Annotated in this window: 52 protein-coding genes; 29 read left to right on the top strand and 23 right to left on the bottom strand. The window is 61.9% G+C overall.

Annotated features, from left to right (window positions below; all coding sequences use genetic code 11):
* From NKF26_RS21625 to NKF26_RS21605, 5 genes are all read left to right on the top strand, one after another.
* Positions 1-1,154 (top strand): ABC transporter ATP-binding protein (locus NKF26_RS21625; RefSeq protein WP_303647132.1); only part of this gene is annotated, 1,154 nt, incomplete at its 5' end.
* 54 nt (positions 1,155-1,208) lie between these two features.
* Positions 1,209-2,192 (top strand): BtrH N-terminal domain-containing protein, encoded by a 984-nt coding sequence (locus tag NKF26_RS21620; RefSeq protein ID WP_253228806.1) that lies wholly within the window; start codon positions 1,209-1,211, stop codon positions 2,190-2,192.
* A gap of 89 nt (positions 2,193-2,281) precedes the next feature.
* A complete protein-coding gene (locus NKF26_RS21615) occupies positions 2,282-3,334 on the top strand; it encodes a zinc-binding dehydrogenase (RefSeq protein ID WP_253228805.1) in 1,053 nt (350 codons plus the stop codon).
* 93 nt (positions 3,335-3,427) lie between these two features.
* Entirely contained in the window at positions 3,428-3,625 is a 198-nt protein-coding gene (locus NKF26_RS21610; protein WP_253228804.1) for a hypothetical protein, read from the top strand.
* Positions 3,626-3,946 (top strand): antibiotic biosynthesis monooxygenase, encoded by a 321-nt coding sequence (locus NKF26_RS21605; protein WP_253228803.1) that lies wholly within the window; start codon positions 3,626-3,628, stop codon positions 3,944-3,946.
* Between the two features lie 18 nt (positions 3,947-3,964).
* On the opposite strand, the gene NKF26_RS21600 is transcribed toward NKF26_RS21605, so the two are convergent.
* The 3 genes from NKF26_RS21600 to NKF26_RS21590 all read right to left on the bottom strand — a co-directional run bounded on the left by NKF26_RS21600 (position 3,965) and on the right by NKF26_RS21590 (position 8,946).
* Positions 3,965-4,936 (bottom strand): acetamidase/formamidase family protein, encoded by a 972-nt coding sequence (locus tag NKF26_RS21600; RefSeq protein ID WP_253228802.1) that lies wholly within the window; start codon positions 4,934-4,936, stop codon positions 3,965-3,967.
* 74 nt (positions 4,937-5,010) lie between these two features.
* On the bottom strand, positions 5,011-5,790 hold the full coding sequence (locus NKF26_RS21595) for an SDR family NAD(P)-dependent oxidoreductase (RefSeq protein ID WP_253228801.1): 780 nt from the start codon (positions 5,788-5,790) through the stop codon (positions 5,011-5,013).
* Positions 5,791-5,859: 69 nt separating this feature from the next.
* On the bottom strand, positions 5,860-8,946 hold the full coding sequence (locus NKF26_RS21590; RefSeq protein ID WP_253228800.1) for a GH92 family glycosyl hydrolase: 3,087 nt from the start codon (positions 8,944-8,946) through the stop codon (positions 5,860-5,862).
* A gap of 582 nt (positions 8,947-9,528) precedes the next feature.
* Here NKF26_RS21590 and NKF26_RS21585 point away from each other — a divergent pair.
* The 6 genes from NKF26_RS21585 (at position 9,529) to NKF26_RS21560 (ending at position 16,052) form a co-directional block, all read left to right on the top strand.
* Positions 9,529-10,299 carry an IclR family transcriptional regulator gene (locus tag NKF26_RS21585; RefSeq protein WP_253228799.1) on the top strand — a complete coding sequence of 257 codons (771 nt, stop codon included), beginning with the start codon at positions 9,529-9,531 and terminating at the stop codon, positions 10,297-10,299.
* Between the two features lie 222 nt (positions 10,300-10,521).
* Positions 10,522-11,403 (top strand): tripartite tricarboxylate transporter substrate binding protein, encoded by an 882-nt coding sequence (locus tag NKF26_RS21580; RefSeq protein WP_253228798.1) that lies wholly within the window; start codon positions 10,522-10,524, stop codon positions 11,401-11,403.
* Between the two features lie 13 nt (positions 11,404-11,416).
* Positions 11,417-12,835: an FAD-dependent tricarballylate dehydrogenase TcuA gene (tcuA, locus tag NKF26_RS21575; protein ID WP_253228797.1), complete on the top strand. Its 1,419-nt coding sequence runs from the start codon at positions 11,417-11,419 to the stop codon at positions 12,833-12,835.
* Positions 12,832-13,365 carry a tripartite tricarboxylate transporter TctB family protein gene (locus tag NKF26_RS21570; protein WP_253228796.1) on the top strand — a complete coding sequence of 178 codons (534 nt, stop codon included), beginning with the start codon at positions 12,832-12,834 and terminating at the stop codon, positions 13,363-13,365. Before tcuA ends, NKF26_RS21570 begins: the two co-directional genes overlap by 4 nt.
* On the top strand, positions 13,365-14,873 hold the full coding sequence (locus NKF26_RS21565) for a tripartite tricarboxylate transporter permease (protein ID WP_253228795.1): 1,509 nt from the start codon (positions 13,365-13,367) through the stop codon (positions 14,871-14,873). Before NKF26_RS21570 ends, NKF26_RS21565 begins: the two co-directional genes overlap by 1 nt.
* Positions 14,874-14,909: 36 nt before the next feature.
* Positions 14,910-16,052 carry a PrpF domain-containing protein gene (locus tag NKF26_RS21560; protein ID WP_253228794.1) on the top strand — a complete coding sequence of 381 codons (1,143 nt, stop codon included), beginning with the start codon at positions 14,910-14,912 and terminating at the stop codon, positions 16,050-16,052.
* 18 nt (positions 16,053-16,070) lie between these two features.
* On the opposite strand, the gene NKF26_RS21555 is transcribed toward NKF26_RS21560, so the two are convergent.
* The 3 genes from NKF26_RS21555 to NKF26_RS21545 form a co-directional block, all read right to left on the bottom strand.
* Positions 16,071-16,496, bottom strand: a complete 426-nt coding sequence (locus tag NKF26_RS21555) for an OsmC family protein (RefSeq protein WP_253228793.1) — start codon at positions 16,494-16,496, stop codon at positions 16,071-16,073.
* Positions 16,497-17,213: 717 nt separating this feature from the next.
* Entirely contained in the window at positions 17,214-18,029 is an 816-nt protein-coding gene (locus tag NKF26_RS21550; protein ID WP_253228792.1) for an IclR family transcriptional regulator, read from the bottom strand.
* Positions 18,030-18,557: 528 nt separating this feature from the next.
* Positions 18,558-19,802 carry a Zn-dependent hydrolase gene (locus NKF26_RS21545; RefSeq protein ID WP_253228791.1) on the bottom strand — a complete coding sequence of 415 codons (1,245 nt, stop codon included), beginning with the start codon at positions 19,800-19,802 and terminating at the stop codon, positions 18,558-18,560.
* Between the two features lie 230 nt (positions 19,803-20,032).
* On the opposite strand from NKF26_RS21545, the gene NKF26_RS21540 reads away from it, so the two are divergent.
* The 5 genes from NKF26_RS21540 to NKF26_RS21520 all read left to right on the top strand — a co-directional run bounded on the left by NKF26_RS21540 (position 20,033) and on the right by NKF26_RS21520 (position 26,740).
* Positions 20,033-21,664 carry an ABC transporter substrate-binding protein gene (locus NKF26_RS21540; protein ID WP_253234870.1) on the top strand — a complete coding sequence of 544 codons (1,632 nt, stop codon included), beginning with the start codon at positions 20,033-20,035 and terminating at the stop codon, positions 21,662-21,664.
* Between the two features lie 14 nt (positions 21,665-21,678).
* Entirely contained in the window at positions 21,679-22,638 is a 960-nt protein-coding gene (locus NKF26_RS21535) for an ABC transporter permease (protein ID WP_253228789.1), read from the top strand.
* Complete coding sequence (locus NKF26_RS21530; protein ID WP_253228788.1) at positions 22,638-23,525, top strand: ABC transporter permease; 888 nt, start codon at positions 22,638-22,640, stop codon at positions 23,523-23,525. Before NKF26_RS21535 ends, NKF26_RS21530 begins: the two co-directional genes overlap by 1 nt.
* On the top strand, positions 23,522-25,663 hold the full coding sequence (locus NKF26_RS21525) for an ABC transporter ATP-binding protein (RefSeq protein WP_253234869.1): 2,142 nt from the start codon (positions 23,522-23,524) through the stop codon (positions 25,661-25,663). Before NKF26_RS21530 ends, NKF26_RS21525 begins: the two co-directional genes overlap by 4 nt.
* Positions 25,664-25,978: 315 nt before the next feature.
* Complete coding sequence (locus tag NKF26_RS21520; protein WP_253234868.1) at positions 25,979-26,740, top strand: IclR family transcriptional regulator; 762 nt, start codon at positions 25,979-25,981, stop codon at positions 26,738-26,740.
* 30 nt (positions 26,741-26,770) lie between these two features.
* Here NKF26_RS21520 and NKF26_RS21515 read toward each other — a convergent pair whose 3' ends face one another.
* The gene (locus tag NKF26_RS21515) at positions 26,771-27,925 is read right to left on the bottom strand and encodes a glycoside hydrolase family 18 protein (protein ID WP_253228785.1); all 1,155 of its coding nucleotides are present in this window, start codon (positions 27,923-27,925) and stop codon (positions 26,771-26,773) included.
* Positions 27,926-28,074: 149 nt separating this feature from the next.
* Here NKF26_RS21515 and NKF26_RS21510 point away from each other — a divergent pair, with 149 nt between their 5' ends.
* Positions 28,075-28,875: a creatininase family protein gene (locus NKF26_RS21510; protein ID WP_253228784.1), complete on the top strand. Its 801-nt coding sequence runs from the start codon at positions 28,075-28,077 to the stop codon at positions 28,873-28,875.
* A 7-nt stretch (positions 28,876-28,882) separates the two neighbouring features.
* Here NKF26_RS21510 and nagZ read toward each other — a convergent pair whose 3' ends face one another.
* The 4 genes from nagZ to NKF26_RS21490 are packed head-to-tail and all read right to left on the bottom strand — an operon-like array spanning position 28,883 to position 34,034.
* Positions 28,883-30,538, bottom strand: a complete 1,656-nt coding sequence (gene nagZ, locus NKF26_RS21505; RefSeq protein WP_253228783.1) for a beta-N-acetylhexosaminidase — start codon at positions 30,536-30,538, stop codon at positions 28,883-28,885.
* A gap of 5 nt (positions 30,539-30,543) precedes the next feature.
* Entirely contained in the window at positions 30,544-31,710 is a 1,167-nt protein-coding gene (locus NKF26_RS21500; protein WP_253228782.1) for an exo-beta-N-acetylmuramidase NamZ domain-containing protein, read from the bottom strand.
* A gap of 48 nt (positions 31,711-31,758) precedes the next feature.
* Positions 31,759-32,934 carry a hypothetical protein gene (locus NKF26_RS21495; RefSeq protein ID WP_253228781.1) on the bottom strand — a complete coding sequence of 392 codons (1,176 nt, stop codon included), beginning with the start codon at positions 32,932-32,934 and terminating at the stop codon, positions 31,759-31,761.
* 53 nt (positions 32,935-32,987) lie between these two features.
* The gene (locus NKF26_RS21490; RefSeq protein ID WP_253234867.1) at positions 32,988-34,034 is read right to left on the bottom strand and encodes a serine hydrolase; all 1,047 of its coding nucleotides are present in this window, start codon (positions 34,032-34,034) and stop codon (positions 32,988-32,990) included.
* A 95-nt stretch (positions 34,035-34,129) separates the two neighbouring features.
* Here NKF26_RS21490 and NKF26_RS21485 point away from each other — a divergent pair, with 95 nt between their 5' ends.
* Entirely contained in the window at positions 34,130-34,810 is a 681-nt protein-coding gene (locus NKF26_RS21485) for an HAD family hydrolase (RefSeq protein WP_253228779.1), read from the top strand.
* 535 nt (positions 34,811-35,345) lie between these two features.
* Here NKF26_RS21485 and NKF26_RS21480 read toward each other — a convergent pair.
* The 3 genes from NKF26_RS21480 to NKF26_RS21470 form a co-directional block, all read right to left on the bottom strand.
* Positions 35,346-36,518, bottom strand: a complete 1,173-nt coding sequence (locus NKF26_RS21480; protein ID WP_253228778.1) for an anhydro-N-acetylmuramic acid kinase — start codon at positions 36,516-36,518, stop codon at positions 35,346-35,348.
* A complete protein-coding gene (locus tag NKF26_RS21475; RefSeq protein WP_253228777.1) occupies positions 36,515-37,498 on the bottom strand; it encodes a GNAT family N-acetyltransferase in 984 nt (327 codons plus the stop codon). The genes NKF26_RS21480 and NKF26_RS21475 overlap by 4 nt, the downstream gene beginning before the upstream one ends.
* A gap of 75 nt (positions 37,499-37,573) precedes the next feature.
* Positions 37,574-38,419 (bottom strand): SDR family NAD(P)-dependent oxidoreductase, encoded by an 846-nt coding sequence (locus NKF26_RS21470; protein WP_253228776.1) that lies wholly within the window; start codon positions 38,417-38,419, stop codon positions 37,574-37,576.
* Between the two features lie 101 nt (positions 38,420-38,520).
* On the opposite strand from NKF26_RS21470, the gene NKF26_RS21465 reads away from it, so the two are divergent.
* Entirely contained in the window at positions 38,521-40,494 is a 1,974-nt protein-coding gene (locus NKF26_RS21465) for an ABC transporter substrate-binding protein (RefSeq protein ID WP_253228775.1), read from the top strand.
* A gap of 78 nt (positions 40,495-40,572) precedes the next feature.
* Here the strand turns inward: NKF26_RS21465 and NKF26_RS21460 are convergent, their stop codons facing one another.
* Both NKF26_RS21460 and NKF26_RS21455 read right to left on the bottom strand, forming a co-directional pair.
* Positions 40,573-40,794 (bottom strand): hypothetical protein, encoded by a 222-nt coding sequence (locus NKF26_RS21460; RefSeq protein WP_253228774.1) that lies wholly within the window; start codon positions 40,792-40,794, stop codon positions 40,573-40,575.
* 20 nt (positions 40,795-40,814) lie between these two features.
* A complete protein-coding gene (locus NKF26_RS21455; protein ID WP_253228773.1) occupies positions 40,815-40,997 on the bottom strand; it encodes a hypothetical protein in 183 nt (60 codons plus the stop codon).
* 96 nt (positions 40,998-41,093) lie between these two features.
* Here NKF26_RS21455 and NKF26_RS21450 point away from each other — a divergent pair, with 96 nt between their 5' ends.
* From NKF26_RS21450 to NKF26_RS21430, 5 genes are all read left to right on the top strand, one after another.
* Entirely contained in the window at positions 41,094-42,119 is a 1,026-nt protein-coding gene (locus tag NKF26_RS21450; protein WP_253228772.1) for an ABC transporter permease, read from the top strand.
* Positions 42,106-43,149, top strand: a complete 1,044-nt coding sequence (locus NKF26_RS24510) for an ABC transporter permease subunit (RefSeq protein WP_253228771.1) — start codon at positions 42,106-42,108, stop codon at positions 43,147-43,149. The genes NKF26_RS21450 and NKF26_RS24510 overlap by 14 nt, the downstream gene beginning before the upstream one ends.
* Positions 43,146-43,385, top strand: coding sequence for a hypothetical protein (locus NKF26_RS21440; RefSeq protein ID WP_253228770.1), 240 nt, complete (start codon positions 43,146-43,148; stop codon positions 43,383-43,385). The genes NKF26_RS24510 and NKF26_RS21440 overlap by 4 nt, the downstream gene beginning before the upstream one ends.
* A gap of 127 nt (positions 43,386-43,512) precedes the next feature.
* Positions 43,513-44,625 (top strand): ABC transporter ATP-binding protein, encoded by a 1,113-nt coding sequence (locus NKF26_RS21435; protein WP_253228769.1) that lies wholly within the window; start codon positions 43,513-43,515, stop codon positions 44,623-44,625.
* Positions 44,622-45,761 (top strand): ABC transporter ATP-binding protein, encoded by a 1,140-nt coding sequence (locus NKF26_RS21430; RefSeq protein WP_253234866.1) that lies wholly within the window; start codon positions 44,622-44,624, stop codon positions 45,759-45,761. Before NKF26_RS21435 ends, NKF26_RS21430 begins: the two co-directional genes overlap by 4 nt.
* A gap of 18 nt (positions 45,762-45,779) precedes the next feature.
* Here the strand turns inward: NKF26_RS21430 and NKF26_RS21425 are convergent, their stop codons facing one another.
* Complete coding sequence (locus NKF26_RS21425) at positions 45,780-46,895, bottom strand: mandelate racemase/muconate lactonizing enzyme family protein (RefSeq protein WP_253228767.1); 1,116 nt, start codon at positions 46,893-46,895, stop codon at positions 45,780-45,782.
* A gap of 100 nt (positions 46,896-46,995) precedes the next feature.
* Here NKF26_RS21425 and NKF26_RS21420 point away from each other — a divergent pair, with 100 nt between their 5' ends.
* From NKF26_RS21420 to NKF26_RS21410, 3 genes are all read left to right on the top strand, one after another.
* Positions 46,996-47,820, top strand: a complete 825-nt coding sequence (locus NKF26_RS21420; protein WP_253228766.1) for a PIG-L deacetylase family protein — start codon at positions 46,996-46,998, stop codon at positions 47,818-47,820.
* Between the two features lie 44 nt (positions 47,821-47,864).
* Positions 47,865-48,593, top strand: coding sequence for a glutamine amidotransferase (locus NKF26_RS21415; RefSeq protein WP_253228765.1), 729 nt, complete (start codon positions 47,865-47,867; stop codon positions 48,591-48,593).
* Positions 48,594-48,713: 120 nt separating this feature from the next.
* Entirely contained in the window at positions 48,714-49,925 is a 1,212-nt protein-coding gene (locus NKF26_RS21410; RefSeq protein ID WP_253228764.1) for an aminotransferase class V-fold PLP-dependent enzyme, read from the top strand.
* A gap of 590 nt (positions 49,926-50,515) precedes the next feature.
* On the opposite strand, the gene NKF26_RS21405 is transcribed toward NKF26_RS21410, so the two are convergent.
* From NKF26_RS21405 to NKF26_RS21390, 4 genes are all read right to left on the bottom strand, one after another.
* Positions 50,516-51,583: a glucose 1-dehydrogenase gene (locus tag NKF26_RS21405; protein WP_253228763.1), complete on the bottom strand. Its 1,068-nt coding sequence runs from the start codon at positions 51,581-51,583 to the stop codon at positions 50,516-50,518.
* Positions 51,584-51,605: 22 nt separating this feature from the next.
* A complete protein-coding gene (locus tag NKF26_RS21400; RefSeq protein ID WP_253234865.1) occupies positions 51,606-51,992 on the bottom strand; it encodes a RidA family protein in 387 nt (128 codons plus the stop codon).
* A 169-nt stretch (positions 51,993-52,161) separates the two neighbouring features.
* The gene (gene rdfA / locus NKF26_RS21395; protein WP_253228761.1) at positions 52,162-52,803 is read right to left on the bottom strand and encodes a rod-determining factor RdfA; all 642 of its coding nucleotides are present in this window, start codon (positions 52,801-52,803) and stop codon (positions 52,162-52,164) included.
* A gap of 73 nt (positions 52,804-52,876) precedes the next feature.
* Positions 52,877-53,281 (bottom strand): hypothetical protein, encoded by a 405-nt coding sequence (locus NKF26_RS21390; protein ID WP_253228760.1) that lies wholly within the window; start codon positions 53,279-53,281, stop codon positions 52,877-52,879.
* A gap of 609 nt (positions 53,282-53,890) precedes the next feature.
* Between NKF26_RS21390 and NKF26_RS21385 the strand changes: the two genes are divergently transcribed.
* Positions 53,891-54,247, top strand: a complete 357-nt coding sequence (locus NKF26_RS21385) for a hypothetical protein (RefSeq protein WP_253228759.1) — start codon at positions 53,891-53,893, stop codon at positions 54,245-54,247.
* A 73-nt stretch (positions 54,248-54,320) separates the two neighbouring features.
* Positions 54,321-55,355 (top strand): LLM class flavin-dependent oxidoreductase, encoded by a 1,035-nt coding sequence (locus tag NKF26_RS21380; RefSeq protein ID WP_253228758.1) that lies wholly within the window; start codon positions 54,321-54,323, stop codon positions 55,353-55,355.
* A 47-nt stretch (positions 55,356-55,402) separates the two neighbouring features.
* Here NKF26_RS21380 and NKF26_RS21375 read toward each other — a convergent pair whose 3' ends face one another.
* Both NKF26_RS21375 and NKF26_RS21370 read right to left on the bottom strand, forming a co-directional pair.
* Complete coding sequence (locus NKF26_RS21375) at positions 55,403-55,537, bottom strand: transporter (RefSeq protein WP_253228757.1); 135 nt, start codon at positions 55,535-55,537, stop codon at positions 55,403-55,405.
* A gap of 55 nt (positions 55,538-55,592) precedes the next feature.
* Complete coding sequence (locus NKF26_RS21370) at positions 55,593-56,360, bottom strand: SDR family NAD(P)-dependent oxidoreductase (protein ID WP_253228756.1); 768 nt, start codon at positions 56,358-56,360, stop codon at positions 55,593-55,595.
* Positions 56,361-56,533 lie beyond the last annotated feature (173 nt).

Here is a 56,533-nt window from a genome sequence, read left to right as displayed (position 1 = left end):
AGGACGTCTCCTTCTCGATTCGGAAGGGCGAGACGCTCGGCTTGGTCGGCGAATCCGGCTGTGGCAAGAGCACGCTCGCACGGACCATCCTGCGGCTCATCGAACCGACGGACGGGACGGTGTACTTCAAGGGTGAGAACCTGACCACATTGGGCGGGGAAGAGCTGCGTACCCAGCGCAAGGACATGCAGATGATCTTCCAGGACCCGCAGTCCTCGCTGGATCCGCGCATGAAAATCGGTCCCATCGTGGAGGAACCGATGAAGGCCCACGGGCTGTACGACGCTGACGAGCGCGAGGAGAAGGCACGCGAACTGCTGGCGAAGGTCGGGTTGGACCCGCAGCACTACAACCGCCACCCGCACGCCTTCTCGGGTGGGCAACGCCAGCGGGTGAATCTGGCGCGGGCGCTGAGCGTGAACCCGGACTTCATCGTCTGTGACGAACCCGTGACGGCGCTCGACGTCTCGATTCAAGCCCAAGTGCTCAACACGATGCGCTCGCTGCAGGACGAGTTCGACTTGACGTACCTGTTCATCGCACACGACCTCTCGGTGATTCGGCACATCTCTGACCGCGTCGCCGTGATGTACCTCGGTCAGTTGGTCGAGTTGGCGGACAAGGAGGAGCTGTTCGAGAACCCACAGCATCCGTACACGCAGGCATTGCTCGAATCCATTCCCGTGCCCGACCCCCGTCTGGCGGAGGCGCGCGGCGTGCTGGAGGGCGACGTGCCGTCGCCAATCGACCCGCCGAGTGGCTGTCGGTTCCGGACCCGCTGTCCGAAACTCATCGCGCCGAAGGAGTACGATCTCTCCCACGAGGAGTGGCAAAACACGCTCGCCTTCCTTCGGGAGGTCCAGCGACGGTCGTTCGAGACGACGACGGAGTCGACCCTCGTGGACCGCTTCTTCGCCGACGGGAAGCCGACCGGCGAGGCGGGAAGCATCGTGGACGAGGCAATCGGTCGCATCTCGAACGACGACTGGGACGGTGCGACGGAACTGCTGAACGAGTCGTTCGCCGAAAAGAGCGTCTGTGCGAAGGAGCTTCCCGACTACGAGGTGCCGACCGAGCACGGAACGTCACTCCACTACGCGGCGTGTCATCACCACCGTGAGGACGTCGTCGACGGCCGTCAGGTCGATCTGTAATCGCGGAACGAGAAAAGAGGGCAATTCTTTATTGCGGGCATCCCTCGATGGGACATGCAACTGTCCGAATACACGCACACGCCCGGTGCGCATTGCGGGTCGGCGTCGCTTCGAAACCTGGCGGATTATTACGACTGGGGGCTGAACGAGTCGCTCTGTTTCGGATACGGGGCGGGACTCGGCTTCGGCTACTACGAACGCGGCCCGGCGAGCCACATCATCATGGGGCGCAACGGGCAGTTGGAGACGGGGTTCTTCGAGACGTTCGACCTCGATTACCGGGAATCGAGCGGACAGGACTGGGAAACGGCGTGGGCCGACGTGCGGGACGCCATCGCCGACGACACGCCAGTCATGCTGTTCGTGGACCTCTACTACCTCGATTACTTCGGCACGGACACCCACTTCGGACCCCACATCCTCCTCTGTGTCGGCGTCGAGGGCGACGAGGTCCTCCTTTCCGACAGCGAGTTCGATTCAATCCAGCGAATTCCCGCGTCTCACCTTCGAAGAGCGTGGAACTCGGATTACGGATTCGGCCCGCTCGACAACCACTGGATCACCGTGGCCGACCCGACCATCGAAACCGACCGAACGACGGCGGCACGGAACGCGATTCGGCGGACGACGGAGCTCATGCTCTCGCCCGAGGGTGGTGAGTGGGATTCACAGGGAGTGGACGGGATTCGGGCGTTCGCGGCGGACCTCCCCTCGTGGACGGAACTGGAGGATTCGAGCTGGTGTGCGCGCTTTGCCTACCAGAACATCGAACGACGCGGGACCGGCGGCGGCGCGTTCCGTCGGTTGTACGCCGACTTCCTCGACGCGCTCGCACCCGACCTCGGCCTCGACGAGTCGATTCCCGCGAACTGCCACGGCATCGCGGACGACTGGACCGAGTTGAGCAACACGCTCAAGGACGCGAGCGAGACCGAAGGGGAACGACAGGCTCTCCTGTTCGAGGACGCTTCCGAGCAAGCCACGAGAATCGCCGACCGCGAAGAACGGCTGTTCACGCGGCTGCGTGATGAACTGTAGTTCCGGGTATTTCTCATTCGAACCTCCTATCGGATGCTTCGGAAGTCGATTGAAGTGTTCGGCCGTCGAACCCGCCCGGGGGGAAGAACGTGCAAGCGTACGTAATGAAATCGATCGGCGAAACGGGGTTTATCGACAAGGAACGACCGGAAGCGGGACCGAACGACGCTATCGTCCGTCCGACGAAGGCGCTCGTGTGTACCTCCGACGTTCACACCGTCGGCGGCGCGATCGGCGAGCGGGAGGACATCACGCTCGGCCACGAAGCGGTCGGAATCGTTCACGAAGTCGGGGAGGGGGTCGAGCACTTCGAACCGGGCGACCGCGTGGCAGTCGGTGCGATCACTCCGGATTGGGGGTCGCTGGCCGCTCAGGACGGCCACCCATCTCAGTCGCGGGAAGCGTTGGGCGGGTGGAAGTTCGCCAACGTCAAGGACGGCGTCTTCGCGGAGTACTTCCACGTCAACGAGGCCGACGCGAACATGGCACACATCCCGTCGTCAGTGAGCGACGAGGCGGCCGTGTACGTGACGGACATGATGAGTACCGGTTTCAGTGCGGCGGAGAAAGGGCGGATTCCAGTTGGCGGAACGGTCGCCGTTTTCGCACAGGGACCGGTCGGCTTGATGGCGACCAAGGGGGCGGCCCTGCGAGGGGCGGGGACCATCATCGCCGTCGAAACCGTTCCCGAGCGACAGGAATTGGCGGAGTTCTACGGTGCAGATGAGATCGTGGATTACACCGAGATGGATGTCGTCGAGACCATTCTAGACCTGACGGACGGCGAAGGCGTCGATGCCGCCATCGAAGCGTTGGGGACGAACACGACGTTCGAAGCGTGTGTCGAAGTGACCAAACCGGGCGGCGTCGTCTCCAACGTCGGGTATCACGGCGAGGGGGAGTACGTCGAGATCCCACGCGCGGAGTGGGGTGTCGGCATGGCCGAAAAGGACATCGTGACCTCGCTCTGTCCCGGTGGTAGGCTCCGACTTCGGCGTCTCCTGCGGTTGCTGGAGACGGACCGAGTCGATCCGACGAGGATGACGACCCACGAGTTCTCGTTCGACGACATGGAAGAGGGCTTCCACCTCATGGACACGAAGGAGGAGGGAATCATCAAACCGCTCATCGACTTCGAGTAACCGTAAAAAACATGTTCGCGTCAATCTACAGGCCGTGACGGCTCGTCCGTTTAGTCGATGACTCGAACGTCATGCAGCAGATCGGATTGTGGTGTGGAACAGGCAGAAACGAACCCGGAAGACCGGCAGGGACCACCGACGCGCTGTGGTCGGTCAGGACGCACCGGATCACCGGCACGGCGCGGCCCGTCGGGACGCAACGGCCCGCCGCGGTTCGTCGTCTTCGCGCTCGGCGTCGCCCTCGGCGTGTTCGCCTCCCGTCGACTCGAACTCGACTCCGGAGGCGATTAAATGCCCGAAATCGGCGGCGGGGGCGTCGGCGCGACGCTCGTCAACGTCTTCGAAATCGCCCCCGAAAAACAGGACGCACTCGTGGACGAAATTCGGGAAACGGTGGATTCGATGGGCGAACTGCCGGGATTCGTCTCGATGAGCCTCCATCGGAGCCTCGACGGCGAGCGCGTCGTGAACTACGTGCAGTTCGAGAGTCAGAAGGCGTTCGAAGCGCTTCGAGATTCACGCGACTGGGAGGCGGACATGGGCGAGGCGATGGCATCGGCGGAGGTGGATCCGCACTTTTACGAGGTCGTCCTCACGCACGAGGCGGAGTGAATCGGTTGCGGTGACCCCTCACTTCGTGCCGTTCTCCGGAAAGATGGATTGCGGGAGGTACGCCGAGACGACCCAATTCGGGGCGTCCACGACCTCGTTGATTTTCAGATCGACGGCCGCGGAACACAGCAGATAGGCGTCCGTCCGGCTCAATCCGTGATTCGCGTGGAGGTGGGTGATCATGTGTCGAATCGCCTTCTTGCTGGCGTCCATCAGGTCGTCGCTGATGCCGCTCGTTCCGTAGGCTCGTTCGCCGCGGGTCGCAGCGAACGGGCCGTCGGTCTCGAACTGCGGTTGTTCGATGTCCATCCCGGAGACGACGCGGAGCCGCGCCGTCACCGACATCGGCGCTTCGATACCCGTGATACAGACTTCGCCGTCTCCCTGTGCCCCGTGACAATCGCCGATGCTGAACAGCGCGCCGTCGACTTCGACGGGGAGGTAGAGGGTCGAACCTTCCGTCAGGTGTTTCACGTCGAGGTTCCCGCCGACCCGCCGCGGCGGGACCGTGCTGTGTTCCCCGTCGTCGGCGGGTGCGACCCCGAGGTTACCCGGAAACGGAGCCAGCGGGACTTCGATTCCGTCCACGAAGTGGCCGACATCCCCTTCCAATTCCCAGACGTGCAAACCCGGTTCATCGAAATCCTCGGGGAGCAGTCCGGTTCCCTCGTCACCGCCGTAACAGTACGTGAAACCGATCCCTTCGTGCTCGAACGACAGCAGTTCGACCGCGAGAACGTCCCCCGGTTTCGCCCCATCCACCGCCACCGGTCCCGTCAATGGGTGGCCGGGGAGGGCTCCGACGAGGGCTGAAACGTCCTCGACGGTCGAGTCAGCGTCGAGTCGGCCGTCCGTCGCGTCGCGGCACTCGAATCGGATCACGTCGCCGGATTCGACCGTTCGAATCGGTTCGTGGTCGCGGCTCCAACTCGTGTGGACGTGTTCGTCCTGCGCAGAAATACGGTGGTCGGGAGTGGGTGTCGATGGCATCGGCGTACGGGATGATAGCGCAAAACGGAGTATAAAACTCGTTTTCGCGGCAGTTCACGACGTGTCGATTTCGGCTACCGGACCGTGTACCCGCCGTCGAGCACGACCGTCTCCCCGGTCATGTACGCCGATGCATCGCTCGCGAGATACACCGCGGTCGGGCCGAGCGCCTCGGGCGATGCGATCTCCTCGTGGAGCATCTCGCCCTTCCAGGTATCGACGGCGTTTTCGACCGCTTCGGCCCCCTGATCGGCGTTGTCGGTGGCGATGTAGCCCGGCGCGATGTTGTTCACGCGGATGCCGTGTTCCGCCCACTCGGAGGCGAGTTGGTTCTTGAACCCTTCCAACCCGGCCTTCGAGGTGTTGTAGGCGACCTGCCGTTGTGGGTGATTGGCGATGAACGCCGACATGGAGGAGACGTTCAAAATGGTGCCGCCGCCGTTTTCGATCATCTCGCGACCGGCGGCGCGCGAACAGAGGAACGTCCCCGTGAGGTTCACGTCGATGACGTCGCGCCACTCGTCCAGCGTCATGGTTTCCATGGCCTCGTGCACGACGATTCCGGCGTTGTTGACGAGGATATCGACGCCGCCGAACCGCTCGACGGTCGCTTCGACCATCGCTTCAACCGCATCTTCGTCGGCCACGTCACATTCGACGGCGAGCGTCTCCACTCCCGTCTCGTCGGCGAGTTCGTCCGCCGCGGTTTCCCCTGCCGGTCCGTTCCGGTTCGCGACGACGACGTCCGCGCCCGCCTCCGCGAGCGCGGTTGCGATTGCTCGGCCGATACCACGGTTTCCGCCGGTCACGATAGCCGTCTTTCCGTCGAGTGAGAACGCGTCGAGTACGGACATATTCGTCCCATCGTACGGGGTGCACAAAACGATACGGAACTGTCGAATCGAAAGAAAGTGGTTTCGGGGTCAGTCGTCGCTCATCGACGGCGGCGGACTGACCGTTCCCTTCGGGGTGACACCCCAATCGGTGTTCTTCTCGGTACCCATCTGGAGTCGGAGTTCTCCGCCGTCTTCGAGGTCGGCGTGGTCGAACCAGCTCTCGCGGTGAACGTCCCCGTTCAGGTGCGCGTTCTGGATGTACCGATAGCGGTCGCTGTCGTACTCCGCCCCGGTCGTGTCGACGACGAACTGCCCGCCGCCGTAGTGGTAGTCGGGCAGATTGATGGTCACGGTTTCGAACGCCGGGGAACCGATGACGTAGCTTCCGCTCGCGGGCGTGACGGCGTAGAATCCCATGGCGCTCATGACGTACCACGCGGACATCTGTCCGACGTCCTCATTACCCGGAACCCCACCCGGTCCCGTCGTGTACAGCGAGTTCATGACGTCCTGGACGACCTCCTGGGTCTTCCACGGCTGTCCCGCGAAGGGGTACAGGTACGGGGCGTGATGCGACGGCTCGTTCCCCTGCCAGTAGTGGGTGAACGGGTCGTTCCAGCTGGGATAGACGAACTCGTCGAACATGTGGTCGAGGCGCTCGACGAACGTCTCCTCGCCCATCAGGTCCACGAGACCGCCGATATCTTGGAGGGTGTGCCACGTGTACGACCACGAGTTCCCCTCGGTGAACCCGCCCCAGTCGGTCGGTTTCCACTCGCCGTCGTCGGGCGAGTACCACGACCCGTCGGCCATCCGCGGCCGCATGAACTTCGTGTCGGGGTCGAAGACGTTCTCGTAGAACCCGGCGCGTTTCATGAACGTCTCGTAGTCGTCGTCCTTCCCGAGCAGGTCGGCCGCCTGCGCGATGGCGAAGTCGTTGTAGCTCCCCTCCAGCGTCGTGGAAACGGACCCGCCCGCGTTCCCCTTGTCGTCCTCGGGGATGTATCCGTACTCGGTGTACTTGTCGAGACCGAGACGTCCGGCGTAGTACGTGTCGTCGCCAGGCATCCGCGTCGAGTTCTTGTACATCGCCTCGTACGCCAGGTCCGTGTCGTAGCCCTCGGTGAGTCCTTTCACCATCGATTCGCCGATGATGGAGGTCGCGTGGTCGGCAATCATCACGTTCGTGTAGCGATTGGCGAACTCCCACTTCGGAAGCCAGCCCCCGTGCTCGTACATGTCGAGCAGGGATTTGATGGCGTCCTCCTGCACCTTCGGCTCCACGATGTTCAGGAGCGGGTGTTCGGCGCGGAAGGTGTCCCACAGCGAGAACATCTGGTAGTGGTGGTAGCCGTCGGCGGTGTACACCTCGTCGTCCATTCCGAGGTACTCGCCGTTGGCGTCCTCGAAGATGGTCGGACCGAGCATCGCGTGGTACAGCGCCGTGTAGAATTTCACCTTGTTCGCGTCGTCGCCCTCGACCTCGATACGACCCAACCTGTCGTTCCACGTCTCCGTCGCGTCCGCCTCGACCCGGTCGAAGTCCCAGTCGGGGACCTCGGTTTCGAGGTTGTTCATCGCGTTCTCCCGACTCACGTAGGAGATTCCGACCTTCACGACGACCTCGCTCGCGTCGGCGTACCGAACGAACGCGCCGACGTCTGGTCCGCTCGCCGATTTCGATCCGTCGGTGGTCTCGACGCCGTTCCACGTGCCGTACTCGTCGAACGGCTTCGAGAACTTCGCCGCGAAGTGGATCGAGTACGGTTCGGCTCCGGAACAGAACGGTCCCGGGACGGTCTGACTCCCGACGACGGTTCGTTCGTCCCGAAGTTCGACGTCCGCACTCTTCGTTCCGGAATCCCCGAGGTTGTACCCCGCATCGAGGAGGAACCCGGCGTCGCTCCCGTCGTCGAAGGTGTATCGGTGAACGCCGACGCGGTCCGTCGCGGTCACTTCGGCCTTCGTCGCGTACTCTTCGAGCCGAACCGAGTAGTAGCCCGGTCTGGCCGACTCGGTTTCGTGCGAGAACGTCGAGCTGAGTTGTGGAAGGGACAATCCAACGCCGTCCCCCGCCCCGTCGAACGAGAGCGCGGTTCCGGACGCTCCGTCGGTCGATTCGGGGTCGCCGTAGACCGTCCCCGTGTAGTCGTTCCCTGAGTCGTCGGCGACGTCGTCGCCGTCGTCCGGGGAACTCAGGTCGTCGAACGAATAGGCGAAGAGTTCGCCGTCGCCGACCGACCCGCCGTCGGCGAGCGCCCGTATCTCGCACTCGTCGAGAACCCGGGAGTACACCGCGACTTCGTCCATATCCCCGGTAAACCACTCGCCGCCGTTGTCGACGGCACCGCCGACGCTCCACGGGAGTTCGCTGGTTGCGAGGGTCCCGACGGTCGCATCGTCGCCGTCCTCGGCCGAGGCGACTTCCTCGCCATCGACGTAGGCGGCGACCCGGTTGCCGCTCTCGTAGGTGACGGCGTAGTGGTGCCACTCCCCGTCGACGTACGGTTCGAAGTCGAACGATGCGGTCTGGTAGCCCATCCCCTCGGAGAACCAGACGACGTTGGCATTGTGGGGGCTCCACACCTGTAGCGGCGTGATGTTGTGGTCGTGACGGAGGAGCGACGTCATTCCACCGGGCGCTTTGTCCGTTCTGAACCAGAACGACGCGGATAGCTCGTCCGTGACGTTGAGTTCGCGCTGTTCCCGTTTGACCGTCGTCACGTCTTCCGTCGTCGGGCTGAGGAGGAAGTTGCCGAGGCCGAAACAACCGGTTCCGGAAACGTGCGTGTGGCTGAAGCCGAGTATCTCGTCGTCCTCGTAGTGATAGCCCGCGATGTTGCTCGTTCCGGTATCGGGGCTCAACTGTACCATCCCGTGCGGACGCGTCGCGCCGGGGTAGTTGTTCGGGTACGGCATCGCACCGCCACCCTCACCGGCGGCGGCCGCGCGGGCGGTGCCGATGAACGTGTCGGCGTACTCCACCGGTTCGCTGGCCTTCTCCGGGTCGACGCTTATCGGGCCGTTGGAATCAGCGGCGTCGATACCCTGTACCCCCGTGAACGCGCCGAGGCCGAGTGCAGCCGTTCCCTTGAGAACGGTGCGGCGGCGTATCCTGGAGAGGGTCGTCCGTTCGGTGCTGCTATCTGTTTCGGTCGGGTTTGTGTCTGCCATTTGTAGTGTACTCTGTTGGTGGCGCAGTGGGCGACGGGGGTTCGATCCTCGTCACCAGTTGCCAAGATAATATTCCTAAACCATCCTAAAATATATTTTTATAAAAATAATTAAATTCTATATAGTGTGAACTCAATGAAAATATATGTGTCAAGAGATTCTCCGGTTGGTCTGACATCCCATCCGATCGGCGCGGTGGCGCGCGCGCCATAAATCCAAATATATTATTCTTAATTTAGATATTTTAATTACAAAATTTACTTGGAGAATTATTTGCAAAGCATATTTTATGGAATCATTCCTAGTAACACCGTTCGGTATCTGTAACGGATTTTTGATTGCCGTCCTCCGTAACTGGGTCAATTTCCTACAGTCCTCAACCGTATCGAGTGAATATATTGATAATAGGGGATAATACACGTATATACCGTGACAAACGGAACCTCGTGCCGTCACACATCGTGAACCGATGACCGCGCGATTTTCGTCGCTTTTCCCGTGTTCGTCCGTGAGCGGATACTCCTCGACGCGATATTGGCCGATTCACAAAACGTAAATAGTCACCCTTGGTAGCTATTCTCCATGGTGGGTGATTCCCCCCCGAGTCGTCCGCTGAAGACCGTCGAGACCGCCGTCGACATCGTCGACGCGATTCAACGGCTAGACGGCGCGGACATCGGGGAACTCGCTCGGGAGTTCGACCTCGCACAGAGCACGATTCATGGCTACGTGAAAACCCTCGAAAACCGCGGCTACCTCACCTTCGAAGACGGGACGTATCACGTCGGGCTAGAGTTTCTGAACAAGGGTGGCCACGCTCGCAAACGAAAACGCGAGTACGACTTCATCATCGGAAAACTGGACGACCTGGCCGAACAGACCGGCGAGCGTGTCCAGTTCATCGTCGAGGAAAACGGCCGTGGCTACTACATCCACACGTCCATCGGGGAGAACGCGGTTCACGTCGATGCGCACATCGGAAAGAAGATTCACCTCCACGCGAGCTCGGCGGGCAAGGCGATACTCGCCACCCTTCCGGAGGAACGCGTCGATGCCATCCTCGACCGTTGGGGACTCCCCGTCTACACCCAGCAGACGGTGACGACCCGCGAGGCGCTGTTCGAGGAACTCCGATCCATTCGGGACGTCGGGTACGCGACGAGCGAACAGGAGTCCATCGACGGCCTTCGAGCGGTCGGCGCGCCGATACAGGTGGACGGGGACGAAGCCATCGGGGCGATCAGTTTTTCCGGTCCCGCACACCGCTTGACGGGCGAGTGGTTCGAGGACGAGATTCCCAACCTCGTCCTCGGCGTCACGAACGAAATCGAACTGGATCTCAAATACCAGTAATCGGCACGGATCGTCGTTTTACAATATTCGAACTCCCATTTCGCCGACTCCTTGGGTAGTGGAACGTAATTATTAAATATTAGTTCGGGATTGCCGTGCCTGTTGATGACTGGTAACAAGCACCCCATCTCACGGCGGAACTTCTTGGCGGGAGCGGCAGCGAGTAGTGCCCTTTTGGCAGGATGTACAGGTGACAGTGGTGGCTCGTATCCGAGTGAGGATATGCACTACATCGTCCCGTTCAGTCAGGGCGGCGGGACGGACACCTACGCACGCAAGGTCGTCCCCGAAATCGGCAACGAACTCGACGTCAGCGTCGCCATCGAGAACGTCCCCGGTGCCGCGTCGCTGAAGGGTACCGGCGAACTGCTGAAATCGAAATCCGACGGCTACACGTTCGGCGGCTTCAACCCCCCGTCGACGCCGATATCTTACCTCGTCCACGAGCCGAGTTGGGACATCACGAACCTCGTCCCGGTGGCGACGTACGCCCGGACGCCGTACGCCGTCTTCGCTCGTCCGGAGCTCAAGATCGAGGGGATGAAGGATTTGGCGAAGCGGTACCGGAGCGGTGACCTCTCGAAATTCGCCGGGCTCGCTCGCGGTGGCATCGTCCACGTCGCGGCGAACGTGATGAAATCGGAGTACGATCTGAAGTACAACCGGTACATCGGCTACGACGGCGGTGGCCCGGCGATCAAAGCGGCCATCTCGGGCGAGGTTCCGGTCGTGGCGACGACGGACACGGCGGCGATGAGCGCCGTCGACTCCGGCAAGTTGGAACCCATCGCCATCCTTTCGAGCGAGGGGAGTAGCGTGTTCAAAGACGCGCCGTCCCCCTCGGACGAGGGGCTGCCGAGCATCGACTACATCGGCCAGCTTACCCGCTGTATGTTCCTCCCGAAAGGAACGGACACGAAAAAGCGCGACAAGGTCGAAAAGGCCGTGAAATCGGCGCTGAAACACGACTCGGTTCAGCAGTGGTCGAAGAAGACCGGGAACATCGTGGAGTTCGGCGGCCACGAGAAGGCGAAGAAGGCCCTCAACGACTCCATCGAAACGATTCCGAAGAAGGTAGACCTGCAGAAAATCGCGAGCGAATAACTAACACAGAGATATGGACTTGGAATATTCGGAGACACACGATTACGATGTCGCCGTAGTGGGGAGCGGAACCGCCGGACTCGTCGCCGGGCTTCGGGCCGCGGAACTCGGACGTTCGGTCGCGGTGCTGGAAAAAGCACCCGAGGAACGACAGGGTGGCCACACCCGCTTTAGCGAATCTTTCCGCGTGCCGTCGGTCGGTACCGACCTCGAAGAGTACGGCTACGAGTTCGCCGTGGATGACTACACGGAGGAGGATTTCTACGACGACATCATGAACCAGACGAGCGGGAAAGCCAACGAGGCGTTGACCACCACCCTCGTCGAGAACGCCGGGGATACCGTCGAGTGGCTGACCGCGGCGGGCGTCGATTGGCAAATGGAACCACTCGCGGTGGGATACACCGCCGCCCGAACGTGGTTCGACGGCGAGGAGTACGTCGAAACGCTCACCGCCGCCGCCGAGGACGCTGGTGCGGACTTTTGGTTCGAGACGGAGGCAGCGGCGCTCCACCGCGCACCGACCGGGGAAATCGACGGCATCGGCGCACGGACGCCGGACGGACAGGTCAAGTTCGACGTTGACGCGGTCATTCTCGCGGCGGGCGATTACGGCTCCAACGACGAGAAACGGGTCCGCTACTACGGCCCCGGCTACGACGAGATGAACGTCCGCGGCAGTCGGTACAACACCGGGGAAGCGCTGATGATGGCCGAGTCGGCGGGCGCGAACCTCGTCGGTCAGTGGGGCGGCGCACACATGGCGCTCATCGACGCGGCGTCGCCGGACGTCGAAGGCGGCGCGAACCGCGTCGACGGCTACCAGTACGGCGTCATCCTCAACGACGACGGCGAACGCTTCGTGGACGAAGGCGAGGACGCCAGGGCACACACCTACGCCAAGTTCGGCCGGAAAATCTTCGAGCAACCGAACCACGTCGGCTACATCGTTCTCGACTCGAAGGCCCACGACATGGTGCGGGCGACCGGTCCGTCCGACCCGGTCCGGGCCGACGACTTCGAGGAATTGCTCACGGAAATCGGCTGTGGCGACCCCGCGGCCGGAGCCGAGACGATTCGAGCGTTCAACGGCGCGTGTAACCCGGACGAGTTCGAACCGAACGTGTTGGACAGCAACCGCACGGACGGCCTGGCGCTCGAAAAGTCGAACTGGGCGATTCCGATAGACGAACCGCCGTACTACGCCTACGCCGTAACCGGCGGCATCACGTTCAGCTTCGGCGGCGTGAAGACCGACACCGACGCGTCCGTCATCGACACCCGTGATACGACGATTCCGGGCCTGTTCGCCGCCGGAAACAGCACCGGCGGGTTGTTCTACGACAACTATCCGGGCGGGACCGCACAGACGAACGCGGCGGTGTACGGCAAGATAGCGGCCGAATCGGCGGACGGGTACATCCGATCATGAGCAACGAGGAGCAACCGGGAACCTTCGAACGCAACCCGGCAACGCCAGTCGCGGAGTTCCTTCGGGAGATCGACGGCGGACCGGTGTTCTTCTGGTTCCTCGTCGTCGTCGCCGGATACATGTTCGTGACCGCCGGGCAGTTCTCGTCGTCCGCACAACTCTTCCCCCGACTAACCGCGGGGACGGTGCTCGTCGCGGGCGCGCTCCGATTGGCGGTGACGCAGTTGGATATCGGCGTGGAGCGCAGCGAAGCGGTCGTCCTGAGCGGCGGCCACGACGAATCCGAGGAAGAGGACGAGGGTGAAACGACGCTCGAATCCATGCTCATCCTCGGCGTCCTCGTCATCGGCTACGTCCTCGGCGGCTTCTTCGTCGGGTTGTTCTGGCCCACACCGCCGTTCGTCTTCCTGTACCTGCTGTACAAGCGACAACCGCTCTGGCGCACGGCCCTGCTCACGGTCGCCATGACCGCCGTCGCCTACGGCTTCATGACCATCATGAACCTCGACCTCATGACGGGGGGATTCTGATGGCGGATCTCGGGGTTCTCGTCCACGCGACGAAAATCGTGCTCTCGTGGCCGAACATCGGGCTCGTCCTGCTCGGCGTCCTCATCGGCATCATCGGCGGGGCACTGCCGGGCGTCGGCGGTGCGCTCACCGTCGCGATCACGATGCCGTTCACGCTGGGAATGCCGAGTACGACCGCCATCATCTTCCTGATGGGGATCTACAACGGCGTGATGTACGGCGGCAGCATCTCCTCGATCCTGTTCAACGTCCCCGGCGACTCGTCGGCCGCCGCGACGACGCTCGAAGGCTATCCGATGACGAAACAGGGTCGTGCCATCGACGCGCTGACGATATCGGCACTCTCGTCGGGATTGGGCGACCTCTTCGGCTCCATCGTCATCATCCTGTTGATGCCGGTGATGGTGTCGCTGGTACTGATGTTCGGCACGCCGGAGTACTTCCTCATCGCCCTCTTCGGCCTGTCGCTCATCATCGTCGTCTCGGACGGTTCGTTCCTGAAGGACGTGATGGCGGGCGGGTTCGGCGCGCTCATCGCCACCGTCGGCGTCGCGCCGATGTCGATTTCGGAGCGCTACACGTTCGGCATGCTCGGGCTGTACGACGGCGTCAACTTCGTCGCCGCGCTCATCGGCATCTTCGCCATCTCCGAAATGCTTCGACTGAGCCTTCGCGACGGGAGCATCTCCCGCGACGGCGACGTGGACGTGAGCGGCAGCGTGATGTCCGGCGTGAGGCAGGTCCTCTCGAAACCGGTCACCCTGCTCAAATCGTCCAGCATCGGCCTGCTGGTCGGGGCGATTCCCGGTTCCGGCGGGTCGGTCTCGACGTTCATCGCCTACGGAGAGGCGAAGCGGTCGAGCAAGAACCCGGACGAGTTCGGCAGCGGTGCCGAGGAAGGCGTCGTCGCGACGGAGTCCGCGAACAACGCGACGGTCAGCGGCGCGTTGATACCGACGTTGACGTTCGGCATTCCGGGCAGTACGACGACCGCGGTGCTCATCGGCGCGCTCATGCTTCACGGAGTGCGCCCCGGACCGGCGCTGTTCGACCAACAGATCGGGCTCACGTACTCCATCTTCGCGACGCTCGTCATCTGTAGCGTCGTCATCATCGTCTTCGGCCTGCTCGTCGTCCGATGGGCGGGGTACATCACGACGGTCAACACGGACCTGATAATCCCGGTCATCATCTGCCTCTCGATTCTGGGGGCCTACTCGCTTCACTCGAACTACATCGACGTGTTCGTGGTGCTCGTAATGGGCTTCGTCGGGTATCTCATGGACGCCTACGACTATTCGCTCGTGGCGTTCCTCCTGGGACTCATCCTCGGGCCGATCGCCGAGGAGAACCTGTATCGGTCGCTCCAACTGAGCGGCGGGAGTTTCGGCATCTTCGTCGCCAACCCGCTCCGCATCGCGCTCGTTCTGATGACCATCCTCGTCATCGTCGGGCCGTACGTGCGACCGCTGTTCGAGCAACTGCAACGACGGGCAACCAGCCAGTAACACCACATCAATTCACCCTTTGACGGATAGAAAATAATGCAGCAAGAGATAATTCACTGTGCGTTAGTACGGGGCGGTACGAGCAAAGGCGTCCTCATCTCCGGCGGCGAACTTCCGGCGGAGAACCACGACGATGCGATCCTTTCCCTGTTCGGGAGCCACGAGCCACGGCAGGTGGACGGACTCGGCGGTGCGACATCGACGACATCAAAGCTGATGATCGTCTCGCCGAGTTCGCGACCCGACGTGGACGTGGATTACACCTTCGGACAGGTCGGCGTCACGGAACCTCTCATCGACTACGGCGGCAACTGCGGCAACATGACCACCGGAATCGGGCCGTTCGCCTACGACGAGGGACTGATCCACGCCGAACCGGACGAGGACGGCCGCGTGTCGCTCTCGCTCTACAACACGAACACGGGGACGTTCCTCGAACAGTCGTTCCCGGTGGACGGATCGCGTGCCGTTTCGACCGGGGAGTTCTCCATCGAGGGCGTCCCCGGAACCGGTGCACGGGTCGATACGACGTTTCTCGACCCCGGCGGATCGAAAACCGGGTCGCTGTTCCCGCTCGGCGGACCGACGATAACGCTCGAAACCCCGTTCGAGGACATCGAAGCGACGGTACTCGACGTGACGACGCCCGTCGCGTTCGTACGGGCGCGTGACCTCGGACTCGACGGGACGGAAGGGCCGAAGCGAATCGACACCGACGACGAACTCCTCGAACGGATCGAGCGGATCCGGGCGCACGTCTGTGCGGAACTCGGCCTCGTGGACGACCCCACCGACGCGGCGGCGGAATCGCCGGGCTATCCGAAACTCGCGTTCGTCTCCGAGCCGAAAACGTACGACACGAAAAACGGAATCGTGGAGGCGTGCGGACTCGACCTCACGGCACGCATCATGAGCATGCAGTACCTCCACCCGATCTACGCCGTGACCGGGGCGGCGTGTACGGCGGCCGCGGCACTGCTCCCCGGCACGATTCCGAACGAAGCCGCGGCGGTGAGCGATACCGACGTGACGCTCGGCCATCCACGCGGGACGATGACCGTCTCGGTCGATGCCGAAGCGGAAACCGTGCGGTCGGTGACCGTCTCCCGAACACAACGACGGCTCATGGAAGGAGATGCGTTCTACACGGTAACGGAGCCGTCTCCGGTCGAAAAATAAGCGATTTGAGGGTGCGAACTACTTCAGCGTCGCGTCGAGCGTGATCTCCGGCCCTGCCAGCGCTTTCGAGACTGGGCAGGTTTCCTTCGCTTCCGTGGCGATGTCGTCGAACGTCGCCTCGTCGATGTCCGGAATCTCGGCCTCCAGCGTCAGGTCGATGCGCGGGATTTCGAACCCGCCGCCGTCGGCGCTTTCGAGGTGAACGTCCGCCTCGGTATCGAGGCTGTCTGGCGTGTACCCCTCGCCTTCGAGGAGCGCGGTCAGCTGCATCGAGAAACAGCCCGAGTGGGCCGCGCCGATGAGCTCTTCGGGGTTCGTTCCCACCTCGTCCTCGAAACGCGTCGGGAACTTGAACGTCCCCTCGATCTGTCCGCTCTCGGTCTCGAAGTCGCCGCTGCCGTCCTTGCCGCCGGTCCATGTCGTCTCCGCTTGTCTTGAAACCATCTCATCACCGGGTACGGGAAGCTACCGTATGGTACTATTGGCAGCGAACGTAACCGGCGGGCGGCACGTCGATACACATCCCGGTGGTAGTGATATCGACGGACGTCGAGGTAGCTCCTGGACATCTCTCTTTCCTACCATTCTACTTGGTAAATCAGCTCGACGAACGCTCGACCGAAAAGTAATACGTATGATGGAAATTCCGTTCCTCGCCAACACCCTTCCTACGTGGATACGTTCCGACCTGAAAGGGATTGTATCCGAGACTGGAAAATCCGACCCCGACCGATCGGTGAAACGACCGCAGTCACGTCGGAACGGTCCTCCGGAGATATCGTGACGGAGACCGGTCGGAATACACATCACGATCCGCGCCGTGTCGGATACTACCCCGTCCTCTGATATTCCAAACAGCATCCTATGATCGATCGATGAAAGATCTATCGTTTCCTATATAATCCGATAACAAAATTCTTCGATAATTACTGCTAATCGACATCGGCTACCGACTGATTCGTGAAAGAAACATCTCCGTAGTTGGTCGGATTGGATCGTTTTCGACGGCCGTATCCACCTCCGTCTCCACCGCCGTACCCGTTTTACCGTCCACCCATTACAGCCCATTACACCCCTAATTTTGTAACGGAGATCATGTCATGCTTTTTTCGTGGCCGTATTCGTAGCAATATCGGTCAAGAACGGGAATCGGTCCGCGTCTCAGATGAAGTTCGGATGGTCGGATTCCTGCTCGGCCATGTTGATGTTCACCTCGATGACGTTCGCCGCGTTGGTGACTTTCTCGACCATCGTATCGTGATACTCCGCTTCGTTCATTCGATTGGTCGGGCCGGAAACGCTGACCGCTCCGAGAACGCGATCCTCCCTGTCCAACACGGGTGCACCGATCGCTTTGAGTCCCTCTATCTCCTCCTCGTCGTTGTAGGCGTATCCGCGCTCTCGAATCTCCTCCAATTCCGCGAGCAGTTCCTCGCGGTCGGTGATCGTGTTCTTCGTCTTGCGAACCAATCCGTAGCGGTCGATGATCCCGTTCACGCGCTCGGTCGGGAGCGATGCGAGGATCGACTTTCCGGTCGCGGAGAAGTGGAGATAATCCGGCTTCTGTAGTTTGCTCGTCTGGTAGTTGCTCCCCACCGCTTTCGTCCCTCTGACTTTGTAGAGGTTCACACTCAGCCCGTGCTGTTCGGTCGCGAGATGGGCGTACTCCCCCGTCTCGTCGGCCAGGCTCTCTATCTCCTCTTTACCGATACTGTACAACTTGTTCTGATTACGAACGTACTCACCGAGGAGGAGGAACTGCAGCGACAGCGAGTACGTGCTTCCCTCCTGAACGACGAATTTGTTCTCACGAAGCGTCGCGAGATGGTTGTACACGGCACTTTTCGACATATCGAGGTGCTCCGCCAGTTCCGTCACTCCCGCCCCGTTCAACTCCTCCAGCGCTTGTATCACGTCGAACGCTCGCGTCACCGTTTTCAACGTGCGCGACGAGCCCGTTTCCGTTCGATCGGTCATGTGAGAGGATACCGAATCCAACCGTAATAGTGTTTGTATATGGTGCAGGGTTTTCCGGCGAGCAAAACCAATAGCAGTAAACGACCTTTATCGATATTGGAAATGATTGAATTTCTTATATATCCTCCCTCAGTCCTCGAATAGCCCGTTTTCCGGTGAATAGACCGTTTCGACTTCGTCCACAACTGTTCTCCATACGTGCAAACCATTTCTTGACATTCAGGCTTCGACACCGTATCTTTTTACAGTATTTCGAACGGACAAATGATATTCCCGTAATTCACGGCGTATGGGCGCTCTATAGCCAGTCGCGAATTCATCCGATGTTCTCGATAGATGCAATCCACTGTTCGAGTGTCGGTCGAATTCGAATTCTCCAGCTATCGGATTCGTCCGGTCCGATAGCCCGGTATGACGAGGATAGCGCTCCCACTGTCTCCGTGAATCGACAGAAAAACCGCCTGAACACGGTATCGATGCGCGTCTCGGTGACGTACGGGACCGTTCGTCCGACGAACTGGAACGGGACTATTCGCAGGCGAGTCGCTTCAGCGCACCGCCGAGCACCTGCGTCGCGGCGGCACAATCGTCCCAGTCGGTCCACTCCAACGGGTTGTGGGAAATCCCGTCCCGTGACGGGGCAAACAGCAAGCCAGCGTCCGTGACGTTCGCGACGTGCATGGTGTCGTGGGCCGCGCCGGAGTGCAGTTCGAGCGTTTCGATACCCGCGTCGTCCCCGGCGGCACACAGGGCGGTTCGACAGCGCTCGCTCATCGGTACCGGGTGGCGGTTCCACGGGCGCTCGAACTCGGCGGTCACGGGGCGCTCGGTCTCGATTCGATCGAGACTCGTTCTGGCGCGGTCGACGATGTGTTCGATGGACTCCTGCTCGATGTCGCGGACGTCGAGGCTCAGTTCGACACGTCCCGGGATGACGTTCGGCGCGTTCGGTCGCACGTCGAGTTTACCGACGGTGGCAACTGCCGTGTCCGAATCCGTTTCGACGTCCGCGGCCGTTTCGATATCGAGAACGAACTCGCTGCTGGCAGCGAGCGCGTCCGACCGGTCCGGCATGAGCGTCGATCCTGCGTGATTCGCCTCGCCGGTAATCCCGACGGCACAGCGGGAGAGTCCCGTGATCGTGGTTACGACGCCTGCGGGAACGTCCGCCGCTTCGAGGCGCTCGCTCTGTTCGATGTGGAGTTCTAGCCACGCGTTCCACTCGTCGGCCGCGACCCGCCCATCCCCGCGAAAGCCGATGTCGTCGAGGGCGGATTCGAGGGTCACGCCCGCATCGTCTTCCAACGAGAGGGCCGTCTCGGGAGCCATTTCCCCGGCGGCGACCGCCGAACCGAGCAGGCCGCCGTCGAACCGTTGGCCCTCCTCCTCGGTGAAACAGACGACGTCGACCGGACGGGTCGGTTCGATTCCCGAATCCTGCATCGCTCGGACGCTCTCCAACGCCGCGTACACGCCGAGCGGACCGTCGAAGATGCCTCCTTCCGGCACCGAATCGAGGTGGCTCCCGGCGGCGACCGGTGCGGCGTCCGGATCGGCGCTTTCGGGCGTCCACCGGCCGACGATGTTTCCGACGTGATCGATGCGAACGGCGAGTCCGGCGTCCCGCAACCGCTCGCAGAAGTATTCTCGTGCGTTTCTATCCGCCTCCGTTCCAGTGAGGACCGTCCGACTGTGGCCCTTCTCGACTGCGACCGATCCGAACGCCGCGTTGGTTTCGATATCACTCCGCAGTCGGTCCTCGCTTACTTGCATGCCTCTTCCGGGAGTTGTCCAACCCTCCTATTTGATTGTTTCCCAAACTGATATCGAACGTATATATTTCGTGATTTATCACCTACTTCATCGTGCGTGACTGGACGATTCCGAATTCCAACGCCGTTTCCACCGTCGTCCAGACCGATATCGGTCCGCCTTTTTCACGTTTCAACTAAATATCCGCGTAATGCACAACATTTATGACGGGTAACTGAGTTCGATATTCTATGCCAAGCGATAGCAATAGCCGCGATGTTGTTGAAAATAGCGACACGGCCGGAAACGGACGCGTCGACCGCCGAGCATTCCTCGCCGCGACGGCGGCCGGCGTTCCGGTCGCGCTCGCGGGATGTCTCGGAGGGAACGATTCCGGCGGGTCGGACGGCAGTGGCGGAGGCGGCGACGGAAGCCCGAAATCCGGTGGAACGCTCCAGTGGGGCGGTGCCGTTCCGGTTCAGGGACTCGACCCGCACCTCGAAAGTGCCGCCGCGACCAACCGCGTGCTCGAAAACATCACCGAACCGCTCATTCGGTTGGCTCCGGACTACTCGCTCAAGCCCCATCTGGCGAAGAAGTGGACGACGTCCGACGACAACACCAAACTGGAGTTCACGCTCGAAAAGGGTGTGAAGTTCCACAACGGCGACGAGATGACGTCCAAGGACGTGCTCGCCACCTTCGATCGGATCGCCAACGGCGATTATCTCGCCACCGGCTTCTTCGACTTCGTGGACTCGATGAAGAACCCGGACGATCAAACCTTCGTCGTCCAACTGTCCGAACCGTTCGCGCCGTTCCTCTCGCGGATGTCGACCGGTGAGATGCACATCGTCCCCGAGAAACAGGCGAAGAAGAAGAAGATCAATGCACCCATCGGGACGGGCCCGTACCAGTACGACAGTCGCGAGGTCGAAACCTCGTTCACGATGACGAAGTTCGACGACTACTGGAACACCAGCGACGAGAACGGCCCGTTCCTCGACAAGATCGTCAAGAGCGAGATCAAGGACCCCGACGTGCGCCTTCAATCGTTCCGTGCGGGTGAGTACGACTTCATCAACGGCGTCCCGCCGAAGGACGTCGAGTCGCTCAAAAACGACTCGTCCGTCCGCTTCGAGAAGCAGTTCCCGAAGGCGTTGGTCTACCTCGGGTTGAACTGCAACAAGAAGCCGTTCAACAACAAACACGCCCGTCTCGCGCTCGATTACGCGCTCGACAAGGAGAAAATCGCCGAGGCAGCGCTGTACGGCACCGGTAAGACGACCGCGACGCCTGCGGCACCCGGCAGTCCGTGGGTCGACAAGGACATCAAGCCGCGTCCGCGCGACCTCGACAAGGCCAAGGAACACCTGAAGAAGGCGGGAATGTCCGACGGCTTCTCGGTTTCGTTCAAGATTCCGCAGTCCTACCCGACGCAGGTGCAGGGAGCGAAAGTCATCTCAGACCAGGCATCCGATGCCGGAATCAACCTCAACATCCAGAAGATCACGTGGAGCACGTGGCTGTCGGACGTGTACAGCAAGCAGAACTTCGAGGCGACGACCAGTTCGTACCTCGCGCTGACGTACCCGGACGTCTCGTTCTACAAGTTCCTCCACCCGGATGGAGCGTTCTACTTCACCGGTTGGAACAACAGCGAGTACAACAAACTGGTCGAGAAGGCACGGCACATGTACGACGAGGACAAGCGTGCTAACCTGTACAAGAAAGCGACCAAAATCTTCCACGAGGACCGCGCGGGTCACCTGCTGCTCTGGTGGCAGGCGAACCTGTACGCCGGTTCGAAGAAGTACAAAGGGAAGATCGGAACGGCCGACGGTTCGACGCTCCGATTCGAAGACAACTGGTTGGACGAATAAGATGGAGGGACACCATGTCGATGTCTGATTATCTACTGCGGCGGTTGGGGTTCATGGTGTTAACCCTCCTGTTCGTGACGCTGATAACGTTCGTTGTGACGACGATCCTGCCCGGAAACGTCGCGTTGCTCATCCTCGGGCCGAACGCGACTGACAAGTCCATTCACGCGCTGCAAGCCCAGATGGGCCTCGATAAGCCCCTGTACGTCCAGTACATCGACTGGGTGCTCGGGCTTCTGCAGGGCGATATGGGGACGTCGCTTCGGTTCGGCGACCCCGTCATCTCGCTCATCGCAGAGAAGTTGCCGCGGTCGCTCCTGCTCGCCGGTGCAGCGACAGTCATCGCGGTCGTTCTGGCGCTGCCGCTCGGCGTCATCGCCGCGGTGAAACAGAACGACATGCCGGACCTGTTGGCGTCGATGTTCGGTTTCATCGGTGTGTCGATTCCGATCTTCCTGTGGGGACTGGTGTTCATCCTCGTCTTTGCCGTCTGGCTGAACGTCCTCCCGACCGGCGGATACGTCCCGCCGAGCGAGGACCCAATGGGAACGCTAACCCACCTCATCCTCCCGGCGTCGGCGATGGGATTCGCACTCACCGCGTACATCATGCGGATGACCCGGTCGTCGATGCTCGAAGTGATGTCGGAGGAGTACATCAAGCTGGCTCGGTCCAAAGGCATGACCCAGCGGGTCATCGTCCTCAAACACGCGCTTCGGAACGCCATCATCCCGGTCATCACGGTCATCGCGTTTCAGTTCAGCTACGCCTTCGGTGGCGTCGTCGTGCTGGAACAGGTGTTCTACTGGCCGGGCATCGGCAAACTGATGCTGACCGCCATCCAGAGCCGCGACATCCCGCTGTTGCAGGGTTGTATCCTGGTCGTCGCGGTGATGTACATGCTCTCGAACCTCGCCGCGGACATCCTCTACGGCTACTTCGATCCGCGGATTCGCTACGGGGGGAGTGAATAATGGCGACCTCAACGTCGAACTCGACGACTTCTTCCGCGCGGATGGAGCGGTTCGAGCGGTTCGCCCGGCAATTCAGGAACAACACCAAGGCCATGATCGGTCTCGTTATCGTGGTCGCGCTCATCGTGGTCGCGATTTTCGCGCCGGTCATCGCACCGTATTCGATCCAGAAGACGTCCATCTCCGACCGAACGCAGCCACCGTCGGTCGACCATCCGTTCGGCACCGACGACCTCGGTCGGGACATCTTCAGCCGCGTCGTGATGGGAAGCCGTATCTCGCTGAAGGTCGGCTTCGGTGCCATCACCGGCGCGCTCCTGATCGGGACGATAATCGGACTCGTCTCCGGTTTCTACGGCGGGATCATCGACGAACTGCTGATGCGGTTCATGGACGCCGCGATGTCCTTCCCGCCTATCCTCCTCGCACTGACCCTGTTGGTCGTTCTCGGGCCGGAGCTCGACAACGTCATCATCGCGTTGGCGTTCGTTTACACGCCGTACATCGCCCGCGTCGCCCGGAGCGCGACGTTGTCCGAGCGAAACGAGGCGTACGTCGAGGCGGCCATCGCCCGCGGGGAGAGCAACCCCTACATAATCTTCAGCGAGGTGTTACCGAACTGTTCGGCCCCGCTGCTCGTGCAGGGGTCGCTGAACATCGCCTTCGCGATGCTCGCGGAGGCGAGCCTGTCGTTCTTGGGGCTCGGTGCACAGCCACCGACGCCCTCGTGGGGGCTGATGATCAACAATGGAAGCGGCTTCATGCAGACCGCGCCGTGGATCATCATCTTCCCCGGTATCGCCATCGCCGTCACCGTCATCGGGTTCAACCTGCTCGGTGACGGCCTCAGAGACGTTCTCGACCCCAAGGTGGATTCGATAGAATGAACCGAGAAAACACGGACGGCGGACGGCAACCCCTCCTCGAAGTTCGCGACCTCAGGACGGAGTTCCTCACGGAGGACGGGGCGGTCGTCGCCGCAAACGACGTATCGTTCGCCCTCGATGCGGGCGAGACGATGGGCTTGGTCGGGGAGAGCGGTGCCGGAAAAAGCGTCACCGCCCGTTCCCTGCTCCAACTCATCGATACGCCCGGCGAGATAACCGGTGGCGAAGTTCTCTTCGACGGCGAGGACCTGCTCTCGCTCTCCGAGAAGAAGATGCGCGCTGTTCGCGGGAACAAGGTCGCGCTCATTCCGCAGGACCCGATGTCGTCGCTCAACCCGGTGCTCACGGTCGGCGAGCAGATCGTGGAGACGATCATGCACCACCAGGACAAGGACCGACCGGCGGCGCGCGAGCAGGCCATCGAGGTGATGCGGGACGTCGAGATTCCGGATGCGGCGGAGCGGTTCGACGATTATCCCCACGAGTTCTCCGGCGGGATGCGCCAGCGTGTCCTCATCGCCATCGGGCTCTCCTGTAAGCCGGATCTGATCATCGCGGACGAACCGACGACGGCACTCGACGTGACGACCCAGGCGAAGATCCTCGACCTGCTGAACGACCTACAGGACGAGAAAGGTATGGCCATCCTGATGATCACGCACAATCTCGGCGTCGTCGCCCAGACGTGCGATCACGTCGGGGTGATGTACGCGGGTAACCTCGTCGAGACCGCGGAACTCGACGACCTGTTCGAGAACCCGCGCCATCCGTACACGCGCGGCTTGATCGATTCGATTCCCCAAGCGGACGTACAGTACGACGAACTCCCGACGCTCGACGGGGCGATGCCGGACCTCACCGACTTGCCGCAGGGATGTAACTTCGCGCCGCGCTGTGCGTACGCGACCGAGGCGTGTCGAACCGGCGGGAACCCCGAACTCGCTCCGGTCGAAGGGACGACGTCGCGTGCGGCGTGCATCCACGCGAACGACCTCGATCTGAGTCAGGGGTACGAAGCCGAAGGATCGGGCCACGAACGGAAGCAAATCGACCGAAGCGGCGAGCCGCTGTTCGCGGTGAAGAACCTGAAGAAGCATTTCCCCGCCGGGGACGGGTTCTTGGGTAACCTCACGTTTTCGCGGTCCGACGGCGGCCTCCCGACGCTCGAACGACAGGCCGTCAAAGCCGTCGACGGCATCGATTTCGACATCTATGAGGGCGAGACGGTGGGTCTCGTCGGCGAGAGCGGTTGTGGCAAATCGACGGTCGCACGCACCGCGTTGAAGCTCCTCGAACCCACCGACGGTGAGGTGTACTTCGAAGGTGAACCCATCCACGAGATGGGGAGTTCGGAAATCCGGAGCCTGCGCCGCGAGATGCAGATGATCTTCCAGGACCCGCAATCCTCCCTCAACCCGCGGAAGACGGTCGGGCAGATAATCGGGCGGGCGATGGAGAAACACGACATCGCGACCGGCAAGGAAAAGCGGGAGCGAACGCGCGAGTTGCTGACGCGCGTCGGTCTCTCGCCGGATTCCATCCACAAGTACCCCCACCAGTTCTCCGGCGGACAACAACAGCGCATCGCCATCGCGCACGCGCTCGCCGTCGAACCGAAGCTTATCGTCTGTGACGAACCGGTTTCGGCGCTCGACGTTTCCGTCCAGGCACAGATACTGAATCTGCTGAACGAGATCCAAGCCGAGTACGGTCTCTCGTACCTGTTCATCTCGCACAACATCGGCGTCGTGCAACACATCTGTGACCGCATCGTGGTGATGTATCTCGGAAAGGTCGCCGAGGTCGGCACCGTGGAACAGGTTTTCTCGGCCCCGTTCCATCCCTACACCGAGAGCCTCCTCTCGGCGGTGCCGCACGCGGACCCGGAACGGAAGAGCAACCGCATCCTGCTCGAAGGAAGCGTTCCGAGTCCGCTGAATCCACCGTCGGGCTGTCCGTTCCAGACCCGCTGTCCGAAGAAGATCGGGGAAGTCTGTGAGGAGACTGAGCCCGTCTTGGAGGAAACGGAACCCGGTTCCGATCATCGGATTTCGTGTCTCCTGTCGGTCGAGGAGATGAGCGAACGCCGGTCAGTCGGCGAACCGGTCGAATCGAATCCCGGCGAACGGGTCCAGTAACTACAGCGGTTCACATTCTGTAGTCGCGTTTTCGGTCCGTCCCCACGATGCGATCGTCTTCGGTCGAGTACCGACGGGTCCATCGCCGAAAGAAATGACTCTTCCCTGACTGTTTCTATCATTGTCGCGTAAACAACTTCAATGACTTAAATAGGGGCTATTAGGAACCGGTTCATCATCTCGAGTCGGGGAGGTCGTCAGCGGTCAGGATGGGTTCGAAAACATCGCTGGAAATCGAGGAGACCGATTGGGCACACCCCGTTTCGAAGGAAATTATATAGTGGTCCTCCGGGAAACGAAGAAGCGTAGAGGGCAATGACTCGAGAATCACCGACCCCCGTGAGGACGACCGCGCGTTCGTTCGACATCATCGAGACCCTGCGCGAACTCGACGGTGCCCGTCTCACCGAGGTTTCCGCCCATCTCGACCTCCCGGACAGCACGGTCCACAATCACCTCCGGACGCTCGTGCAGCGAGGCTACGTCGTCAGGGACGACAACACCTACTACGTGAGTCTCCAGTTCCTCGACTTCGGGGAGTACGCCCGCTCGCGGCGCAAGGTGTACGAACTCGCCAAGTCGGAGATCGACAAACTGGCCGACGAGTCCGAAGAATCCGCGAACTTGCTCGTGGAGGAGGGCGGCCACGGCGTGTACATTTACAACGCACGCGGCGGCGACGCCATCCCGCTCGATACTCATCCCGGAAAACGCGTCCCACTCCACGCGACCGCCTTGGGAAAGGTGATCCTCGCGTACCTCCCGGAAAGCAGGGTAAACGAGATCTTCGATCGACTGGGCTTGCCCGCCGAAACGCCGAAGACGATCACCGACCGCGAGGAACTCCGCACCGAACTGGAGCGCGTCCGCGAGAACGGACGCGCGGTCGACGACGAGGAACGCGTGCCCGGCATCAGATGCGTGGCGGTCGCCATCAAGAACGAGAACGGCCAAGTCATCGGAGCCATCAGCGTCTCAGGTCCGGCGAGCAGGATCGACGCCGACCCCGACGGTTCGCTTCTCGACGACCTCCTCAGGGCGAAGAACATCATCGAGTTGAAACTCGCACATGCGTAAACGATACCACAAATCGGAAACGAAAACCGACTACGGGTTCATCTTGTCGTCCATCGTCGAGACGAGAGTATTGCTCGTGTCCTGCGAAAGCTCCCAACACATCGTCCCACCGTAGCCGTTGTTCTTCACGAACTCCGATTTGTTTCCGATCGACGCCGCATCGTCGTAGGAGACGAACGTGTTTTCTGCCGCGGAATAGAGCCACGGAACCTGGGCGGTCGAATGCCAGTGATACACGTAGTCCGACTGCGGTTCGATGTTCTGTTTGATATCGTAATATGTCACCGAACTCGAGGACTCGAACGAGTTGAACAGTCCGTCGTCGTCCGATGCGACGCCCGAATACGACCGTCCGTAGAACGGCATTCCCATGACGAGTTTGTCCTTCGCGATTGGTTTCCCCGCCCAATACTGCATGTGGTGTTTGACGTCGAAATCCGACGACGACTTCGGGGCCAAAAACGGCGCGTTGAAGTTGGTCTCGCTGCTCCAGTCCCCGTGGTAGTCGTAGGTCATGACGTTGACGTGATCCAGGTAGTCGCTGATAGTTCCCACCTCGTAGGCGTCGTCCACGATGTTCGGGTTCGGGGATGCCGCGATAGAGAGGTGCGTCCACGGGCCGAATCGCGCGTCGAGTTCGTCCCGACACGCCTTCAGGAGGAGCGAGAAGTTGTGCGGGTCGGCGGACCGAATCGACCCGTCCGGGTACTCCCAGTCGAGGTCGAGACCGTCGAACTGGTACTCCTCCATGATGTCGACGGCCGTCTTCGCGAACCGCTGGCGTCGCGTCGCCGTCGATGCGGCGTCCGAGAACGTCCCCGAGTACCATCCGGCGCTGATGGAGAGCATGAACACCGTGTTCGTGTCGTCGTACGTCGCCAGTTCGTCCAGCAGGTCCGCGTCCGACGAACTACCGACGCTGACCGTCCCGTCCGACGCCACGTCGAGGAAGGCGAAGTTCAAGTGCGTGAGTTCGTCGAACGGAACGTCCGAAGGCGTGTAACTCCCCGCATACGAGGGATAGTACCCGACGACGCGATTGCCGCCACTCGCCGCCTCAGCCCCGCTAGCGGCGATTCCATCTGCTACGACCATCGCACCGGTTCCCTTGAGGAACGTTCGCCTCGACGCGTTCGTCGTCAGTTTCCGTCCGATTCCATCGTGCCTCCGTTTTTCTCCCGTCATATTTCACTATAGAAAATGCAAAATAATAAAATTTATTCCCATACGTTTGAATTATAGTCTCGGCACCGTTCGACCGACTCGTCATGGCGTCGCCGTTCCGTCTTGACGGAACCCAAACCGTTATACGGCCGATACGAGCAGTGTATCCCATGACTGCAGCGATGCGTCTCTCTCCCGTCGCGTGGGCGGCGAAGACACGACGCGAAATCCGCGATGTCGGCGCGGCCGATGGGTCGGTCGTCGTCGTCCCCGTCGGCAGTATCGAACAGCACGGCCACCATCTCCCCGTCGCCACCGACACGCTGTTGGCCGACGCGGTGGCCCACGCGGGCGCGGAGCGCGCCGCGGACGACGTACCGCTCCTCGTGACGCCGCCGGTGTGGTCGGGCTTTTCGCCCCACCACCTCTCGCTCGGGGGCACCATCTCGCTCGAACTGGACGACTTGCTCGACCTGCTCTCCGACGTGGCCGACACCGCGCTCGAAAACGGCTTCGACGGCATTTGCTTCGTCAATGGTCACGGTGGCAACGGCAACGCTATCGGGAGCGCCGTCAGCATCGTCGGCAAGGAACACGAGGAAGTGGAAGTCGCCGGACTGACCTACTTCCAACTCGCCGAACCGTTCATCGACGAGATTCGGGAGAGCGACGTCGGCGGGATGTCCCACGGCGGCGAGTTCGAAACGTCGCTCATGCGCCATCTACATCCCGAACTCGTGAAGATGGACGAGGCCGACGCCGAATACTTGGACGAACCGTACGACCGCGGGATACAGGACCTCCACGTCGGCGGCCCGCTCTCGACCTACCGCCCGTTCGAGGAGTACTCCGATTCGGGAGCCATCGGGGACCCGAAACTGGCGACCGCGGAAAAAGGCGAGGAACTCCTCAGCAAGTTGGCCGACGAGGTTGCCGACGTGTTTCGAAACGTCTCCGATCAGGCGCGGTGACGACCGTCTATCGCTCCGTTTCGACGCCCGGAATCGTCACCGGAAGTCGGCCGGTAAACTCGCCGCGGCCGACCAACAGGTCGGCCACGGCGGCGAGCGAGGTCGGTGTGTCGTCGTACGTCGTCAGGTAGGTCCCGACCTCCGACATCGCCGAGAGGTCGTACGGATTTCGCATCGCGACGACGATGGGGTTCGCACCCGCCGCGACCAAGTCGTGAACGGCGTCCGCCTGTTCGGGATTCGAGGCCGCGTCGGATGTACAGACCACTGTCAGGCCGTCGGTTTCTACTCCTGTTCCCGGTGACTCACCGTCCCTGAGAACCGTGGCATCGACTGGCATTCCCACGTCCGAAAGTGCTGAGGCGAACTCGCCGCCGCTGTCGTGGGACTCCTCGGCGATGGTCCCGTCGCCGCCTTCGAACTCGTAGACCGAAACGCGGTCGCCCTCGGAAAGCGGGAGCGAGTCCGCGTCGTCACGGACGAGCGTCGCCCCGCGCTCCGCGACGGTTCGGGCAACCGTTTGACAGTCGGCGGCCGCGGTTTCCCACTCCTCCTCGTCGCCGACGTACCCCGCATCGTACGCCCCCTTGGCGTGAAACACCCGCCGAACGGCGGTGTCGATTCGCTCCTGGGGGATGCGTCCCGATTCGACGGCGTCGATGACGGCGTCGATGGCGGCGTGCTGCTTGCGCGGCGTGTGCGAGACGAATATCTGGTTACATCCCGCTTCGACGGCCTGCACGCAGCCTTCAGCGGTACCCACGCTGTCGGCGATGGCGTTCATCTCCATGCAGTCGGTGAGGACGAGGCCATCGAAGCCGAGTTCCTCCCGAAGGAGTCCCGTGACGACTTTTCGGGAGAGCGTCGCGGGTCGCTCCGCGTCCTTCGTGATGGTCGGAAACGCGACGTGCGTCGTCATTATCGCCCCGATGCCGTCCTCGATGGCCCGCCGGAACGGCAACAGTTCGACCGCGTCGAGGCGCTCCCGGTCGTGGTCGATGACCGGCAAATCGAGGTGGGAATCGACCGCCGTGTCGCCGTGGCCGGGGAAGTGCTTTCCGCAGGCGACGACACCGGCGTCTTGAAGCCCGCCCGCAAAGTCGGCACCCAGTTCCGCGACGTGTTCGGGTCGTTCGCCGAACGACCGGACGCCGATGACGGGATTGTCCGGGTTGTTGTTCACGTCGAGGACCGGCGCGAGGTCGATGTCGATTCCGAGGGAACGCAGTTCCCGTCCGACGGCGTTCCCGGCCCGTGCGGCCAGGTCCGGGTCGTCGGCCGCGCCGAGCGCCATGGCGCTCGGCAGTTCGGTCCCCCACGAGAGGCGTGCGACTCGGCCGCCCTCCTGGTCGATAGTGACGAACAGCGGTGGCAGTTCCTCCGGGACGAACCCCTGTAGCGTCCGTGAGAGGGTTCGAACCTGTTCGGGCGATTCGACGTTTCGACTGAAGTAGATGATACCGCCGAGATTCCGTTCGGCGACGAGTTCCTCGATTTCCCCGGTCGGCGTGAGGCCGTCGAACCCCGCGACGAACAGTTGGCCGACCTTCTCCTCCAGCGAGAGGGCCGCGACCGCCGATTCCAGTCCGGTGACGTTCGATGGCGAGTTCGTCGATGTCGATGCCGATGTCGGTGATTCCGGTTCGCTTGGTGCGCTCGTCATGGCTATCAGTACCGCAGGTACTCGGCCCGTGCGTCGAGGAACTCGGTGCGGTCGTCCTCCCAACTGCTCACGATCGTTTCGGCGATTTCGCGGGGGGCGGTCGAACCGTCCGCGTCGTCGATCGTCTCCCGAAGATAGCTTCCGCCCGCCAACTTGTCGATGAAATACTCGTCGTCGTAGGCGATCCACTCGGGATCGTCGTACGTCGTGAACGCCGAGGCGAGCACCGTCAGGCCCACCATCACGGGATCGACGGCGTCCCGGTCGAGGACGTGAATCTGCACGCCGGTGACGTTCTCGCGTTCGTGTTTCGAGAACGTCGGCGAGAAGTACGCTGGCCGAAAGGCGACGCCGTCCAGGTCCTGACTGGACAGTTCCGACGCCCACTCGTCCCCGTCGATCCACGGTGCGCCGACGAGTTCGAATGGCTTCGTCGTTCCCCGTCCTTCCGAGAGGGTCGTCCCCTCGAAGAAACACATTCCGGGGTACAGCGTCGCGGTTCCCGGTGTCGGCATGTTGGGCGAGGGGTACACCCATGGGAGGTCGGTGTCAGAGAACCAATCCGACCGTGACCAGTCGCGCATCTCGACGACTTCCACGTCCGCACCCATGTCGAACTCGCCGTTGAAGTACGTCGCCAACTCGCCGACCGTCAACCCGTGGACGATGGGCAGTTCGTAGCCGCCGACGAACGAGGACGTTTCCGCGTCGATTCGGTTTCCGGTGACCGGGAGCGGCGAGACGGGGTTCGGACGGTCGAGGACGACCATCCGCTTGTCGGCTTCTGCGACTCCCTTGAGCGCATATCCCAGCGTGTAGATGAGCGTATAAAACCGACAGCCGACGTCCTGCATGTCGTACACGATGGTGTCGATATCGTCCACCATCTCCGGTTTCAGCCGCCGTTGTTCGCCGTAAAGGCTCTTCACCGGTAATCCCGTTCGGTCGTCGGTGCTGTCTTCGACCTTCACACCGGCTTGCGCGTCGCCGCGCAGGCCGTGCTCCGGCCCGAACAGTTTGCGCAAGTCGAACTCGTCGCGCGCATCGAGGAGGTCTATCGTCGTGTTGAGGTTGCTGTCGGTACCGGACGGGTTCGTGATGAGTCCGAGGCGTTCGCCGTCGACCGTCTCGGGACAGTCGTCCAGTAACCGTTCTACGCCGAGCGTAACCATATCTTCGGCAATGCGTTATCTCCTTAAAAAACCCCGTGTGAGTCGAGACTAGTTCTCCGGCTTGACGACCGCCGCGTTCAGCCAGTCGAGATGGGCCTCACCCATGAGCGCGTGGTTGTAAACGTGGAGTTCCTCGCCGAGTTCACCGACCTCTGCGACGAACGTCCGCCACTCGTCCTCGGAACCGATGACGTCAGGGTCGAGAGTGACTCCGACATCGACCGGCATCTCGACGGCGTCTCGGTACCCGCGAACTCGCCGCCGGGCGAGGTCCCGGTCGTCCGTGTAACAGAGCGCGATGATTCGGTCGAGATGCGGCCGAATCCGGTCGAGGACGACCCCCGCTGGCCACCCGTCGTTCGGGTCGCGGCCGAGTCCGTCCGCCGCCGAGTAGGTCAACTCCACGTCGCCGCTGGCCGCCGCGATTCGGGAGAGGAAGTCGTCGATGACCGACGCGCGGAAGTCGAAGAGGTCCGCGAGCACGGGTTCCTCCTCGGCGAGTTGCGCCAGCGATCCGACCTGTTGTTCCGGGGTTCGGAGAACGTCACGTACCAGTGACCGGACGATTTCGCGGGCACGGTCGAAATCGACGGCGTGGTCGGCCGCTCGTACCCGACAGGCCGAACAGAAACACTGGGAGACCAATAGTTGCTCGTCCGGTCCGCGGACGACCTGGTTCTTCGCGTGACCGAACGTCGAACCGTGGGGATGGAAGACGCTCGGGAAACCGATCGATTCGAGGTTGATGGCCGAAATATCGTACTCCGCGAGCGAGCGAACGACGCCTTCGAAGTACGCGTGAACCTCGGGATTCGACGGGCAGAACGCGTGCTCGTGGGCGTCGCCGAACGCGCTCTCGACGCGAAACTCCGGGTTCTCCGACGCGAGTTTCGTATTGTGAAAACAGACGAGCCACGCGTTGACGTCGATACCACCGTCGGTCAACCGTTCGACGACGTCCCCGAACGGGTCGGGGTGACCGTCGATGTCGTTCACGGGCGGATCGATGGGCGTGTCGGTGAATTGCTTCGAGTCAGGTGTGAAATAGCACCCCCCCTCGTACGATTCGAACAGCGTGCCTGAGGAACGCGGATCGAGCGTTCGGATGGAGTGATAGTGCGCGGCGACGTTGACGCCCGTCACGCCCAGTTCGGCGAGTTCACGCCTCGTCGTGTCGGGCTGTTGAGAGAGCAGACGCCACGGATAACTCCAGACTGCGACCATACCAGCCAACGTTCGCGCCGTGTATTAAATATTGCCCGGTCGGCGGGGGAAACTCAGTCGAACCGTCCGGCGGCGACCATCGCGTGGAACCGCTCGCGGAATCGAATGAGACCGGTTCCCTTCCCGTCGTACACTTGGTTCGTGAGCAGAATCGCGAACCTGTCGCGGTCGTGGTCGAGCCACAACGACGTTCCCGTATACCCCGTGTGGCCGAGTCCGACGCGTGACCAGTTCGGCGCGGGGTAGGTCTCGTCGGCGAGTCGCCACCCGAGGCTGTGACGGGTGTCGAGACCGGGCAACCAGTCGTCCTGCATGCGCTCGACCGTCGCCGCGGAGAGGAGCGTCCCGTCGGCGGCGAGATACGCCCGTGCGAACCGCGCGAGGTCGTCCATCGTCGTGAATAGCCCCGCGTTTCCGCTCTCCCCGTCCATCGCCCAACCGAGCGGGTCGTGGATTTCGCCGCGGAGAATCCGGTCGCGGTAGTCGTGGTCGTACGTCGCGGCGACGTTTCCGGTATCGGACAACGGTCCGAGGCTCGAATCCTTCATTCCGGCGGGACCGAAGACGTGTTGCTCGGCGAGTTCGCCCAACGAGCGCTCGGTCGCTCCCCGCAGTGCCGCGGCCAGATAGACGAAGTTGAGACAGCTGTATTCGCTCCGACTGCCGGGTTCGGCTTCGAGTATCGACCGATTCCGGAGGCCGTTCAACACGTCCTCGACCGAACTCCACTCCTCGGAGAACGAGTACGGTTGGAATCCGGAACTGTGGGTCACGAGTTCGAGGAGTCGGATTCCGCCGCGTCGATGACCGTCGAGGTTCGGAACGTGTCGCCGGAGTTCGTCCGACAACGTGATCTCGCCCGCTTCGAGGAGCGAGAGCGTCGTCGTCGCCGTCACGACCGGTTTCGTCAGCGAGGCCACGTCGAACGTCGTCCCGCGCGTCATCGCCTTCCCCCGTTCGGGGTCTCGCTCGCCCACGACCGCTATCCGTTCGATACCGTCCGCCGACCCGATTGCGGCCACCGCGCCGGGATACGTACCCTCGTTCATTCCCCGCGTGAGGGTGGCTTCGAGCGACCCGTCGTCTATCGAGCGTTCCATGGTGCCGGATGAGGGTGGGGCATCGACTTAACCCCTCGGTCCGCGGAAATTCGGTGAATAACCTATTTGTCCTCTCCGCCGCTAGGGAGTATTCAATGACATACGATTCGGTGCTGTTCGACGTGGATGGGGTCCTGCTGGACTTCCATTCGGACCACCCGACGATCTATCGACAGGCGGTCGAAGCGACGTTCGGCGCGTTCGGCGTTTCACCATCGGACGACGACCTGAACGCCTTCATCGCCGGTGCGACGATGGACGATATGCGACGAGCGTGTGCCCGTCACGACATCGATTTCGCACGGTTCTGGCCGGAGCGAGAGGAGAACGCGTCGGCGCTTCAGTCCGGGATGATGGACCGCGGCGAGCGGGTGCTCTACGACGATAGCTCGGTCCTCTTCGACCTCGTCGACCATCACGACATGGGTCTCGTCAGCAGCAACCAGCACGCGACCATCGAGTACATGGTGGAGCGCTTCGACCTCGCGCACCTGTTCGAGGCGGTGTACGGCCGCGACCCGACCGTCCAGGGGTTCGACCGGACGAAACCGGAGACGTACTACATCGAGAAGGCCATGAACGACCTCGACGTGACGGACGGACTCTACGTCGGGGACAGCGCGTGTGACGTTCGTGCCGCCCACCGAGCGGGGTTGGATTCGGCCTTCATCCGTCGGGAACACCGGAACGGCTACGAACTCCCGGAGGAACCGACATACGAAATCGAATCGCTCACCCAACTCCACGACCTGCCGGGCGTCGCGGATTCCGCGTAAGGAATTCTTTTCCTCAGTCGGCGTTTATCCGTCGACGTCTATTCGTCGACGCTTGTCGTTCGTTTCGATAGCCCGGAGGACTCGCCGAAAGCGGTAGATCTCTACCCGTTTCGACTCAGTCGAAACGGGTTGTCTAGGCGTTCTCGACCGTAATTTGGCGTTCTCGAACCATTCGGCGTTCATTCACACGTCCCGCCGAATTCGGAAGGGGCGAAATCCGTCCTCAACTCGGTGTGAACAAACAACATGGGCTGTTCGATGGATTTTCGCTCACAGAGAGCATTACGAGCATAAGCGTGTAATGGTGGTCTCGGCGGGACGCTCGGTACCTCTCGCCGCCGTTCGTCATCACTGTATTTTCGTGACGAATTTCGGACCGTCCGAAACCGATTCCGGGACGATTTCTCTCCACATACCTTCCGCTTCGACCTCGATTCCCCGACGAATCGTCTCGCTGGTGATTCGACGGTACCGAAAGCTGTCGATCGATAGAAAGGAGACGCCGAGCACTCGGAAAAAGACGGGTCGCCAGGCCCTATCGATCCGTCGGCGGACAGCGCTTGCCCATGACGACCGGTCGTGATGCGCCCGTCGCGCCGGGGACGTTGTTCGGGACGCCGTCGAGTGCGGCCGCGGCGAGCAAGGCGAACGCGACGGCTTCCTTCTCGTCGGCACCGACGCCGTACTCGTCGATGGTTCGTACCGGCGCGTCCACCTCCGCGTCGAGTAGGTCGAGCAGCGTCGGATTGAACGCGCCGCCACCCGAGACGACGATTTCATCGGGTGACAGGGAAACGAATCGTCGGTAGGCATCGGCGATGGAGCGGGCCGTCAGCGCAGTCGCCGTCGCGACGATATCCGCGTCCGAGCAGTCGTGTTCGCGGCAGGCGGCGACGAACTCACGTGCGTACTCACGGCCGAACCGTTCGCGCCCGGTCGATTTCGGCGGCGCTTCGCGGAAGTACTCGTCGTCCATCGCGTCGGCGAGGACGGATTCATCGACGGTCCCCTCGCGGGCGGTTTTCCCGTCCTCGTCGTAGGTTCGCTCGCCGTCGGTGAGCAGTTCGACCACGCCGTCGATGACCATGTTTCCGGGACCGGTGTCGAAGGCCGTCACGTCCGCCGGTCCTGCGCCGGGTGGAAGCGCGGTGCAGTTTCCGATGCCGCCGACGTTCTGGGCGATACGGAACGACTCGTCGTCGGCGAGCAGCGCGAGGTCGGCGAACGGGACGAGCGGCGCACCGTGGCCGCCGACCGCGACGTCGGCGGTGCGGAAGTCGGCTATCGTCGTGACGCCGGTGCGTTCGGCGATGAGGCTCCCGTCGCCGATTTGGAGCGTCGAACGCAACCGCTGCTCTCCTCCCGGCATTTTCCGCGGTTCAGGCTCGTGTCGGACCGTCTGACCGTGTGAGCCGATGGCATCAACGTCCCCGAGGTCGATGTCCGCGGCCGACGCCGCCGTGTCGGCCGCATCCGCGAAGACGGTTCCGAGCGCGACGTTCAGGGTGCACGCCTCGGCGATGGTTCCCGCGTCCGAACAGGCCGCCTCGATTCGGGTTCGGAGCGCGAAATCGTAGGATTCCGTGACGAACGATTCGACCGTGACGTCGTAGTTGTCCCTTCCATCGCCGCGAATCCGACAACAGGCCGCATCCACGCCGTCGAGCGACGTTCCAGACATCAGACCGATGACGATGCGCTCGGTCATCGCGTCGTCTCCCGGTCGAGTTCCTTCGTGAACGACTCGTAAGCGATCCACGGTTCGAAGCCGAGTTTGGCGTAGTAGCCGACGAGGTCGGTCCAGTCGATGATCATACGATCGTAGCCCGCATCGTGGTAGCGTTCGGCGAGCGTGGATATCATCCAGAGACCCCACGAACGGCCGCGGTACGCCTCGTCGATTCCGAGTGGGCCGATCCCACAGACGCGCCCGTCGAGGCGATTCGCCCAGTTGACGTTGCCGCCGCGATATCCCGAGTCAGGCGTGTTCGCTCGGCAGAATCCGACCGTTTCCCCGTCGTTTCGAAGAAGCCAGTAGTCGTCGGCACCGCCCGGAACCCGGGAGAAGTTCCGCGCTTCGTACAGCCAGCGACCGGGAAACTGGTCGGACAGGAATGCGAACAACGGTTCGGTGTTCGCGCCGACGCGTTCGAGCGTCAGGTTCGTCCACGCGGAATCGACGTCCGCAATTCGCGGCGGCGATTCGTACGTCGTAAGGTCCCCTTTCAGGTCGAAATACGTCCTGTCGGGGGCGAATCCCGCTTCGCGGAGGGATTCACGGAGGGTATCGAATTCCGTCGGCACGCCCGGCAGAAACTGCCCGGGGTCACCGCCGAATCGGAGTCGGGTGACGCCCCGTTCCGCCATGTCCCGCTCGACCGTGGCGAGCAGTTTCGAAGCGATGTGGGTGTCGTCATCGGAATTGTCGGCGAACAGACTGATCCACCCCACGGTTCCGTCCGCGAAGTCCGGAACGGCTTCCGTGAGCCGTTTTCCGAGCGCGAAGGCGACGAGTTCGCCGTCCTCGAACCCGCCCCACGCCGTCACGTCCATCCCGTCGAACGGCGCGAAGACGTTCTGTGACACCAACCGGTCGGAAATGGAGAAGTCCGGATGTGTTCGGTTCCAACGGTCGATACCGGCGAAGACGCGTCCGTAATCGGTGAGGCGACGGCACTCGGTGGTCATAACACCGCTTTCTCGCCGGGCTACTTATACTTCTGTCCGGAAAATCGTGGTTCGATAGTATCTTCGGTTTCGCGTTTATTTTCGGTTTCGCGTCCGTTTTCGGTCTCTAGTCGGCGATTCGTCGATATCGTACATCATCGTCTCCAACTGTTGGTCGAGGCCCGCGGAGAGGCCGCCATCGACGACGAGTTCGGTGCCGGTGACGAACGACGCGTCGTCGGACGTGAGGTAGAACGCGGCGGCGGCCACGTCCTCGGGACGGCCGAACCGACCGACCGGATACTGGTTCACCCACTCCTCCCGAACCGGTCCCTCCGTCGTCAGTTTCTCGCTAGACGCATCGGTGATGATGCTCCCCGGGCAGATGGCGTTCGAGCGGATTCCGTGTCGGCCGTACTGGGTCGCGATGATTCTGGAGAGCGCGATGATCCCGTTTTTCGCGGCGGAGTAGGAGGCTAACCCGATGCCGACCTTCGCGTTGATGGACGAGATGTGGACCATCGAACCCCCGCCCGATTCGACCATCGCGGGGATGGTCTCCCGAGCGCAGAGGAACTGCCCCTTCAGGTTCACGTCGATGATCCGTTCCCACGTTTCGTCGGAGACGTCGGCGACGTTCCCGTCGTCGAACGACCCGCCCGCGTTGTTCACGAGGACGTCGATGCTCCCGTGACGCTCCATCGTCGCCTCGACCATCGCGGCGACGTCGGCGGACTCGCTTACGTCGGTTCTGACGAACTCGGCCGTACCTCCATTTTCCTCGATGCGGGAGACGGTTTCCTCGCCTCCCTCCCGGTCCACGTCCGCGACGATGATGGTGGTTCCCGCGTCCGCGAGTCGTTCCGCAATGGCGCGACCGATACCCTTCGCCGCCCCGGTGACGATGGCGACGTCGCCGTTTCTCTCTGCACTGAAAGCCATATCTCCCACCTGTCGTCCGGGTACAAACGGTTTTGGGTTCACACGCCGGACAGTCACTAACCCAAACCTTTTTCTGTGTTCATTTTAATATCGAATCGAGTATGGTTAACAGCAACCACGGTTCTAGCGGCGAGCCCGATGGGAGTCGGCTGACACGTCGCCAGTGGATGGCGCTCAGCGGCAGCGCGACGATAGCGGGATTGGCCGGTTGTGCAGGCGACAATCCCAACGACCAGGACGTCACGATGTCGAACACCGACGGTGGTTCGGACGGGACCGACGGCGGCGGTTCGCCGGTCACGACGGAACTGAACATGCGCGCGCCGGTCAGTTGGCAGCCGAGTAGTTCCAACATCAACCCCTTCACGGACACCAAGAACACCGAGTACTGGATGGATTACATGTGGTGGGAGTCGCTGGTGTACCCCAACGCGAACGGGGACCCGATCTACTGGCTCGCGGACGAGATCAACCTCAAGGGAGGCGGCTGTGAGGTCGAAATAAAACTCAAGGACGATTACACGTGGTGGGACGGAAAACCGGTGACCGCACAGGACGTCCACACCGCACAGCTCATCAGCGATTACAAAGCCAGCTACGGCCCGGAGAACACCGACGACAGTTGGGAAGTCGTCGACAAACACACGCTCAAACACACCCTGTCGGGACCGGCCAATCCCACGCTCCAGAAGACGGCGACTCCGTATTTCACCACCGTCGTCAAGCACGATTACTTCAAATCGTGGCTCGAACAGTACGAGGACGCCGGTGGCGAAAGCGCCGTCGAGAAGGTGACGAAGGACCTGACGTCGACGACGATCACCCTGAACGACCTCGTGGACAAGGGCCTCGGTTGCGGGATGTGGAAACCGAAACAGCTCTCGCCGACCAACGCCGTCCACGAGAAGTACGAGAATCACCCGCGCGCCGACTGGACGAACCTGAAGACGTTCAACTGGCATCTCATCTCCGAGAAGCAAAAGGCAATACAGGCGCTCAATGCTGGGCAACTCGACATGGGTGACAAGACGATAAATCAGGCCAAACAGAACAGCAAGGTGGACGTGTTCAATCGGTTTCCCACCTCCAGCATCGTGAAGCTCTCGATGAACTGGAACAACAAGCACCTCGCACATCGCCCCGTTCGTCGGGCCATCGCATACCTCCTCGACCACGACGAACTCGTGCAGGTCATCAAGAGCACGCAAGGGTTGAACTACAAACCGCGCGACACCGTCACCGGGATGTCCACGAAGGCGACGAACCAGTGGGCGGGCGAGGGCTTCCGGAACAAACTCATCGGATACGGTCGCAACTCCGAACCCCAGAAAGCCAAGAGAGTGCTCAAGGACGCCGGGTACTCGAAGAACGGCAAGTACTGGGCCGATTCGAGCGGCGACGAGGTCAAAGGACTCACCTACCTCACGCCGCCGTGGAACATCTACGAGACCATCGGGAACTACGTCAGCCCGAAGCTCAAGGAGTTCGGCTTCGGAAACAAACTCATCATCCCGTCGAGCAGCGGCTTCTGGAAGCGCTGGACGGACACGCACGACTTCGACATGGTCAACTGGTTCTCGGACACCTCACACCCGGCGAACGCGTACTCTACCCTCAGCGTCGCCGGAATCGGGAAGTTCGACGAAGTCGTGGACGCGAAGGAACCGACGAAGTCCTGTAAGGTGGACCGCCGGACGCCGGACCTCACGCAGAACCGGAGCAAGAAGCTGAACCAACCTATCCGTCCCAAGTATCCGACGAAGGTCGGCCAGATGGGCAACGGCGGCGCGAAACAGACGCTCTACCCCGTCAAGTGGGACAACATCATGTCCCAGACCCAGTCCACGAAGGAGGTCAAGAAGTTCACCCGGAAGCTGATGTGGTACACGAACTGGCAGGTTCCTCACATCGGATTCTACGACGAGACGCGGGCGTACTGGGGCAACGAGGACAAGTTCGACTTCCCGACCGGGAAGGTGGACGACCACCCACACGCAAAGGAGACGAAGAACGAACACTACACCAACTCGATGGAGTTCCTGATGAAGGGACACATCAACGCCAAGACGAAGTAGGCGAACCGTCGCCATCGGTCTCGTGTCGTCACGGCGGTATCGACCATCACACCAACCGTCACCCACGTGGCTATTTTTTCACGTACGGTAGCACTTCAGCAGAATCGCCGCCGTCGCGGCCCCGAGCACGCTCGCACCCGCGATGTTCAGGATGGAAACGACGTGTTGGGACGTTCCGGGTTCGGAACCGAAGAAGAGCGCGAGCGAGAGGAGACCGGCGAGACACTCGAAGGCCAGCAACAGCGCGAACTTATCCGCGTTCGAGCAGACGTAATCGAAGAGGGTCAACCTGTGGGACATTCGTTCGGGTCACTCGTTCATCAGGAATTAAACGTTTCGTCCGACCCTCCGTCGACACGCGCGACGCCGTGTTGCACGCCACACGCGGGGCACTCGTAGTACTCGCGGTCGAAGGTCTCGCCGCACCTGATACACTGGTACGTTTCGGCGTCATCGTCGCCCCCGCGTCCGAATACGTCGAGAACTCGGTTGAGGAGTGTCATATCGTTCCCTCGTCGAGGACCGTAATGAATGGTCCGTTCCAGACAATCTCTCCCATACCTTTATTGCGGTGGGAGAAACACAAGCACAGTAACACGATGTATTATTGGAAGCGGATCGGCCAGTCAGTGCTGGTGTTTTTCCTCGCGCTGACAGTAACGTTCGCTCTGTACCGGATGCTTCCGTTCGGCCCGGTTCAGATGGTGAAGATCCATCTGATGCAACAGATGCTGGAACAGGGGAACAGTCCATCGGCCCAGCAGATGGAACACATCAACGCGATGGTGCGGACCTATACGGGTATCGACCCATCACAGCCGTGGTACGTCGCGTACTACGACTACCTTCGAGACATCGTCCTCTATCAGGACTTCGGGCGGTCGATATTCAAGAACAGGCCCGTCTTCGACATCCTGTTCGAAGCGATGCCGTGGTCGATCTTCATCAGCATCTACGGCCTCGCGCTCGGGACGACCGTCAGTTTGCTGCTCGGCGCGGTGATGGCGTACAACGAGGGAAGCCCGTTCGACACCGGAATGACGATGGTTTCCATCGCTAACACCACCGTCCCGTACTACATCGTCGCCATCCTCGCGCTCATCGTCTTCTCGTTCTACCTCGGCTGGCTGCCGAGCGGCGGACGGATGGATCCGAACACGACGGCCGGACTCAACTTGCCGTTCATCGTCGGCGTCGTCAAACACGCCATCCTCCCCGTGCTGTCGTCGTTCATCGCCGGGTTCGGCGGTGCGCTGGCGTTCCGGGGCAACTGCATCCGCGAGATGGGTGAAGGCTACATCAGGGTCGCGCAACTGCGCGGCATCAGTCAGGGGAGAATCGCCATCCGTTACGTCGGTCGGAACGCGCTGTTGCCCGTCTACACGAGCATCATGATGGGCATCGCCAGCATCTTCGGCAGCAGCATCATTCTGGAGAAAATCTTCAACTATCCCGCGATGGGATTGGTGACGTTCAACGCGCTCATGAACCGGGATTACCCGGTCATCATGGGGGCATTCATCTTCTTCACCGCGATCACGCTCGTCGGAATCCTCATCGCCGACTTGACTTACGGCGTCATCGACCCGCGCGTCAAAGGAGGAAGTAGCCGTGAATCCTACTGAGGAGTCCGAGAACTCCGCCGCACGAACCGATGGCGGGACGAGCGAGCGGTCCAGGGGTGGTATCGACGACAGCATCTTCACGCAGATGTCGAACGTCCCCGAACTGACGACGCGGGAGAAAGCGCGCAGGTCGTTTGAACGACGGATTTACGCGCCGACCGCGGTGTTGTTGGACGACTGGCGCGCGCTCGTCGGTTCGCTCATCCTCCTGGGATTCGTCGCCGTGGGTATCGTCGCCATCGAACCGTTCGGCATCGTTCTCGTGCCGAAAGCCACCGTGATGGAGGGGCCGATATTCGTACCGCCGTTTCAAAACTGGCAGTATCCGCTCGGAACCAACGTGATGGGGAAATCGATACTCAAGCGGGTCGTTCACTCGACACCGGCGATGCTCGAAATAATTCTGGCCGGTGCGTTGGTCTCGGTCTGTCTCGGGACGGTAATCGGGACGGTGGCGGGGTATCGTGGTGGCCGCACCGATTCCGCGCTGATGACGCTCACCGACGTCGTCCTCACGATTCCCGGACTGGCGTTGGTCATCGTGCTGGCGAGCATATACCAACCGGAGCAACCGTACGTCGTCGGCCTCATCCTTGGTATCGACAACTGGCCGAAGTTGGCGCGTACGATTCGCTCGCAGGTGCTGAGCATCCGCGAGGAGTCGTTCACCGAAGCGTCCCGGATCATGGGCTTATCCGAGTTCCACATCCTCCGGAAGGACGTCATCTCGAACATGATGCCGTACATCTCGGTCAACTTCGCCAATAGCTCCCGGAGTATCATCTTCGAATCCGTCGGGTTGTACTTCCTCGGTATCCTCCCGCAATCGAACCCGAACTGGGGTCTGATGATGCAGAAAGCGTACAATCAGGCTGACCTGACGAACCCGAACCAGATTCACTGGCTGCTGATCCCGATGGTGCTCATCATCCTCATCTCGCTCGGATTCATCCTGCTCGCACAGGGGCTCGACCGGGTGTTCAACGTCCGACTGCGTGCTCGCCACGAAAGCACCGGAGGTGACGAATGAGCGTCGAAGCCGACCACGGGCAGGCCGTCTCCCTGTTGCTCGTCGTTCGCCAGTCGTTCATCGCCTTCGTCACCATGCTGGGTGTCGTCTTCTGGGCGCTCGCCGTTCTTCTTTCGGGGTACGTCCCGTTCGTGACGAACGGCGTCCTCTCCGGGATGCTCGCCATCCTGGGGACGAGCGCCTTCGTTTACGCCATCTTCGGCCACCTCGGACTCCGACTGATAGGGTACAACTGATGACTTCACGATTCACGATACGACCCATGTACACCGCACGAACCACGAACCCGAATCGAATCGCTTGCGAAAGCCATCGACACGCCGTCCGGAAGCACGAAACCGACGGCCGTTGGAGGTAGCCAGCATGGCGACCAACTATCGATCCACGCCGGGAGCGAGCACGCCCCCCGACGAAGACGTGATCCTGGAGGTGCGCGACGCCAGCGTTTCCTTCAGCATGGACCGTGGGGACTCCCGCGTTCTCCGCGACGTCAGCATCGACGTTCACGCGGGTGAAGTGCTCGGCATCGTCGGCGAGAGCGGGTCCGGAAAGTCGATGCTCGCCTCCGCGATGCTCGATGCCATCGTCTCACCCGGACAGGTGGACGGCGAAGTCATCTACCATCCGCCGGACGGCGGCGAACCGATGGACGTGCTCTCGCTCTCGCGCGAGGAACTCACCGCCCTCCGCTGGAACGAGATATCGTTCGTCATCCAAGGAGCCCAGAGCGCGTTCAACCCGACGATGACCATCGGCAGTCACTTCGAGGAGACACTCCGCGCGCACGACGCCGACCGCACCGAGGGGATGGCGTTCGCTCGTGAATTACTCGCCGACCTCTACCTCGATGCCGACCGCGTGCTCCGCTCGCATCCGCACGAACTGTCGGGCGGGATGAAACAGCGGGCGCTCATCGCGCTCGGTCTCGTCCTCGACCCGAACGTGGTCGTCATGGACGAACCCACGGCGGCACTCGACCTCCTCATGCAGCGGTCCATCATCGGCATGCTGGAGGATCTACAGGCGAAGTACGACCTGACGATGGTGTTCGTCACGCACGACCTGCCGCTGATCGCCGACCTCGCCGACCGGCTTGCCGTGATGTACGCCTTCGACCTCGTCGAACTCGGCCCAACGGACGAACTCCTCGACCACGCTGCCCATCCGTACACTCGCGCGTTGCTCAACGCCGTGCCGAACATCTCGGACCGGGCGATGGACATCGAGGGTATCGAGGGATCGAGTCCCGACCCCGTGTCGCTTCCGAAGGGCTGTTCGTTCAATCCGCGCTGTCCGCTGGCGGACGAGACGTGCCGAACCGAGGTTCCGCACCTGCACGACGTGGCCGACGGCCACGACGTCGCGTGTTTCCATTGGCGAAACGCCCGGGAGGAGATTCCGTTGACGCTCGGCGACTCGGGAGCCGATGTGAGCGCGGACGTAAACGCGAACGCCAACGGAGGTGAGCGACGATGACCGACCGAACGGGCGAACCGTTGCTCTCCCTACAAAACGTGAGCGTCCACTTCGAGAAGGAACGGTTGCTCGGCCTCGCCGGTTCGGAAACCGTCCACGCCGTGGACGACGTGAGCCTCGACGTGTACGAAAACGACATCGTCGCCCTCGTCGGCGAGTCCGGGTGTGGAAAGACGACGCTCGGAAAGACCGCCATCGGCGTCCAGCGCCCCACCGAGGGAAAAGTACTCTACCGCGGCCAGGACGTCTGGGAAACGAAGGAATCCAGTGGATGGTTCGGCGGCGGAAAATCCGAGGGGGAGTATTCGTCCAGCGAAATCCGCCGGTCGCTCCAGATGATCCATCAGGACCCCGGTAGCTCGCTCAATTCGAACTACACCGTCGAATCGAGCCTCGCCGACCCGCTGAAACACTGGCAACCGGAGATGAGCGAGGCGGACCGCCGCGCCCGTATCTACGGGCTGCTCGAATACGTCGGGATGGCCCCGGCGGAGGATTACGCCAACCGCTATCCGCATCAACTCTCGGGCGGTGAACAACAGCGCGTGGTGCTCATCCGGTCGCTGCTGATGAACCCCGACCTCATCCTCGCGGACGAGGCCATCAGCGCGCTCGACGTGAGCCTTCGCGCCGAGATGATGGACCTAATGCTGGAATTACAAGAACAGTTCGACACGTCCTACCTCTACATCTCCCACGACCTCGCCAACGCGAAACACCTCACGCAACGGGCGAACGGCCGGATCGGCATCATGTACCTCGGCGAACTCGTGGAAATCGGCACGCCCGAACAGATAATCCACGACCCACAGCACCCCTACACGAAGGTGCTGCTGTGGGCGACTTCGGACCTCAGGAACCGCTCCGCGGGCGTCACTGACCCGCCGATCCGTTCGCTCGACATCCCCACGCCCACCGATCCGCCGTCCGGGTGTCGGTTCCACACGCGCTGTCCCGAAGCGCGGGAGGCGTGTACGAAGGAGTGTCCGACCCTGGCCGATCACGACGGCGACGGCCGCCGGTCGGCGTGTTTCCGACAGCAGGGCAATCACGAGTACTGGAACAGTGCGCCACTGGCGGAGGGAGAGCCCGTGAAAGCGGGTCCCGCGACGAGCGAATCGGCCGAGGGCGACTGATTTCGAATGTTTTACTTCTCAGTCACACCGATACCGCTCGACTTTCTCCTCGTCCACCGTGATGCCGAGGCCCGGTCCGTGGGGCACCGGATACGCGCCGTCCTCGACTTCGAACGGTTCCTCGATGATGTAGTCGTCCCAGCCGTAGTACGTGCTGTCCGGCGGGAGGTTGATGCCGGGCGTGCTCGCCACGGTGTGGAGCACCGCGGCCGTCTTGACACCGAGGTCGAACCCGCAGTGGTGTGAGACCGAGACGCCCGCGTTGGCCGCCATGGCGACCTGGTCCCGGACGGCGAGGATACCGCCCGCCGGAACGAGGTCCACGACGGCCACGTCGATGGCGTCGGCCTGCAACAGAAAGCGGAGGTTCCGCGGGAAGTAGGTGTCCTCGTTGACCGCTATCGGGGTTCGGACGCGGTTTCGGAGCGAGGCGTAGGTTCCGTAGGTGTCGATGCGGACGGGTTGTTCGAGATACTGGAGTAGGATACCTTCCTCTTCGAGGCGGGTGGCGACGCGCACCGCGTCCTCGAACGCCCAGCCCTGATTGGGGTCGAGTCGGAATTCGAGTTCCCCGTCCACCTCGTCGTGCATCGCGCGGATTCGCGCTACGTCCTCGCGCCAATCCGGCCCGGCCTTCGTTTTCAACGTGGAAAAGCCATGATCGACCGCTCGCCGGGCGTAGGTACGCGACTCCTCGGGTCCGAGGATGCCGAGACAGGTCGCGATATCGACTTCGTCGCGGGTCTTGCCGCCGAGCAGTTGGTACACCGGCGCGTCGAGTTTCTTTCCGAGCGCGTCCCAGAGTGCGGTTTCGACGGCCCCCAGGAACGGCCGGACTTTCACGTATGGGAAATAAAACGACTCGACGAAGTCGCGGATGTCGCCGATTTCGCGCCCGACGAGTTCCGGCGCGACCACGTCGTCGATGACGGCCTTCGTCACCGTGGCGGATTTCATGCCGACGAGCATCTCCCCCCACCCGGTTACGTCCTCGTCGGTCTCGACTTTGACGAGCATTCGCGTGACGGATTCGACTTGGTCGTGGTTGCTCACGTACGGTGCGAGACCCAGTCCCGATTCGAGTGGCTGGACACCCATCTCTACAGGGATGGCTGACACGTTCGTAACCGACATATCTCACCCTCACAGCCCACCTACAAATAACTCTCCACAGCGGCGGTTTCGTACCCATCGCCCGGAGAACTTATGTCAGGGAATCGTGTTCGGGCAACTGATGACTACGGAGACGCTGGGGGTCCTCGTCGTGGGCGCGCATCCCGACGACTGCGACCTCAAAGTCGGTGGTGTGGCGTGCAAATATGCCGATGACGGTCACGACGTGTTGTTCCTCTCGATGACGGACGGTTCCGCCGGGCACCACGACCTCCAGGGGGAGGAGTTGGTGCGACGACGACGCGAGGAGGGAAACGCGTCCGCGACGGTCGCCGGTGCGGAATTCGAACTGTTCGACGTTCCGGACGGAAAACTCCAACCGTCGCTCGAAAATCGCGAACGACTCATCGAACGGATCCGGGAGTTCGGTCCCGACCTCGTGATTACCCACCGCCCGAACGACTACCACCCGGACCACCGCTACACGGCGCAACTCGTGCGGGATGCGGCCTACATGGTCGCCGTTCCGAACGTTTGCCCCGAGACGCCCGCGCTCGAATCGAACCCCGTCTTCGCGTACATGAGCGACACGTTCGACCGACCCAATCCGTTCTCGCCTGACGTGGTGGTCGACATCGACGACACCGTCGAGCGCAAGTTCGAGATGCTCGACTGCCACGACAGCCAGATGTACGAGTGGCTTCCGTACGTGGAGGGGACCATCGACGAGGTGCCCGACGACCCTGGCGAGCGGTTCCGCTGGTTGCGAAACGGTGGCCTTCCTCACGTCCGGGCGCTTTCGGACGTGGCTGGCCGGTATCGCGACGGACTGGTCGAACGGTACGGTCCGGACGGTACGGACGTCCAGTACGCCGAGGCGTTCGAGGCGAGCGAATACGGAACGCCGCTGACCGAGGACGAGGCGGCGCGACTGTTCCCGTTCTGACGCGAACGATAGGATTATACCCCGAGGGTTTGACACCGGGAACAATGACGAACGTTTTGCTCGCTGGCGAATCGTGGACGACCGTGCAGTTCGAAATCAAAGGGAGAAACGTCATGCACGACAGCGAATATGGCGAATCGGCCGACGAGTTCATCGAGACGCTCGAATCGGTCGGCGCGTCGGTGACCTATCAACCGTGTCACGTCGCCGCGAAGTCCTTCCCGCGGACGGCCGAGGAATTGGACGAGTACGACCTCGTCCTCCTGAGCGACATCGGCGCGGACTCGCTCCAGATAACCGACCGAGTCGCGGCGGGCGATACCGACGCCGACCGCTGTGCGGTGCTGGCCGACTGGGTCCGTGACGGCGGCGCGCTCGGCATGATCGGCGGTTACATGAGTTTCGCCGGAAAGGGCGGACAGGCACGCTACGGCATGACGCCGCTCGCCGACGTGCTTCCCGTCGAAATCGCTGCGGGGGACGACCGCGTGGAGACGCCGAGCGGCGCGGTGCCGAAAAACGAGGGCGTGCCGGACGCCGACCTGCCGGACGAGTGGCCGCACGTCCTCGGCTACAACCGGACGACTGCGAAACCCGAAGCGGAAGTCTGGGCGACCGTGCAGGACGACCCGTTCCTCGCCATCGGCGACTACGGCGACGGGAGTTCGTTCGCCTATGCGACGGACTGCGCGCCACACTGGGCACCCGAAGGGCTACTGTCGTGGGACGGCCTCCCGACGCTCTGGGAGCGCGTTCTCGACCGTGTCTGTTAGCTTCCGGATTCGGGTTTCTGTTTTCGACCCGGCTCGTTTCACATTACGAAATTAGCGTTCCCGACCAAATCCTCACGCGAACGGCGAATCTATTTATTCCATGCCGCGTGAGACGTTCGTATGCCGAACGAAACCATCTACGAGGAGTTGGGTGTCCCGCACGTCGTCAACGCGACGGGGACGAAGACGAGGATCGGTGGCAGTCGCATCCGACCGGAGGCAGTCGAAGCGATGGCCCGCGCGTCAGCGGCGTTCGTCCGCCTCTCGGACCTGCAGGCCCGGGCGAGCGAGTTGATCGCCGACGTGACCGGCGCGGACGCGGGATACGTCACCTGCGGCGCGTCGAGCGCTCTCGCACTCGGCGCGGCGGCGTGCATCGCGGGAGACGACATCGGGGCGATGGCGCGACTACCGGAGACGGAGGGCGTGCCGGACGAAATCGTCATGCCACGAACCCACCGAACTGGCTACGACCACGCGCTCCGCGCCGCTGGCGCGAACATCGTGGACGTGGGATCGAACGACCGCCACCTCGGAACCGGGTCGCGCAACGTCGAACCGTGGGAGATTGCGGACGCGATAACCGAGAACACGGCCGCCGTCGCGTACATGGAGAAGTCCTACACCGAACCGCCGCTCGAAGTCGTCTGTGACATCGCTCACGACAACGGCGTTCCGGTCATCGTGGACGCGGCGGCCGAACTCCCACCCGTAAGCAACCTCTCGGCCTTCATCGAGGCCGGTGCCGACCTCGTCGCGTTCAGCGGCGGGAAGGCGATTCGCGGCCCGCAAACGACCGGCATCCTCGCCGGACGGAAGGACCTCGTCCAGTCCGTCGCGGCCCAACACCTCGACATGCACGCGGCCGAGGACGTGTGGGAACCGGCCCCCGAACTCGTGAATCCGAACGAACTCGGCGGCGTCCCGCGACAGGGAATCGGTCGTCCGATGAAGGTCGGCAAGGAGGAACTCGTCGGTCTGATTCGCGCCCTCCAACTCTTCGTGGAGGACGACCACGACGCCCGCGTTTCGGAGTGGCTCGACCGCTCGGAGCGAATCGCCGAGCAACTCGACGCCGTTTCGGGATACGAAACGCATCTCACGGCCGACGACAAAACCGCCGTCGCGCCGGAGGTCGTCGTCAGCGTCGATGCCGAACTCGCGGGCGTCACCGCGACCGACGTGGTCGGCGGCCTGCGACGCGAGGAACCCCGGGTCTTCGTCGGCGCGGACGCGCTCACGGATGGTGAGTTCACGGTCAACCCGATGTGCCTCACGGACGAGGAGGCGGAGTACGCCGTCGAACGAATCGTCGCGCAAGTCGAGAAATAGCGAGCAAAACAGTGTTATCAGCCTCCGCGAGCAAGTGACCGAGGAAGCTTGGGAGGGTGAGGGCGGTGCGGTCTTCATTCCCGCTCGGTCGTTGAAATCACAAACCAACCAAATTCAGCTCGTAGCGAGCGATTGAGAGCTTTCTATTCCATCCCAACCTCCGTGGCGTGTGCTGGCGGTGCGGTTGCTGTGCAGTCCCATTAACGCTAGCAACTGCGGTGTTTGACGTTGGTGTCTGCGCTTGTTGCTGTGGCTGCTGTTGAGAATTTGCGGTGCTATCGACACCGACTGAACGGGGACCAAGTCCTCGAAAGCCCCCCACCCGCTCGCGGCCGCTCCACGAGATATTCTCGTGCTCCCCACACTGTCCGCACGGGAATAGTTGCTCGCGGAGACGGCCACGTAAACGCGAGCGGGTGGCCCCTTTTAGTCCCGCCCTGTCGGTTGATCGCACTGGCGAAATTTTGGCGGTCGATTGGATTGGCGACTCCCCAACGGTCAGGTTACCGTCACCCGTCCCGGAGATTCCCCATCCGACACTCGTCTCAAAACACTGCCGACGAAGAAACGAAGTTCGACCCTAAACGACGTTACAGCGTGTCGAATTCGACGACCGTCTTGATGACATCGTGGCCGGATTCGAACGCCTTTTCGGCGTCTTCGGGGTCGTACACGCCGGTTATCAGTTCGTCGGTGAGCCAGTCGGGGAATTCCGCGAGCGACGTTTTAGCCATCTCGTAGTGACGGACGTTCGAATTGACGCTACCGAGTAGCGCCTTGTTCTGGAGCACGATATCCCGGTGGAGACGACCACCGTCGATTTCGAACGTGTGGTCGCCCGGAATGCCGAGCAGGGCGGCGACGCCGTTCGGCGCGAGGGCATCGACGGTCTGGAAAGCGTGTGGCGCGTAGCCCGTGGCCTCGTAGACGAAGTCGATGGCTTCGTGGGCGTGGGGGATGTCGTCCACCGGAATCTCCCGCGAATCGACGTACGTCGCGCCGAGTCTCTCGATGATGTCGATGGTCGGGTCGGGGCGGTCCCGGCGGCCGAGACAGTAGGCGCGGTCGAAATCGTCGTGGGTCACGAGCATCGCCAAGGTGAGCAACCCGAGCGGACCGTTGCCGAGGACGAGGCCCGAATCGGGCGTCCACTCGAACGCCGAGCGGCTAGCGTAGGCGTACTCGATGGCCTTCTCGGAGTTGCTGATCGGTTCGACCAGAAATCCGGTCTCCGCGAACTCGTCGGGGACGGGGACGAGGTACTCCTCGGGGCTGGTGAAGTACTCGGACATGTAGCCGTGCGCGCCAACGATACCGCGTTCGAGGTACGTTCCGTCGGGCGCGACATCCGGTTCGCCGCGTTCGAAGTATTCGTTCGGCTCGCCCGACGGTCGTCTGACCGTCGGGACGACGAGGTCGCCCGCGTCGAAGTCGGTTCCGTTCGGGTCCTCGACCACGCCGACGGCCTCGTGGCCGAGAATCTGATAGTCCTCTCCATCCGGATAGCCGCCGTGGTTTCCCTGTATGACTTCGTGGTCGGTGCCGTCGATACCGACCCGGAGGGTCCGGACCAGTGCCTCTCCCGATTCCAGGGTCGGCTTCGGAACGTCGATGAGTTGTGGGCCGGGTTCACCGCGCCGAACTGCGACTGCTCTCATCCCATCACCTCCTTACTCCTCATCACTCCTCCCGGCGAGCGCTCGCGACGACTTCGATTTCGACGCCGATGTCGATGGGCAGATCCTCGACTTGGACGGCGCTTCGGGCCGGATACGGCGAGGAAACGTAGTCGGCGTACACCTCGTTTATCTCGTCGTAATCGTCCATGTCCTGTACGAACACGGTCGCTTTGACCACGTCATCCAGCGAACGCCCGGCGGCTTGTAAGACGGCATCGATGTTTTCGAGCGTGTGCGCCGTCTGCTCGCCGATGGTGCCCTCGACGATTTCGCCCGTCTCGGGGTCGACGGGACCCTGACCGGAGACGTAAATCCGGTTCCCGTCGCGGATGGCCTGCGAGAAGGGGCCGATGCTCGGCGGCGCGTCGTCGGTGCTGATCTCTTCCATTCAGTTCACCTCCGGGATTGCCGCGGCGGTGGTCTCGATACGGACTATGCATTCGCTTCGATGGAGTGTGGTACCGGTCATCAAACCGTGTAATCAAACCGCTGAATTATAAAACCCGCCGGACGCGCCACTGAAGGTTGGGAGAACGGTATCGGGAAAACGAGAGAAGCTACGCCTCTTCGTCGTTTCCGCAGTCACAACCGCCCGATTCAATCAGTTCGACCGCATCGTACTGCTTTCCGCAGTCCTCACAGAACAGGCGAACGTCGACCAGTACGTCGAACGAACCGAGCGAAATCCGGTCGGTGTCCCGAAGCGTCCGGAGCGTCTTCTCGCTGACGGCCGCCGTCCGACTCCGAAGTCGTCGGATCGTCTCCGCGCCGCGTTCCACGGATTCCTCGTCGGACGGCGTGTCGGGACTCTCCGCGCCGCGCCGTTTCGTGAGGTAGGTGTGGACGGCCTGATGTGAGACGAAATCGGAACGGAGGCGCTCGACGTCCACGCCCTCGCGCTGGAGGGTGGTTTCGGCCTCGGTTCGCATCCCCGCGCTCACGTCGTCGTCGGTGAGGAGTCGATACGTGTTCGGCACGTCGCCGTCGAGAATCGTCATTCCGGCGTTCTCCATCGCGACTCGAACCAGTTCCCGGTTCACGTCGTCGGCCAACTGTCGAAGGCTACGTCGCTCTTCTCCGTCCGCGGTCCAACGATGCACCAGTTCCTCGTCGAAGCCCGAGAGATCGTACTCGCGGAGTACCCGCGCAACCTTGCTGTTCGGCACCTTTTCCTCGGCTTTGGTTCCGCCGTCGGTCATTAGTAGACAGTAGGACGATAGAAGCGCAAAAGCGTACCGACTGAGCGAGTCCACCGTCGACCGAAGGTCGCGTTCACGATTCGTCAGCGGATTTGTCGTCCGAGTTCGGGTCGTTATTTTCTTCTTTTTCGCCTCCCTCGTCCGCCTGCACGTCGTTGATTTCGTCCGTCTCCTCCTCCGTCGCCGTCTGGACGTCTTCGATGTCGATGGCCGAACCGAGCTTCTCCTCGTCGATCGCGGATTCGAGCGTTTCACGGTCGGTGACAGCGTCGAGTCCGTCTTCCTCGACGGCCGACTGTATCGTACCCGCATCGACGGCTCCGCCGACATCCTTCCGCTTCACGACCGATTTGACGGCGCGTCGTACGGCGATATATCCGAGGACACCGGTCCCTCCGGCGGCGACCGCACCCGGAATTCCGTATCGTTTGTAGCCGAACTTTGCCGCCTTCTTCCCGATAGTGAGTGGTCCGAACATCGTTATCTAGCAGCGGTCGAACTCGTCTAAGGCCTGGGCTTGCATGTGAAACTAACTCACCACCCGTCGGCGAATGCACGTGATTTCCGGTTCCATCAACGATCTACGGATCATCTTTCAAGAATTTTATTGATGCTGCAAATGACCATAATATTGTCAGTTTAGGGATCTGAACCGATCATATCGTATGGTCAGGGCGGGTTTGGACGAAATTCACACCTTCCACCGCTTCTGGCCAAGCTTAGCTCGGACTGGATGGTCCGAATGCTCGAATCCAGTTCAAGTTGCGTCGGTCGGTGACCACTGAAACGAGTAGCAACGACCGTACACAGTGTAGAAACCCCACCTTGAGGGATCATAATTTCCAAATATTTTCACGGTACAAAAACGGGATACGGGCAATATTCATCACAGAAATAATCGCTTTCGAATATATGCATTCAATCACACATTAACCTAGCTCTGCCACTGGTAGCAACGCCATCCGATGGATGCGTTCCGTGTCGCATGGACGGTCGGCGGGGTTCCGGGAACGGATCGTACCGAGTTGTGGTCGGGTCACGCATGCGAACGAACAAAAGTCTCGCTCACGTACTCGTCGGCAAGTAGATGACACGCACGCTACGGCTTCCGAACGGGGAGACGGTCACGGAGGACGACCTCATCCTCTACAACGGCTACCCATATCGGGTTCGCTTCGTGGACGACGACGAGTACGAGTTCGAACTCGCACCGCTCTACTGGGGCGACAGTGGAATGGACATTCCCTTCGCCGACCGGGAAGCGCTCGAAGACCAGTGGGAGAGCGATTCGCGGGGGACCCTCTCGGAATCGGAGTGGGAGAAATGGGTCGCGGATGCGCGTCGGGACTCGCAGTTCTCCGACGAGGAGGTGAACGAAATCGCCCGCGAACTGTCGATATCGACTGGACTGCTGGACCGCCTCCGACAGCTGTTTTCCCGGTAATCGGATAACTGAACTCCGACACTGAAACTTCCGGGGAAGTCACGGTTATCCGTTTCGCGCGGTAATCCCGAGTATGGAACTATCGCTCGTGGACCTCGCGCCGATTCCGGAGGACGGCACGGCGACGGAGGCGTTCGAAAACACGCTCGAACGCGCACAGCACGCCGAACGGCTCGGATACTCTCGATTCTGGGTGGCCGAACACCACGACTTCACCGACCGGCTCGCCAGTACGACGCCCGAAGTGCTGATTTCCCATTTGGCCGCCCAAACGTCCGATATCCGCGTCGGGTCCGGGACGGTACTTCTGAATCACTACAGCCCGTACAAGGTGGCCGAAACGTTCGGCGTCCTCGACGCGCTCGCCCCGGACCGCATCGACCTCGGACTCGGACGCGCGACGGGGAATCCGGTCTCGGACTTCGCGCTCCAGAACGAGCGGAGCCAACAGCGGAACCCGAACGACCACGCCGAAAAGATAGACGAAGTGACGAAGTACCTCTACGGCGGCTTCGACGACGACAACCCCTTCAAGCAGTTGTCCGTCGCGCGCTCACGCGACGGAATTCCGGACGTCTGGGTGCTCGGCTCCAGCCCGTCGAGCGCGGCGGTCGCGGGCGAATTGGGGCTGCGCTACTGCTTTGCGTCGTTCATCAGACCCAAGCCCGCAGTCCGGGCGTTCGAGGTGTATCGGGACCACTTCCAGCCGTCGCCGAACGGTGCGGGACCGGACGAACCGTACGGCATGATCGCGGTGAACGTCACCTGTGCCGAGACGGACGAGGAGGCGGCACGGCTTCGCGCGGTCCCGGAGGCGACCCGACAGCGACTGCAGCAGGGCCGCGTGAGCGAGGACCCGATCTACTCGGTCGAGACGGCTATCGACGAACTCGGTGGCGTCCCCGACCCAACGCCGGACACCATCGTTCCGCACGAATGGCCGCGCCAAATCTCCGGCAGTCCCGACACCGTCCGCGGTCTGTTGGACCAGATGGCCGATCAAACCGGTGTCGAGGAAGTCATCGTGCAGAACCAGTTCGCGAACCAGGAAGACGAACTCCGGTCACACGAACTGCTCGCGGACGCGGTCGGATTGACGCCACGGTAACCGGGTAAATCGCGCCTCACGATAACGGGGAAACGCGCCTCGCCCCACTACATGTCGAACATGAATCGAAGCACGGCTCCGAGGGCGAGGGTGAGTATCCCGAGAATCGTCGCGATGGGGGGAATCGGGATGAGCAACAGGACGATACCGGCGAGGATCACCGTCGAAGAGAGTCGAACCATACCGTCGGATACCAGCGACCAGCGGATAGGAGTTGTGGCGGAACTCCTGTCCCCTTCACTGCGCCGTCCAGCCGCCGTCCACGGTGAGACAGCTTCCGGTGACGAACGAGGCGGCGTCGCTGGCGAGAAAGAGGACCGGTGCGGCGATTTCCTCGGGTTCCGCGAAGCGGTCGATCGGGGTTCGGTCGATGATCGACTGTCGGAGTCGGTCGTTCGCTTCGAGGCCCTCGGTGAGGTCGGTGCTGACGTAGCCCGGAGCGACGGCGTTCACCCGGACGGTCGGTGCCCAGTCGAGCGCGAGGCTGCGCGTGAGTCCGACGAGGCCGTGTTTCGACGCGACGTACGGATGCTGGCGCGGGAGGCCGACCATCCCGCCGACACTGGCGATGTTGATGACGCTCCCGCCCGATTCGTGTAACCGCTCTGCAGCGTGTTTCGAACAGAGGAACGCACCGCGGAGGTTGACGTCCATCACCGAATCGAAGGCGTCTGCGGAGATGTCCTCTGGCTTACCGAGCGCGTCGTCCGGGTTGAATCCGGCGTTGTTCACGACGATATCGGCACCGCCGAGTTCCGACTCCACGCGGTCGAACAGTTTCGTAATGTCGTCCTCGTCGGCGACATCGACGGGCGACGCCAGAGAATCCGCGCCACGATTTCGGACGTCCTCGACGGCGGCATCGACGGCCTCCTCGCTACGGGACGTGGGAACGACGGCCGCACCAGCGTCGGCGAACGCCTGCGCGATGGCGAGCCCGATACCCCGCGTTCCGCCGGTCACGACCACGACTTCCCCTTCCAAATCGAATAGTTCGTTCGACATCGTGTGAAAACAGGACGACAGACCGGATTAACTTTGTGTGGAATACACATCTCCATCGACGTTCACTCATCAAAGTGAGCACAAACAGGGGGTTTTCCACGATGAGCGATACCTCCGGGTGTACGCCTTCGTTCCTGTGTTCACAATCGAATATTTGAGATGTGTCATGTTTA

Origin of the sequence: Haladaptatus sp. AB618 (assembly GCF_024136965.1) — an archaeon.
GTDB lineage: Archaea > Halobacteriota > Halobacteria > Halobacteriales > Haladaptataceae > Haladaptatus.
Note: the sequence above shows the minus strand (reverse complement) of the source record. Positions and strands in the feature narration are given on the sequence as shown.

Coding starts and splice junctions, on each gene's coding strand:
- NKF26_RS21565 (WP_253228795.1), top strand. CDS start 13,365: ATGGCGGATCTCGGGGTTCTCGTCCACGCGACGAAAATCGTGCTCTCG.
- NKF26_RS21410 (WP_253228764.1), top strand. CDS start 48,714: ATGCCGAACGAAACCATCTACGAGGAGTTGGGTGTCCCGCACGTCGTC.
- NKF26_RS21555 (WP_253228793.1), bottom strand. CDS start 16,496: ATGGTTTCAAGACAAGCGGAGACGACATGGACCGGCGGCAAGGACGGC.
- NKF26_RS21420 (WP_253228766.1), top strand. CDS start 46,996: ATGACTACGGAGACGCTGGGGGTCCTCGTCGTGGGCGCGCATCCCGAC.
- NKF26_RS21495 (WP_253228781.1), bottom strand. CDS start 32,934: ATGGTCGCAGTCTGGAGTTATCCGTGGCGTCTGCTCTCTCAACAGCCC.
- tcuA (WP_253228797.1), top strand. CDS start 11,417: ATGGACTTGGAATATTCGGAGACACACGATTACGATGTCGCCGTAGTG.
- NKF26_RS21520 (WP_253234868.1), top strand. CDS start 25,979: ATGACTCGAGAATCACCGACCCCCGTGAGGACGACCGCGCGTTCGTTC.
- NKF26_RS21430 (WP_253234866.1), top strand. CDS start 44,622: ATGACCGACCGAACGGGCGAACCGTTGCTCTCCCTACAAAACGTGAGC.
- NKF26_RS21530 (WP_253228788.1), top strand. CDS start 22,638: ATGGCGACCTCAACGTCGAACTCGACGACTTCTTCCGCGCGGATGGAG.
- NKF26_RS21570 (WP_253228796.1), top strand. CDS start 12,832: ATGAGCAACGAGGAGCAACCGGGAACCTTCGAACGCAACCCGGCAACG.
- nagZ (WP_253228783.1), bottom strand. CDS start 30,538: ATGACGAGCGCACCAAGCGAACCGGAATCACCGACATCGGCATCGACA.
- NKF26_RS21405 (WP_253228763.1), bottom strand. CDS start 51,583: ATGAGAGCAGTCGCAGTTCGGCGCGGTGAACCCGGCCCACAACTCATC.
- NKF26_RS21455 (WP_253228773.1), bottom strand. CDS start 40,997: ATGACACTCCTCAACCGAGTTCTCGACGTATTCGGACGCGGGGGCGAC.
- NKF26_RS21605 (WP_253228803.1), top strand. CDS start 3,626: ATGCCCGAAATCGGCGGCGGGGGCGTCGGCGCGACGCTCGTCAACGTC.
- NKF26_RS21440 (WP_253228770.1), top strand. CDS start 43,146: ATGAGCGTCGAAGCCGACCACGGGCAGGCCGTCTCCCTGTTGCTCGTC.
- NKF26_RS21490 (WP_253234867.1), bottom strand. CDS start 34,034: ATGGAACGCTCGATAGACGACGGGTCGCTCGAAGCCACCCTCACGCGG.
- NKF26_RS21465 (WP_253228775.1), top strand. CDS start 38,521: ATGGTTAACAGCAACCACGGTTCTAGCGGCGAGCCCGATGGGAGTCGG.
- NKF26_RS21475 (WP_253228777.1), bottom strand. CDS start 37,498: ATGACCACCGAGTGCCGTCGCCTCACCGATTACGGACGCGTCTTCGCC.
- NKF26_RS21450 (WP_253228772.1), top strand. CDS start 41,094: ATGTATTATTGGAAGCGGATCGGCCAGTCAGTGCTGGTGTTTTTCCTC.
- NKF26_RS21560 (WP_253228794.1), top strand. CDS start 14,910: ATGCAGCAAGAGATAATTCACTGTGCGTTAGTACGGGGCGGTACGAGC.
- NKF26_RS21390 (WP_253228760.1), bottom strand. CDS start 53,281: ATGTTCGGACCACTCACTATCGGGAAGAAGGCGGCAAAGTTCGGCTAC.
- NKF26_RS21590 (WP_253228800.1), bottom strand. CDS start 8,946: ATGGCAGACACAAACCCGACCGAAACAGATAGCAGCACCGAACGGACG.
- NKF26_RS21400 (WP_253234865.1), bottom strand. CDS start 51,992: ATGGAAGAGATCAGCACCGACGACGCGCCGCCGAGCATCGGCCCCTTC.
- NKF26_RS21460 (WP_253228774.1), bottom strand. CDS start 40,794: ATGTCCCACAGGTTGACCCTCTTCGATTACGTCTGCTCGAACGCGGAT.
- NKF26_RS21600 (WP_253228802.1), bottom strand. CDS start 4,936: ATGCCATCGACACCCACTCCCGACCACCGTATTTCTGCGCAGGACGAA.
- NKF26_RS21510 (WP_253228784.1), top strand. CDS start 28,075: ATGACTGCAGCGATGCGTCTCTCTCCCGTCGCGTGGGCGGCGAAGACA.
- NKF26_RS21620 (WP_253228806.1), top strand. CDS start 1,209: ATGCAACTGTCCGAATACACGCACACGCCCGGTGCGCATTGCGGGTCG.
- NKF26_RS21535 (WP_253228789.1), top strand. CDS start 21,679: ATGTCGATGTCTGATTATCTACTGCGGCGGTTGGGGTTCATGGTGTTA.
- NKF26_RS21480 (WP_253228778.1), bottom strand. CDS start 36,518: ATGACCGAGCGCATCGTCATCGGTCTGATGTCTGGAACGTCGCTCGAC.
- NKF26_RS21525 (WP_253234869.1), top strand. CDS start 23,522: ATGAACCGAGAAAACACGGACGGCGGACGGCAACCCCTCCTCGAAGTT.
- NKF26_RS21485 (WP_253228779.1), top strand. CDS start 34,130: ATGACATACGATTCGGTGCTGTTCGACGTGGATGGGGTCCTGCTGGAC.
- NKF26_RS21470 (WP_253228776.1), bottom strand. CDS start 38,419: ATGGCTTTCAGTGCAGAGAGAAACGGCGACGTCGCCATCGTCACCGGG.
- NKF26_RS21375 (WP_253228757.1), bottom strand. CDS start 55,537: ATGGTTCGACTCTCTTCGACGGTGATCCTCGCCGGTATCGTCCTGTTG.
- NKF26_RS21500 (WP_253228782.1), bottom strand. CDS start 31,710: ATGGTTACGCTCGGCGTAGAACGGTTACTGGACGACTGTCCCGAGACG.
- NKF26_RS21370 (WP_253228756.1), bottom strand. CDS start 56,360: ATGTCGAACGAACTATTCGATTTGGAAGGGGAAGTCGTGGTCGTGACC.
- rdfA (WP_253228761.1), bottom strand. CDS start 52,803: ATGACCGACGGCGGAACCAAAGCCGAGGAAAAGGTGCCGAACAGCAAG.
- NKF26_RS21580 (WP_253228798.1), top strand. CDS start 10,522: ATGCACTACATCGTCCCGTTCAGTCAGGGCGGCGGGACGGACACCTAC.
- NKF26_RS21545 (WP_253228791.1), bottom strand. CDS start 19,802: ATGCAAGTAAGCGAGGACCGACTGCGGAGTGATATCGAAACCAACGCG.
- NKF26_RS21425 (WP_253228767.1), bottom strand. CDS start 46,895: ATGTCGGTTACGAACGTGTCAGCCATCCCTGTAGAGATGGGTGTCCAG.
- NKF26_RS21585 (WP_253228799.1), top strand. CDS start 9,529: ATGGTGGGTGATTCCCCCCCGAGTCGTCCGCTGAAGACCGTCGAGACC.
- NKF26_RS21385 (WP_253228759.1), top strand. CDS start 53,891: ATGACACGCACGCTACGGCTTCCGAACGGGGAGACGGTCACGGAGGAC.
- NKF26_RS21595 (WP_253228801.1), bottom strand. CDS start 5,790: ATGTCCGTACTCGACGCGTTCTCACTCGACGGAAAGACGGCTATCGTG.
- NKF26_RS21415 (WP_253228765.1), top strand. CDS start 47,865: ATGACGAACGTTTTGCTCGCTGGCGAATCGTGGACGACCGTGCAGTTC.
- NKF26_RS21380 (WP_253228758.1), top strand. CDS start 54,321: ATGGAACTATCGCTCGTGGACCTCGCGCCGATTCCGGAGGACGGCACG.
- NKF26_RS21540 (WP_253234870.1), top strand. CDS start 20,033: ATGCCAAGCGATAGCAATAGCCGCGATGTTGTTGAAAATAGCGACACG.
- NKF26_RS21515 (WP_253228785.1), bottom strand. CDS start 27,925: ATGACGGGAGAAAAACGGAGGCACGATGGAATCGGACGGAAACTGACG.
- NKF26_RS21550 (WP_253228792.1), bottom strand. CDS start 18,029: ATGACCGATCGAACGGAAACGGGCTCGTCGCGCACGTTGAAAACGGTG.
- NKF26_RS21435 (WP_253228769.1), top strand. CDS start 43,513: ATGGCGACCAACTATCGATCCACGCCGGGAGCGAGCACGCCCCCCGAC.